Here is a 57,671-nt window from a genome sequence, read left to right on the forward strand (position 1 = left end):
CTGAAGCCGAAGAGCAATACTACGCCATGCTCGACGACACACCCATGGCCGCGTAACTTAAACCCCGGAGCCTCCGGCAAACCCGGTGCGGTTCACACTCCGATCCTGTTCCATTCTTCACAACATCAAATTACAACCTTCGACCGGTAAAGAGATGATAGAGCCCAACAATGACGGCAATTACCAGCAATAGGTGAATAATACCCCCACCTACATGGAATACAAATCCCAAAAGCCAGAGAACAACAAGAATGGCTACAATTGTCCAAAGCACTGCAATCTCCAGAACGCTTGACATCGGCACGATCAGAACGATGGGACCACACACTGGTTCCCTCTGGGGTTCTGTCGGAGTTTTTACCCCGGCGCTCATTCCGTTGAACCCATTTCAAGGTTTCTAGGCCTAGCCGCCATTCTGCTGGGACGTACCCACAATGGCCAGGGTTTTGGCGATCCCCTTGCCATCCTGCCGGTGGCCCAACACCGAAATGCCAGTTCTGCGCAGATCGATATAAGTCTGGTCACTCATGTGCGGCTCTGGCCAGGCACTCATATGCTTGAAACGACCATGAGCGAGGGAACCATGCGGGGGATTTGCTCGTCCCCATGTCATGCACACCCGATCCTCGCGCCATTGGGCGATCCTGATTGCCATCGGCGCGACGATCGTCCTCTGCCTTGCACTACTTCTTGCGGCGACCTTTCCCTTCGCGCTGGCCAAGGGCCCCATCGAGCGATCGCTGTCCCGGCAGTTGGGAACAAGCGTGCATATCGGGGCCATTGCACGCGAGGATCGCTTCTCGTTGAGCCCCGTCCTGCGCATCATGGATGTTCGCGCTGCGCAGCCCGAATGGGCGGGACGAGGCGATCTCGCCACGATCGGCGAGTTGCGGCTGCGCCTCAAGCTGCCGTCGCTCCTCGCCGGTCGCACCGAAGCCGCCATTCTTTCGGCCCGCGCCATCAGACTCAATCTGGTACGCAACGCAGATGGCCGAACGAACTGGGCCGGCCCGGGCGACGGCTCCCGCGGTGGCAGCCCGCTGACAACGATCGGCCGCATCGATGACGCGACGATCCAGTATGTCGACGCCCGACAGCGGCGCGAGATGACGCTCGATCTACGCGTCGATCCACAGCGAGGATTGATCGCGAAGGGGCGTGGCATTGTCGATGGATCGCCCGTCGACATCCGGGTCGGCAGCGGCCCGTTGCTGGCCGAACGCAGGTGGCCGTTCGACGCCACTATAGAGGGACCAGCATTGACGATGCGTGCGACAGGAGCAATGGCCGCGCCGTTCCGCACCGACAACATGGCCTTTCGTCTTGTCGCGCGCGCCGACGATCTGAAGCGGATCGACCGGATCATCGAAGCGGGGTTGTTCGGCACCCGCGCGGTCAACCTCTCCGCCGCCGTGACGCGCAAGCCCGATAGTTGGATCGTGGACAATCTGCAAGGCTCGATCGGGTCCAGCCAGCTTTCCGGCAGTGTCACCGTGAACAAGCGGAACGGCCGAACCTTACTGGCTGGCAAAGCCCATTTCCGTCGGCTCGATTTCGAGGATCTGGCCAGCGAACGCGGCAATGCCGAGGCGCTGGCGCTTGAACGGACACAAGGCGTCAAGCTGGTGCCCAATACCCGGATCAACATCTCCAAGATCGACAAGACCGACGGACGCATCCACGTCAGCGTCGATCGGCTCGTGGGCGGGAGGCGCCCCACATCGCTGACCGATCTCGCGGCCACGCTCGATCTGAGAAACCGACGCCTGATCGTCCACCCGCTGAAGATTGGCCTGCGGCGGGGTTCGATCACGGGCCGCGCGGAGGTCGACCAACGATCGGGCGAAGCCAAACCCCGGATCACTCTCACGTTGGCGATCGAGAACAGCAGCCTTGCAGCATTGGCCAGCGGAGCCGCCGGTCAGGTGGAAGGCAAGGTTGAAGGCCGCATGCGTTTGACTGGAACGGGCGACACCGTCCGTGAAGCCGTTGGCCATGCGGACGGCAGGATGGGCCTCGTCGTCCATTCGGGGGTACTGCCTTCCAAGCGCGCGGCGCTCCTCGGTTTCGACGTCGGCAAGGCACTGTTCGGCGACGATGACGAGCAGGCGAGTTTGAACTGCGCCGTGCTGAGTGGCGAGATGCGCGGCGGAATGCTGACGCTTCGCCACCTGATCGTCGACACCAGCATCAGCCAGGCTCAAGGGAGCGGGACGATCCGCTTCCCGAGCGAAGAACTGAACGTCCGCCTGACGGGCAAACCCAAGGGTGACGCCGCCGTGCGCGTGCCCGGCAGCGTTCTTGTTCGCGGGTTCATCCGGGCGCCGGATATCGTCGTGCCCCGATCAACAAAATCCGTCGGCAACATCCTGAAAGCCGTCGGCCGCGCGATTGGCGGCGAAGCCGAACCGAAGGCCACCAATGCCGATTGCACTTCATTGCGTGGTGCAACCATCCGATGGGCCTCACCATCGGGGCCGTAAAGTTTGCGCCGCAAGATCGTTGTCCGCGTCAGTTGCTCAACAGGCGCAGCAACTGGGCCATGCCATAGGGCTTGGCGAGCGTTTTGACGCCTTCGAAGCCGAAGTCGTCGATCGCTTCACCATAGCCCGTTGCGAAGGCAAACCTTATGCCCCGCTCCGCCAGCAGGGCAGCGACAGGGGCGCTGGTCTCGGCGCCAAGGTTAAAATCCAGCAGCGCGAAATCGAATTGATGCTCGTCGATGGCCCGCTTGGCATTGGCAACGGTCGATGCCGTGATCACGAGGTCGGCACCCAGATCGCGAAGCGCGTCTTCGCCATCCAGCGCGATGATCATGCTGTCCTCGACAAGCAGCACGCATTGCCCCTTGAGCGGTTGCGGGTTGACGCTTGCCGGGCCCGCCGGGGCGGCCGTGATGGCTTCGGCCGCAACACCGGCCACGTGGCGAGAGGGCACGCAGAAATGCGCCTCAACGCCTGCGAGACGATAGTTGATTTCGGCAAGCCCGCCCAGATCATAGGGGATAGAGCGCTCGATGATCGTGCTGCCAAAGCCGCGGCGGCTCGGCGCCGTAACGGCGGGCCCACCGCGTTCCGTCCAGTCGATCAACAGACTCCCATCCTGATCAAGCGACCATGTGATCACCACCTCGCCGCTGTCGGAAAGCGCACCATATTTGGCGGCGTTAGTCATCATTTCATGGATGACCAGCGCGAGCGTGCTGAATGCCGAGGGCTGGAGCAGCACGTTGACGCCTTCGAGACGAACATGATCGCGACGCAGGCCCGCATAGGCCCCCATCTCTATCTCGATCAGGTCGATGAGGCGCGCCGGCCCCCAGCGATCCGCGGTTATCTGATCATGCGCACGCGCCAGCGCCTGGATACGGCGATCGAGGGTCGCAATGAAGTCCTCCACCGTCAACGCATCGCCCCTCGTCTGGGAAATCAGGCCCCGGATGAGCGACAAAATGTTGCGAACGCGGTGGTTCAGCTCCGCGATCAGAAGTTCCTGCCGCTCATTTGCCCTCGCACGCTCCTTGTCGACATTCTCGGACAGGCGGATCAAAACCTCGATCATGCCCATTCGCAAGGATTCGGCCACGCGCCGCTCGGCGGCCGTGAACGGGTTGCTCGTGCCCTTGACGAGCTCGGACCACGCCTCGAAGCTCTTGCGCGGCGTCAAGCGTGGCCCGTTCGGGCCATATTCGACCTGTTTTTCGGGATTGCCTGCCCAACGCACCGAACGCAGGCGTTCGCTGCGAAACAGCACGACATAGTCGCGCGGGCTGCGTGAAACTGGAATGGCGATGACCCCGGCCGCGATATCCGAATAAGCGGATGCTTCGGGCAACACTGCCTGAAGTGAATCCGTGGCATAAACCTGGCCTGCCGCCACGCGGTTCAGTAGCCCGACGATCGCCGCAAACTGCTCCTCGTTAGGCGCAAGCCCACTCAACGACACGGCTCCGTTCAGATAGACTCCGAACCCGTCCGCCGGAATGGCATCGGCGACCACCTCACCCAGCCACTGGGCATTCTCGAGAAGACTGTTGTCCTGGGCAATCGTTGCCATGAGCCGGTCCGCCGTCATGCGCGCGCGGCTTTCATAATCAGCGGCTTCGCGTCGTTCACGGCTTTCGAGCATGAGCGAGAAGATCTGCCCGAAAAGCTCCGCACCCGTGCGCGCTGCAAAGCTCGGCAGCTTCGGGGAATAATGGTGGCAGGCAAACAGGCCCCATAATTTTCCGCCGACGATGATCGAGATGGACAGCGAGGCCCCCACCCCCATATTCTTCAAATATTCAATATGGATCGGCGACACCGCGCGCAGCACCGACAGCGACTGGTCGAGCGCGACACCGCGCGTATCGAGCTGCGGCACGAGCGCTATGGGCGTCGCGCCGATATCGGCGATGACCCGGAAAATATTACGCAGATAGAGCTTCCTGGCCTGCGCGGGGATATCGCTTGCCGGATAATGCAGGCCGAGGAAGCTCTCGGTGCCGGGCCGCAGCGCCTCGGCAACGACCTCGCCGGAAAGTTGCTCGTCGAAGCGGTAGACCATCACGCGATCGAAACCGGTAATGGCACGAACCTGTCGTGCCCCCTCCCGCAGGAAAGCCGTCATATTGTCGGTCTGATCGAGGCGATTGACCATGGCGCGCACCATCGCCGCAGCCTCCAGCCCATCCTCGACCGCCGGCTCGGCCTCGATGACGAAGAGATCCGAAACCATGTGGACGGCGACGTCGAACGCGCCGCCGTCCGCGGTCAGTTTTTGCGCGAACAGGCGTTCGACGGCATCGGGACCGCGCATGACGGCCAGCCGGTTGCGAATGGCATGCAAGCCGTCCGCCGAGATGAAGTCGGACAGCGGGCGGCCCAGCATATGGTGCGGACCAGCTCCCGTCAGTTCGGCGATATTGGCCGATACTCGATTGACAATCCAATCGGCGGTAACGGCGACGAGATAGCCAAAAGGCTGAATGATGCCGAGCACGTGGATCGGCTCGCGATCGCAATTGGTCAGGTCAACCGCAAAATCGAGTGCATTATCGTCAGCCATGTACGCCAGCCTCCTCGGCAGCATCGGCATAGGCACGGAATACGCTCTTTGCCGCCTTGACGGCAGCGTCCCGCCACTCCCGTCCTTCCGCGGCCTCGTCGAGCCGGGCAAGCAAGTGTCGCCATCCCCCCGCCTCATGGCCCGCTGAGAGATAAGCTTTCGGAAGGCCCTCCTTGACCCGCCTTGACAGTTGAAGCCCACCCAGGCGCGATCCCTCGATCACATATAAGGCTCCCCATTGCGCGGCATCGCTCTCGAAGCAAAAGGATGCGCGCAAGCGGGGCATCGGAATCGCCATGGCCGCCAGATCGTCTTCCAGCGCCTGCCGTCGCCCGCTCCAGCCGGTCAGGAGCTCGGCGCATTCAAGCTCGCGCTCGATGGCAGGCAAAACCCGGGCGTGCGCGGTGAGAAAGCGCCCATAATCGGCGGGGTCGGCAAGGTCGAACCTACCGAAGCTGCGATCGACCATCTCGTGGTCAGGCCGGGTTCGCGTGCGCAATTCCTGATGGAAAGCAGGCAAGCTCCCCTCCCGAATTGATTGATGGGAAGAGCATGTCACCATCGATCGTTTATACGGCTGATCGCCGCCTTGTAAATCATGCGGATAGGTTCACCCAATGATGCCCGACGGCCGACACCGGGTGCCGGCGGTTGAGGAACCATTCCGGCCGGGCTTCGTAACTCGATCAGTTTTATCGGCGCCCGGAGCCCAAGCTTGACGATCGCGCGGCCATCCTTTGCTGTAGTGATGAATTGCCAGGCCGTGCCGAGGGCGCCGCGCCGTGCCAACCGATCCGCACCGCGATGGTGAAGGACTTTTCCTGGCTCCGTGCGGAGCCGCACGGAATTTACATCGTCCCTGCCAGTTGCTGGATTGATCCCGCACAGCCGGTCGACAGCGCGCTCATTACCCATGGCCACGCTGATCATGCGCGCGGCGGGCATGGGACCGTGATGGCGACGCCAGCGACGCTGGCTATCATGGCGCTGCGCTATGGCGATCAAGCGTTGGCCAGGACGATCGAATATGGCGAAAGGCTCAGGCTTCCGGGCGGTGTCGACGCCACATTCCTGCCCGCCGGCCATGTTCTTGGTTCGGCGCAAATTCTGCTCGAACATGCGGGCGAGCGCATCCTCGTCACCGGGGACTATAAGCGGCGGCGGGATCCGACATGCCCTCCCTTCACCGCCGTGCCTTGCGATATCCTCGTGACCGAGGCGACCTTCGCGCTCCCGGTCTTCCGCCATCCGCCGGTGGAGCATGAAATTGCGCGATTGATCGACGCCCGCGCCGCCAATCCAAACCGGTGTCTGCTGCTCGGCGCCTATGCCCTGGGCAAGGCGCAGCGGATCATCGCCGAGTTACGGCTTGCCGGCTATTCCGATCCGATCTGGCTGCACGGCGCGCTGGAGCGGATGTGCCGGCTCTATGAGGCGTTCGGCGCCTCACTCGGTGAACTCCGGCTTGTCTCCGAGGCGCGAAAGGACGATCTCGCCGGCCAGATCGTCTTGTGTCCGCCGGGTTCACTCAACGATCGCTGGAGCCGTCGGCTGCCCGATCCGCTGACCGCCATGGCATCGGGATGGATGCGAGTGCGCCAGCGGGCGCGCCAGCGCAATGTCGAGCTCCCCCTGATCATTTCCGATCATGCCGATTGGGACGAATTGACCGGGACGATCGACGAGATCGACCCGGTGGAGACTTGGATCACCCATGGCCGCGAGGATGCACTGATCCGCTGGTGCGCGTTGCATGGGCGCCGTGCTCGCGCCCTCGCGCTTGCCGGCTATGACGATGAGGACGATTGAGCGTGGAGCGGTTCGCTGGCCTCCTCGATGCGCTCGTCTACACGCGCAGCCGAAACGCCAAGCTCAAGCTGGTGGCCGATTATCTGCGCGACACGCGGGATCCCGATCGCGGCTGGGCGCTGGCGGCATTGACCGAAGCGCTCGACTTTCCGGCGGTCAAGCCATCGACCGTTCGTGCCCTGCTGATGGAGCGTGTGGACCCTGTGCTGTTCCAGCTCTCGCGCGAATATGTCGGCGATACCGCCGAAACGGCGAGCCTATTGTGGCCCGATCCGCCAGCTTTCGGCACGCCGCCAACGGTCGCCGAAGCGGTCGACACGCTGACCCATATGACGCGCCTCAATGCCATGGTGGAACTGGCGGGCCTGCTCGATCGCCTCGACGCGGCGGGGCGCTTTGCCCTGCTCAAGATGGCGACCGGCGCCATGCGCATCGGGATATCCGCGCGCCTGGCCAAGCTCGCCTTCGCACAGGCCTTCGCCGTCAGCATCGACGACGTCGAGGAATATTGGCACGGCCAAATGCCCCCCTATCGCGCGCTTTTCGCCTGGGCTGCCGACGGAGCCGCACCACCTGTTGCCGAGCATGTGCCGCATTTTCGTCCCTTCATGCTGGCGCAACCGTTCGACGGCATGGAAATCACCATGGCCGAATTTGCGGCGGAATGGAAATGGGACGGGATCAGGGTCCAGATCGTCCACGTCGCCAGCGAAGTGGGTGGCGAAACGCGCCTCTATTCCCGCTCCGGCGACGACATCTCCAAAGCCTTTCCGGAAATCGTGAATGCTATGAGGCTGCCCTGTGTACTCGATGGCGAGCTCATGGTCAGGGGCAACCATCAGGGTGGCGCAGAGGGCGGAGCTGCAAGCTTCAATGCGCTCCAACAACGCCTCGGCAGGAAGACGGTCTCTGCCAGGATGCTGGCCGACTATCCGGCCTTCGTCCGTCTTTACGACATGCTATCGAACGGGGCCGACGATCTGCGCCCATTGCGCTGGGAACAGCGGCGGCTGGCCCTGGAGTCATTGGTACCGCGCCTCGACCCGGCCCGGTTCGACATATCAGAGCTTATTCCCGTCGCCACCCTGGCGGAGCTGGCGGCGTTCCGCGAACGCGCGCGCGATGACGAGATTGAAGGCGTCATGCTCAAGCGTCGCGACAGCGCCTACCTGGCCGGGCGTCGCGCTGGTTTGTGGTACAAATGGAAACGCGATCCCCTGCTTGTCGATTGCGTGCTGATGTACGCCCAGCGCGGCAGCGGAAAGCGATCCTCCTTCTATTCCGATTTCACCTTCGGTTGCTGGACGGACGATCCGGACCGGGGCGGCGAACTCTTGCCGGTCGGCAAGGCCTATTTCGGCTTCTCCGACGAGGAACTGAAATGGCTCGACAGCTACGTGCGCCGCCACACCGTGAATCGCTTCGGCCCCGTGCGTGAAACAGACCGCAGCCTTGTCCTGGAAATCGCATTCGATTCCGTTCACGTGAGCAAAAGACACAAATCGGGCGTGGCCATGCGTTTCCCCCGCATCCATCGCATCCGCACCGACAAACCCGCGAATGAGGCAGACCTTATCGCAACGCTGCGCAGCATGATCCGTGATGCACCGCTCTAACACCGGTCAAATCACTCACGGACAGCATCCACCGACTTTCTCGAACAACCCTTCCGCTCTCGGCCAACCCGGCGCAAGGCACCTTGAACCCTGTCATTCTTGGCATCGCATTGATGGTTTCGCGAACTTTGTCGTTCAACAGCAGGTTGGGCGATATCCCGTCTTGATAATATCCACGATTGCTCTCGTTATCGGGCAGGCCACCAAAGCCATGCGGAACGGAATTGACGCGGCGGCACAAGGTCGAAGCGGGTTCCGCCACCGCGACAATGCTTCCCGTGTTCGAATCGATCTCCATTTCACCGCCGGCTTCCGCACAGATTGTTGCGAGGTCTTCGGGGATTGATGAAGGCCTTGTTGTAAGGAGCACGCTTGCGCGGGGTGGGAGATATCTTCCAAGCGACTTGAACGTCTCGCGAAACCGCCGCACGCCCTTCCCCGCCGACACGCGAGCAGATCAAAAGACGAGCTTGGCCTGAACGCCGATCACGCGCGGGCGGTTATAGATCGCGGTGCCAAAACCGAGCGCACCGAAATCGATCGTGCTGACGCGATAGATATCGTTGAGCAGGTTCTCGCCATAAAGCGCGATATCCATGCTTGCGCCTTCGCTCAGCGGAATCTGCGAAAGCGCGATGCGCCCGCTCAACTCATCCCGCCCGCCGCCGGCCAGGTCATCGCGCGCATTCGGCAAGCCAATGGGATCGGACGACAGCGATTCAAAGACACGCTTGCTTTTGTAGCTATAGTCGAGCGCAATCGACCACACGCCCCAATCCGTCGCCGGAAACTGGTAGCGCCCACCAACATGGGTCGACCATTTGGACACATAGCCGAACTTGGCCTCATCCTTCAGATCCTGCCCAAGATACAGGAATTCCTTATATTCGGGGTCGACATAGCTGACGTCGGCGGTGAGCGTCAGCCCCTCGGCAGGCGCGGCGGTGAATTCCACCTCGAAACCCTGATAGACCGCGCTGCCCGCGTTGATCGTATTGCTGACGAAGCCGGCCGTGTCGCTGAAGCCCGGCTGAGTGATCTGAAGATCGTCATATTCCGTGCGGTAGGCAGCGAAATTGGCGCGCAACCGGCGGTCGAACAGTTCCGATTTCAGGCCGATTTCATAGACCTTGGCCTTTTCGGGATTATAGGCCGGGGCATCAAACCCGCGTGGCGAGAAGCCACCCGCGCGGTAGCCGGTGCCAAAGCGGGCGTAGGCCGAAATGTCGGGCGTGAACTTGTAGTTTGCGGTGACGTTGTAGGATGTGTTCTCGAACTTGTCCGCCTGCGCACTCGTGAAAGGCGGCGGCAGGCCGTTCTGATAGACCTGTGTGTCCACGCTTTTCCTGTCTTCGGTATAGCGCAGGCCAACCGTCAGCTCGAGATTGTCGTCAAGGATGGCCGGCGTGTAGCTCGCCTGGCCGAACAAGGCCCAGGATTCCGTCTTTCCCTGATAGGCAAGGCGTCCGGCCCCGGCGACGCCTGCCGTGGGCGAAAGCACGAAGACGTAGGTCTGGGGATTATCCTCGGCATATTTGCCATGATAATAATATGCACCCATCGTATAATTCAGACGAGGCAATGTGCCCAGCACCTGCAGTTCCTGCGTGAACTGCTTCAATTTCTTGGAGCCACCGCCGATATAGGGATCGACCGTCCTCACGGTCGCGCCGACAACATTGCCGTTGGCATCGAAATCGAGCAGCGGCACGTTCATGCCCGACGACGATCCAAAAGGCTGAATCTCGTCGCTCTGCCAGTCGCGATAGCCGGTGATCGACTTGAGATTGATGGCGTCCGAGAAGGCATATGCCAGTGTTAACGCGTGGTTATAGCTGTCATTATGCGCGCGCGGCACATCCGGGGCGTTGACCGTCTTCAGCCTGTCGGCGGAAAAGCGCAGCGGATCGCCACCGAGCGCCTCGGACTGGCCGAAGAACGCGCCATAAGCGTCGCTCACAATCGCGAACTGGTTGTGCGGGCCGATATCACGGCGCAGCACCATGTCGAACGTGTAGTCCAGGGCGAAATCGCCGATCTCGCCATGGAGGGCCGCGCGCAACGCGTTCGCCTCGGTCGCACCGGGATCGCGATTGTCGGGGCGGGTGATGTCGTCCACATAGCCGTCGCGCTTGCGATATTGATAGGAAAGCGAAGCCCGCCAACCCGGCGCCAGTTCGCCGGTATCGACGCGGGCGCGGCCGACAAATTCGTCATGGGTCGCATAGCTCATCACCGCTTCGACGCCGAATTCCGTGCCGGGCCGGCGCGTGACGATATTGATCGCACCGCCCGTCGTGTTGCGGCCGAACAAGGTGCCCTGCGGACCGCGCAACACTTCCACCCGATCCAGATCGAGCGTGTCGAACTGGCCGTAGGAAAGCGCATTCACATAGATGCCGTCGACATAAAGCGACACCGACGGCTCATTGGTCAGGATGGGATCATATGTCGCGATGCCGCGGATCGACACGGCGACACCCTGCGTCGTTCCCGATGGCACCAGTTCGAGGCCGGGCGTGAAGTTGGCGATCTTGCTGACTTCCTGGACGTTCATCGCCTCCAGCTTGGCGCCGGAGAAGGCCGTGATCGAAACCGGCGTATCCTGAAGATTTTCTTCGCGGCGGCGCGCGGTGACGACAATCTCTTCAAGGCCGCCGATTTGCGGTGCCGCTGCGGTCTCCTGCGCGACGACCGGCAGGGCAAGGCCGCTGGTGGCGCAGGTCAAAAAGAGCGTAAGCGAAAACCCTCTCATCGGAACCTCCCCTTTTCGCATCCCCGCCTTAAGCGCAGCGGATGTCGACATGGGCCGATTGCCTAAGCGAATGCGTGCGCGCATCCGTCATCGCGGCCTCTATGCGAAGTGGTGCATCGCGACGGATGCGCGGCTCAAGCCCTTAGGGTTAAGACACGGGCGTTTTCGTCTGGAATAGAAAACTTGGCCCAATGCCTATGCAATCCAATTACATTCGATAGCGAGCGAGCACCGCCTTTTTCCGTGCTTCGATCACCCCGCTACGCTCGTCGCGCGAGATTGAGCCGGCAACGAGATCCGCTAATCTTGTCAATCGCACCTCCGGCACAGGGGTCGCGGCAGCGCGATACCAGCGGAGCAAAATCATGCCGCGCTCCAGCCCGCCCGTGTCGAGCCAGTTCGGCATGCCCGGATCCTGATGCGCAACAATGATGCGGGCGCGGCAACCGCTTTCGGTTACGACCTGGGCGCCATTGAGACTAGACTGGTGCGCAATGTAGTCGAGCGTGCGCGACCAGCGATCTCCGAGGTGTATGCCCCAGTACAGCGCGTCAGGCACGTCAAACTCAAGGATCAGCGCTTCATCCGGCGCGAGCGCGAAGCCGCCGGCGATATAGGCTGCGTTAGGATTGGCAGCATCTTCGTCGCGACCGGTATTGAGCAGGGTGAGCACATTCTCGCCGGACTGGCGGACAACCGACTGACAGAACTGCGGGCCGAACGTCGTCATTGCGAAATCCAGGAAGCGTCGAGCTCGATCAAGACGATCGGCGATGTCGTGGTCAACTGACGTCGCAGCGTTTCCGCCCGAAAGCAGAAGATGCGAGCCGGACTCGGTCCGCCAATCGCAAAAGGCCTCCCGAATGATGATGGTGTTCATGCAGCCAGGTTCCGTACGGATCCAACGCACATGACCCGCTGGCGCCTCTGGTGAGATAACCGCCTCGATTTGATCGTCGCCGGTGATCATCCTGTCGAGATCGTGCGTTTCCAGAAGCTTGATCGCCGGATCGCCAAAGAACCCCGCAATCACCTGCGCCTCGAGAAAGCGGCTGGTGCCACGCAGTCCGGTAAGACGATGCTCCGTCGAACCGTCGACGAATGCATAGCGGTAATAGAAGTCAGGATTGGGCAGCATCCAGTCATAGATGCCCGGTAGGAACACGGTTTGCGTCAGCAGGCGGGGCGTCGCGACTTTGGGAGCAATGACCAGATTGTAGGCCATCGCCTCTGCTTCCAGCATCAAGCGACAGACCATCGCTTCGCCATCGGGAAATTGCGCGCAGTCCAGCTCAAGCAGCCGGGCGCGGATTTCCTCAAGCGCTCGCCTGTAGCGGGCCCAGGCGGTGGTGACATCGCTCATTTTCCGGCTCCTTCGGCAATTTCGGCTCGATCGCCGCATCGCCATGGCGGAGATCAGCCTTATGCTCAGTCGCACAAGCAGATGGTGGGAGAGGTTGCATGACAGAGCTTCTCGTCGATCCAAAGGCCCCATTGCCGCGCCCCGAATGGGTGGACCAGATCAACGCCGAAGGCCGGATGTGGAAAGCCGCTGGAATGCTTTCCGACATGGTTCCGCTGGACAAGGATAGCCTTATTGCTGCCGCGCGGCTGGAAACCGGGCTCTTCGACCTTGGCGACGCCGATTGGGAAGAGCCACTCGACGTGCTGCTTCGTGCACTCGACGAAGAAGCGGAACTGAACCTGATGGGGCGGCTGGCATCGCGCAGCGAGATCATCCTCTTGCTCCGCAATCGGCTGAAGATCACGGAGCTTGTAAGACGTCACCCCGAAATTCGCGAACAGCCCATCGTCGCGCCGATCATCATCACTGGCCTGCCTCGCACTGGCACGTCCATCATGCAGGAACTGCTGAATCTCGACCCGCGCCTGCGAACCCCCCTCTTCTGGGAAACCTATTTCATGGGCGAAGCCGCGGAATCCGGCGGCGACGATCCCTTTCATCGCAAACTGGGCGACGAGATCGCTCGGCAATGGATCAGGATCACGCCGCAGATCGCAACGATGCATGAAACCGCCGGTCACATACCGGCAGAGGATGCGACGCTCTGGAACTTCAGCTTTGTCAGCGACGCCATCATGTCTTTCTATCAGATCCCAAGTTACCATGCCTGGGTAAATCGTGCGGATCCGATGCTGATCTACAAGTATCACCGGCTGGCGCTTCAGGCTCTGCAATGGAAGCAGCCGGGTCGCCGCTGGTTCGGGAAGACGCTCTATCATCTGGGCTGCCTGCCCAAGCTCTTCGAGGCTTATCCCGATGCGCGCGTGATCCACACGCATCGCGATCCGCTGCGCAGCATGGCATCGATCGCAAACCTGCTGCGCACCTTCTATTGGCAGCGCAGCGACCGTGACTTCGACAGCCCAGGATTCGAGGAGATCATGGTCGGCAAGGCCACGGCCGATCGACTCGAACAGGCCATGGCATGGCGTAAAGCTGGAGCCGTCCCCGACGATCATTTCGTCGATTCTCGTTACCAGGATCTCATGGAAGATCCAATCAACGCAATGCGGAAGGTCTATCAGGGAATTGGACTGTCATTCGACGCGGCCGCAGCGAGCCGCGTGACCGATTATCTGGCATATAAGCCCAAGCATAAGCTTGGTACGCACCGATATCGAACCATGTCACCCGACCAGATCGCCCGCAACCGCCCGTATTTCGAACACTACCAAAGGCAGTTCGGCGTGCCGGACGAAATTTGACCGTACAAGTGCGCCCGCGCACCTATCTTTAAGCCAGAACGCCTTGCTGCGGCGGGACACCTGCGAGTTACCAAGCCCACAAGCGACCACAGCGGGCCATATGATCTTCTTAAAAGAGGTCACACTCCCGGCATTCACAAGTCTCGGGAGCAATCCATTGTTTGCGGCGTTAACACGAGTGGCGGACTGGGGATATCCAGGATCTTCCAGTCCGCTACCGCATCGAACATCAAAGCACGGTCCTCCGCCATTCGGGTGCGCAATCCGAGCCTGGAGAACGGCGCCCGGATCCTGGAAATTGTTGGGCCAGGGCCGGCCGAGGGCAAATCTGGCAGACAGCAACAAGGCGCCGCCCATGGAGCGACGCCTTGCATTGAAAATAATATCCCTTCTGGATATTATTTCGATCCAGATCCGGGCGGAGCTGTTTTCGGCGCCTTTCCGTCCTCGATGCGACCTTCGTTTCGAAGATCCCGTCCCTCCTGCGCTCGACGCTTTGCTTCGGGCGAATTCCCATGCTCATTCGCCTCTTCTTTGACGTATCCGGCGGCTTCCTTGATTTTTCCTTCAACGCTCATCACACAACCTCTCAACATACTGGTAATCATAAAACTCAGCATCTGCCCGCGCGTTCCCTTCACCTCGCCGAACACTCGATGGGCACGGCAAGCCGTGGCAGGCGTTCGGCCGGTTGAGGCGTGAAGCCGCCGAGTCCCAACATGCGACACTCCCGCTCCGAGTTCCGCTCAGCGAACCGCGGAATTGCACTTCAGCCCTTCCCGGGCGAGCCGATGGGCCAATTGGTTGCACCCACGCAGTTTTGCGCTCTTCCGAGCCGCGGAGCGCTAGCCGTCCCGGCTCCCGGTCGCGTCGCGACCGCTTCCAATCGCTCCTGCGATTGCAAAGCCCCCGCAACCAATCCCGCTTCCCGGCTTTGATGTTGCGGAGGAACCTGAGATGGAAATGAACTGGCCTAGTCAGATCTGGCTCATACGCCACGGCCAGAGCGCCGGTAACGTTGCTCGCGACTTGGCCTATCAAAGCGGCACAGGCAAAATCGAACTACCCAGTCGCGATGTCGACGTGCCGCTCAGCACGCTGGGGCGGGATCAGGCAATGGCGCTTGGCCGATGGTTTGCTGGCATGAACAAATGCCAGCGTCCCGACGTCATCCTGACCTCTCCCTACAAGCGCGCAGTAGAAACCGCACATATCTTCCGGAACGAAGGTGGCGCCGATTCCGACGAGCCGATCTGCCTCGATGAACGGCTCAGGGAAAAGGAATTCGGGATATTGGACGGCCTGACATCCCTTGGCGTTGCAGCCAATTTTCCCGATCAGGCACAATTTCGCGAGCTTCTCGGAAAATTCTATCACCGCCCTCCCGGCGGCGAGAGTTGGTGCGACGTGATATTCCGGCTGCGCTCCCTGCTCGACACTGTCGCACTCCACCATGCCGGCTGTCGCGTCATGATATTTGCGCATCAGGTCGTGATCCTCTGCATGCGCTATATCATCGAGAATCTCGACGAGGAGACGATTCTGGCGATCGACCGCGAAGGCGACGTGGCCAACTGCTCGGTGACTGAGTATCGCTTCGATCCGCAACGCGGCTCGCGGGGCAAATTGGTGCTCGAACGTTACAATGCCACATTTCCAATCGAGCGCCACGACATCCCGGTAACCCGCGGATCGGAACCGATCGTCGCTGCTCGTGGATAGCCAAATGATCGAGATCGATGAAGCCTGGCTGCAGGCAAACCCGCTCCCGGTCCACCGGCCCGGCACCGACAAGAACGCACGTGGTCGCGTGCTTCTCGTCGGTGGCGCGAAATTCGTTCCCGGCGCTTTGCGGCTCTCCGGCGAGGCGGCCCTGCGCGCCGGCTGCGGCAAGCTCCAGCTGGCCACGGTCGCCGACGTTGCTACTGCGCTCGGCGTGCTGATGCCCGAAGCTGCGATGATGGCGCTTCCGGCCGAGGCTGAAGGAGAAATCGCAAGCACGGCAGCGGCAATCTTGGCAGCGCCCTTGCAAGGCTGCGACACGCTGATCATCGGCCCCGGCATGAGCGAGCATGCGCGAACTGCTGAGCTTGTGGGGCAACTTCTCGCCACACCGCGAGCCGACCTCACCATTCTGCTAGATGCGGCGGCCGCCACCTGTGCGAGAGATCTGGCCCGTAGCATTGCAGACCATGAGGGGCGGGTCCTTTTGACGCCACACTTTGGCGAAATGGCCGCGATCACGGGTCGCAGCCGGGAAGAGATTGCGGCGGATCCGGCGCGCTTTGCGCGCCTCCTTTCAGAAGAGCTGGGCGCCTTGATCGTGCTTAAGTCGGAGAGCACCATCATTGCCGCGCCGGGCCGCACCGCGCTCACGCTCCGGTCGGACTGCGTGGGCCTCGCCACCGGTGGGTCAGGAGATGTCCTGGCAGGCGTCATAGGCGGCCTGATGGCGCGCGGCGCCGACCCGATGACCGCTGCCGCATGGGGTGTCGTCTCCCATGCAGCGGCCGGCAGGCACGCCAGCAAGTTGATTGGCCCCATCGGATTTCTCGCCAGCGACCTTCTTGGTTTCATTCCGGCCCTCATCGATGAGCCCTTCGGGTCTGACATCACCGGGCCCGCCTGAACGTCCGTCGAGACCGAACGGAGCGCGAGCGCATATCAGGCGCCGCCATGTCGATTATCTGCTCGACACGACGCGGATCAGCGAGGCTAAATCTCGCTCCAGAACGAGCGGATGCAGCGTTCGGCCGTTATCGGAGCAATGCGCGAGGCCAGCCAGCCCACGCCCACAGGGCCGGTCACACATTGAAGACCAGCATCTCGCTCGCCCGGTCTGGCTTTAAGGCGATCTTTCGCGGATCGCACAGGCCCTGCACCGCTGGGGATGGGGAAATCCATCGGGATGCCCAAGCCGGCGAGAACGAGCCTGTCATCGCGGGTCACGACACTGGCAATGGCGCAAGAACGCATTTTTGCGATCTTGGCGCGGGTCGGCAGAAATGATGGCCGCGGCAGCGGTCTGGCAATTGAATTGTCGCTCGTTCGCCAGTTGGTCGAATTGCATGAACGCGCGGTCGACGTCTCAAGCGAGCGGGAAAATCGAGGAAGCAATTGAGGGTGGCCTTGCCTCTCTACCCCTCGACCGACGCGACGCCAGAACCTGCCCCACAGGGCTGGTCTCTAGGCGGCGGCCCTTGCCCTTGCTTCGCGACTATCAGCCGTTGGAGATGCCCGCCGTCCCTGCAGCTTCTCCAAATATTCCATGATATTGATGACGGATGCACTCTGCCCAGAAATGGTACCGCGTGCCGTCGCGAGCCGGCCCGACGACAGAAGCCGTTCGAGGGCCGTCCGCGCGCGCGATACGCGGCTTTTGATCGTCCCGATCGCGACCGCGGCAATTTCGGCCGCCTCCTCATAGGAAAGACCGCCGGCCGCAACGAGGACCAGCGCCTCGCGCTGGTCGACAGGAAGTTCCTGAAGCGCGCGCATCAGATCGTTGACTTCAACCACCTTCTCCTGAGCGGCCGGAGCAACAAGAACCCGCTCGGCGGTGGCATCATTCCATTCACCGACAAAACGCTTGCGACGCATTGTGCTTAGATAGTGATTTCTAAGGATAGCACATGTCCATGCCCGAAAATTTGTGTTCACAATGAAGCTCTTGCGCGCGGCCCATGCCTTGAGCATTGTTTCCTGAACGAGATCGTCTGCGAAGTCGCCATCACGGCATAAGCCGCGTGCGAACGCGCGCAATTGCGGCAGCATCGCGCCGAGCATGGTGCGAAACTCTTCATCGGAAGGATTGGAGGCTTCCGCACTCGTCGCAACCTGTTGATTCATCGAGGGCCCTCGCGTCCAGTTTCCAGTTCACAACCCCGAAAAGCACTGCGAGTTCCAACTACGCGCGCTGCGAAGGTCACTATGCTCATCCACGGCGTGACGCTGAAAGGCGTTCGCCGGCCTGTCGCTCCTGCGCCGGCCTGTCGCTCCTGCGTCGGCCTGGTGCGGAAAAACTGGCGGGAGCCGATACGCTGCCCCCGCCAGTACAGGCGGTCGTGGGGTCGCAGTCCACCTCTAATTGATTACCGGAAGTACTGCCGGAATCACCGTTATGAACGACAGCCGCCAGCGCTGGTTCCAGCGCGTTGTGTCGGATCTCCTCCGAGCATCTTGCGCTGCCGCGCCGAGTTCCATCGCCGGCCGGTCAGTATCGCATGCCGGATGCGCTGCTCATCAGGGCAGCGCATGGGGCTGGTACGAAGGCATGCTGCCCTCGCCAATCGATCGGCGCGCGCTCAATGTAGACACTCGCTGAGCGCGATTGCGTCGAATTTTTTGGGGACCCCGCCCCCGGGGCCTCGCAAGCCGCCGCCGGCGCATAGCCTGCACCCGCCTCCCCAAGACACCGACTTTGTCGCATGCCGTCTTGTTGCGTTTCGGTGCCGGAAACTCGTCAAACCCTAAAGCCTGAATATGGAAATGCACTTTGCCGCAGGTGCTCGCGGCCTAACCCTTCACCACGATCGCTCCGTACCGACACCTCGTCTCAACCTCTTCGTCGACGAATGCGCGTCTTCGAGACAACCTGCCAAGGACATGCTCCGTGGAATGCTTCGGCCCGGGGTTTCGTCGCCTGGCGAGCGCGGCGCGACGAGGTCGTGCCGGCCTCATACCAAAGAGGTAATGCCGGCCGACCGAATGCTCGATGGACGCCGCTCGCAATCCGCTCAATGCTGATGAAAGTGTCGCGGACGCTGAAGCCCCTTGGCGTGATTCTGCGGCACGCGCGCGGGAGGGGCCCCCCTTGCCCCTCCCGCGCCTCGGCTCGAACCGTATCTTAGTGAAACAATCGCTCGGAGCGCTTTAGAATCGGATGGACTTCTTGCCCTCTCTGGGCGAGGGCTCGTGTCAGGGACGGACCGAGGCCGTCGCGCGCGCTTCCCTATTCCGGTTGGCACGCCCATGATCGCCTTGGCAGATTTCCGGCGGGGGAGAAAAAGAAGGTCGCCCCTCCGCGCATTCATAGTGCTGCTCAATGCCCCCTGCCCTGCACCGACGCAGGCGGTGATCTCGACGGGCGCAAAAGCACTTTCCCCACGGCTCGCAATAGGCGCGCAAGCACAGGAACGGCTCTGAAACGGCTACGGCTCCTAGGCAATGGCCGCCAGCGGCGGCGCACTCGAAAGCGGCAGGACAATGTGAAATATCGATCCGCCTTCCGGGCCGGCCTCATACCAAATCCGGCCGAGATGCGCCTCGATGATCGTCCGACATACCGACAGCCCGACTCCTGCGCCCCGGTCCTTCGTGGTGAAGAATGGCGAAAAGATGAGATGCTGGAGCTCCGGGGCAATTCCGCGACCCGTATCTTCAATCCGGCACTCAACGCATGCGCGATCGTCATCCCGCTTGGCGACCATGCGAATTTGACGATCGGAGCAGTCCCGCATGGCTTCCGCGCTATTCCTGACGAGATTCGACAGGACCTGAAGAAGCTGGACCGGGTCACCGACAAACATGAGATCCCGATCGATCTCGAGGTGGACCGCAATATCGTCGTCATCATAGGGTGCAAGCACCTCGTCGATGACCGACCCTATTGCCTCCCGCAATTGGATGGGAGTGCGCTGGGTTTCGCCGCGGGTGACAAGCGATTTCATCCTGTAGATGATCTGTCGGGTGCGATCGACGCTTTCTCGCGCGCGCGCCAGGCAACTGGCCAGCCGTGCATGATCCGGCTCGACGCTCGCAGCGATCAACTCGGCTGCCCCAAGATAGCTTTCGACGGCCGTGAGCGGCTGAGCCAGTTCATGGGCCATGGTCGCCCCCATCGTACCCATGGCGCTGTCACGCTCGATAGCGCCGATCTGAGCGTGAAGCCGCTGCAGCTCACGCTCCGACTGCCGGGCCTGGGTCAGGTCGATGATCGCTCCGACCAGCCGGACCGCCCGACCAGCGTCATCGCGAACGATGGAAGCGCGGTCGAGCAGCGTTGCCCATGTCCCGTCGCCTTTCCGCATGCGATATTCCCCGAACCACAATTCGGCGCCGCTATGGAAGGCTTGTTGGATGCTGGACCAGATGCGGGGGTGATCGGCGGGGTGCGTAATGGCATCCCAGTCCGCGATCGTCGTCACGATCAAGCCGGTGCCGGGATCGGGCCGAATGCCGAAAAAGCTCGTCGCGGTTGAGCCCCACAGGATATCCCCGCTGGACACATCCCAGTCGTAGATCATGTCCTGGGCGGCGGCCCCCATCATACCGAGACGCTCGTTCGTGGCGGCCAGATCGGCCTCGGCGCGTTTCTGGGGGGTCACTTCCGAAGCCGTGACGACGATACCCGCTTCCCAAGGCTGGATGTCAACCTTGAGCCACCGCGTGCTGCCGAAGCAGAATGGATCGTGGCCGGTCCAGCTGGCCGGCTTCCGACTCGTCATGACGGCTCGGTAGAGCGGCTCGAGACCCGTGCTGCGTAAGCCTGGCCAACAGGACCAGGCACATTGTCCGACAAGGCCGTCTCGTCCCCGCGCGTCGAGCGCGGCAACTGTATCGCATATATGCTGAATACGATATTCGCTGTCCAGAAACACGAGCTGAATGCCGAGGCCATTCATCAAGTCGAGGAGGGCGCGAGAATTTTCCAGTCGGATCATGCTGATTACGGTAGCCGGCGTGACAAGCGATCTGCTTCCTTAGTTTTTTGCATCCGACCGCGCAAATAGCCGTTTTGCGGATGTTGGTTCGGCAGTGATGATTATCCGACGACTTGCCGTGAGAACTTGCAGCGAAGCCGTCATAGGTAGCTGCATTTGTACCCGACTGATGTTGCCTGACCACCAGACCGAAATAAGTGCCGGCCTTGCGTGGCGGCGAACCACGAATGCCCGAGATTTGCCATCGTTTCCGCCCGCGCCACCGCGCGGCGGACACGCGACCGCAGATAATCCGATGCCGCACGCCAGTCGGCGTTGACCCGCTGCGCATCGCAAAGCAACCGGGCAATCTCGCGATGGGATGCGCCGGCCATCCTCGCATCCCTGATCCGCAGCAATTGGGACATGGCCTGGCCGATCGACGGCTGCGCACAACGACGCGTGGCGATATGCGCCCGTCCGCCGGCCAGTCCCGCAAGAGCTGATAATTGTGCCTGATGGTCACGCCATCCATCGATGAGGAACCTGAGCTTCACCGGTCCGTCGAGTACCGTTCCTTCGACGATTTCAATGCATTGGCGCCCATGGCCGGCGGCAAGCGACAGCAGTTCACGATCGGGCAGTCGGGCCACGACGGGAACGCAAGCGCTGCCCGACAACGGGAAAATCTCCTCGTCCGCGGCCTCGAGTGCCACGGCTGTCAGCATATGCGGATCGCACGACCGCCTCCAGAATGGCGGCAGTTCAAGCGCGCAGATCGTCCAGGGCATAGCGAAACTGCAAGCCCCATGGTTCAGGAGCGATGCGCATGGACGGCATCACGATGCGCACGCCGGAATCGTTCCGGCACGCCGGTTCCGGGACGTCCGCCGACATCCGCTGGTAATCGGCATTGCGACGCAGCCATTCCCACATGAGCGATGCGGCATCGAGCGCCGCCAGCAACCGATAATGGTCGCGATCACGCCAATCATGGACAATGGCCGCCCCGCCATGGGGCGCGGCTTCGGCAGCCCGCACCCCGGGATAATCAACAGCACCCATATCCTGCCTCCACCGTCGGTCCTGGGATGCGGAGTGCTGCCGTTGGCTGCCACCGGGTGCCATATGCCCTAAGGAGGGGATTGCCAGTTCAGATCCGAGAAGCCGATCTCGCCGAATCGCAAGGCCGCGAGCACCAGCTGCGTTCGGCGCACGACCCCAAAGCGCCGACGCGCGTCGTTGAGATATTTGCTGACCGTATCTTCTCTGAGTTCGAGGATCCGACCGATTTCCCAGTCCGTCTTGCCCTGCGCCATGAGGATCACGCATTCCTGCTGGCGCGGGGTCAGTCGCCCCCGCCCACTTGCGCACGGCCGCGCAAAACCCAATGCGGCCGCATAGCTCAGCTGCGCAACCAGCTGGGCCGCGAGCAGCGTGCGACGCGGCAATGGCCTTTCACCTGCGGTAACGAAGGAGAAACTCGCAATCCGCTCACCTGCCAGGTGAAGCGGGACCGTGAACCCCTCGCCAAGTCCCGCCGCACGGGCAGCGTCCATAATATGCCGGCTGTCAGGAGCCTCGGGATTGAGATCACGCCAGGCAAAGCCGATGGCCGCCACCGCAGCCGCTCGCTGCACTGGATCCACGCGATGAAGCCTTGCGCGCGCAAAGCGCGTCGACCATCGCCTCGGATAATTGTGGAGCAGGATCTGCCCGTCGGATCGCGCTTCGAGGTCGCCGTGCTGCACAAGAGCATAATAGCAAAAGCCAAGGTCCCGCACGGCGCCCGCCACCAACCTTCGCAAACCGGCCGGCCCGGCCACGATGTTCAGTCGGCCCGCGAAATCGAGCACGATCGCCATGCTTTGACCAAATGACGGCCCGCTGCGCTCCATCGACAGCAAGTTCGAGAGAAGCGAAGGCAAGCCGAAATCCGGCGCCAGATCCCTTCCCGACGCCCGCACGCCCGCCCGCAGAACTTCAGGCGACTTCACCCAGCGCTTGCCGTCCATCCGCCGACTGTCACATAAAAACATTTAGAATATAGTTGCATATGAAATTCCTGAATCTTTACTGTTGGTGAGGAAGCAGGTGGGAACGCAGGTGGCCTGAAACGCCTCGCGGATACCCAAAGCGACAGGACGTCCCTGGCAGTCGTCGCACGTGAGAATGCGCCGACCGCCCGGAACGGGTGCAAGTCGATGGATGCATGGCGTATCGCGATCGCCGTTGCCGACGATATGGATCGGGCGTCGTCGCTCGAGGAAATCCGGGAAATCTTGACGGACGCCTGCCCCCGCATGGGCCTGCGCTATTTTGCGCTGACCCACCATGGCAGCCCTGCGTCCGCAAGCGGCAGCTTCATCCGCCTTCATAATTATCCGGACGATTGGGCCAGCTGGTTTGACGCCCATGATCTTGGCGTCTCGGATCCCATCCACCGTGCGAGCCATCGCACATTGGGTGGATTCCTCTGGGACGATGTTCCCAATATCATTCCGCTCACGCGGCATGACCGGACGATCCTGGCGCGTGCGCGCGATGCCGGGCTCGGAGATGGCGTCACCGTCCCCGCCCATGTGCCGGGCGAATTCCGCGGCAGCTGCTCCTTCGCCGCCCAACCCGGTGCCGCGCTGCGCAGGGATGTGATCTGCTTCGCCGAACTTGTCGGCATCCGGGCGTTCCAGGGCATGCGCCGTGTCGCATATCCAACCCGCACCGCACTCGCACGCCTGACCGATCGGCAACGTGAATGCCTGTTCTGGGCGAGCCAGGGCAAGACCGATTGGGAGATATCGATGATCCTGTCGATCAGCCGCGAGACCGTGATCGAGCATATGCGCCAGGCACGGCGATCGCTCGGCGCGCACTGTCGGACCCAGCTCGTCGGCATCGCGCTGCGCGAAGGACTGATCTGCTTCGATGGCGTCAGCATGCCCGCACGCTGAGCCTTCCCGTCGCGCGATTGCCATGGCTGAGGTCCATCCTGCTCGGACCTGAATCTTTGGGACTATGCCCTCCCCCCATTTCTTGGGATGGCGCGCACCGCCCCCCTCTGCTGCAATCCCGGCATCTCGAAACGGGAGTGCCAACATCATGCTGCATGTGCTGAACCACGCGGGTGCGTCCCGCGAGGCTGAAATCCTGCGTTCCATGTTCCACGCCAGGAAGCGGGTCTTCGTCGACCTCCTCAAATGGGACGTGCCCGTTCTTGGCGACCTCTACGAGGTCGACCAGTTCGACGATGCCCACGCCACTTATGTGGTCCTCACCGACGAGGACGGCGAGCATATGGCCTCGGCCCGCCTGTTGCCGACGACCCGGACGCACATTCTTGACGGTCTTTTTCCCGATCTTTGCGAAGGCGACATTCCGCGTGGCCCGCAGATCCGCGAAATCACCCGCTTCTGCCTCGATCGTCGCCTCGTCGCGAGGCAGCGGCGCGCCGTACGCAACCAGCTCGTCACGGCCCTGGCGGAAATCGCGCTCGGCCAGGGCATCACGACCTACACCGGTGTCGCGGACATCGGCTGGTGCCAGCAGATCCTCGCCATGGGCTGGCGATGCACGCCGCTCGGATTGCCCCATCTGGACGGCAGGAAGATGATCGCAGCGCTTGCGATCCACATCGACGACGAGACCCCCAAACGGCTCCAGGATGCCGGTGTCTACGCGATGCCCACCGTCGTGCGCGACGTCAGCCTGCCCGGAGACCTGTCCCATGCCTGATCATCACCTCACCGCGTCGGCCGGGCACCGTCTCGCCGACAGACTGAAGGACCATGGCCACGCCATCCTTCCCAAGGCCATCGCCCCCGAATGCATTCGCGCGATCGAAGCCCTGCTTCAGCCGACCTTCACCGCCACGCCCTTCTGCGAGGGCGCCTTCTATGGCCTGCGAACCAAGCGTTTCGGGCGACTGCTGCGACGCTGCGAGGCGATACAGGAGCTCGTCCTCCATCCGGCCATATTGGCAGCGGCCGAGCAACTCCTGTCGCCCTGGTGCGACGTCATCCAGCTCAACCTCACCCAGGCCATCGAGATTCATCCGGGTGCGGTCGCGCAGTTCCCGCATCGCGACCAGGACATGTGGGCCGGCGCCAAGGGCGAAATGGAATATCTGGTCAACATTCTCTGGCCGCTGACCCCATTCACGGCCGACAATGGCGCAACCCGGATCTGGCGCAACAGCCATGGGCCGGCTGCGCACGACGCAAACGAACCCTCCGCGCCACCGCTGGTCGCCGAGGCACTCCCCGGCGACGCCATCCTCTTCCTGGGTTCCACGCTGCACGCCGCCGGTGCCAACCGCACCCGCTTTCCACGCCGCGCGGTCATCATCAGCTACAGCCTGGGCTGGCTCAAGCCGTTCGAAAATCCCTGGCTCGCTTATCCGCCGCCGATCGCGCGCTGCTTCCCGCGCCCGCTAGCCGAACTTGCCGGCTACCGTCAGCACCGGCCCAATCTCGGCAATTTCGAAGGGCAATGTCCGTCGATTCTGCTGGAGACGGACGTGCCGGAGCATCTCGCTGCCATCGACGCACTGCGTCCCGACCAGACGGCAGCAGTTCGCGCCTTTGCCGCGGCACAGGCCGATCCCCCCGTCGACGACCGGAGGAAGACATGAGCCCTGGCATGACCATGGAGCGCATCTATGAGGTGCTCAAGGCCCAGATTCTGACAGGCACGCTCGCCGCCGGCCGCCGCCTCGATCCCGCGCGGCTCGCCCCCGAGCTCCATGCGAGCACCACGCCGGTGCGCGACGCCCTCCAGCGACTGGTCGGGGAGCGCCTGGTCGAGACATGGCCGCATGAGGGCTTTCACGTCCCGATCCTGACCGAACCGTCGTTGCGCGATCTCTATGCGTGGAATCTGGACGTCGCCCGCCTCATTCTCGGCACGCGGCGCATGCCGCTGATCGATCCGCCACCTGGTCGCCAGATCGATGGAGGCGCCGCCGACCTGACCGCGGGCTTCTTCCTGCGGATCGGATTGCTGTCCGCCAATTTCGAACATCGCCACGCGATTGCGGGCATCAACGACCGCCTCGCCACCGCACGGCGGATCGAGCCGGAGCTGTTCGCCGATCATGACAGTGAGCTTGCCGCGCTCGATGCCGCGCTCGCCGCGCGGGACCGTCCCACGCTCCAGCGGGAATTGATCCGCTACCACCGCCGGCGCATTGTCGCCGTGCCCGCCATCACCGCGCGGCTCAGGCCCGATAGCTGAACATTCTCGCGACACCGGCCGTATAAAATTCCTGTCCCGGACCATCGCCCTAGACTCGGCTCCGTCATCGCTCTTGATGACATTGGATGGAGAGTGTCATGGAACGCATCCATGAGCATGACGAGCTGATCGACCTCGGCACCGCCAGCGTCGAAACCAGGGGGCCCTGGGGTCCGCGGTTCGACCCGGGCGCCGGCGAAGTGCTCATCCCGGGCATCAGCGACGATTGACGGCAAGGGCAGCGCCGATCGCCACATGGAGGTCGGCGCTGCCTCTCCAAGGCCACCCGCCATGCAACTGCGCCCCGACCTCCATGTGGCCATCGCCAATGACCGGCCGGTCTTTCTCGACGTGGCGGCCGATCGCTATTTCTGCCTTGGCGGCGCCCTCGAGCAGGCCTTTCTGGCCTGGTTTGACCGGCCACGCACGGCTCCGGCCAAAGCGCTGGTGGAAGCCGGCATCCTCGTCGACGGCACCCGGTCGCTGGCGACCCCGCCCATCGACCCACCCCGGTCCAGCCTTTGCGAGGCAGGCAATACTCCGCTCCCCGACGCCGTTCGCTGGTATCGCGTCGCATGGCTCGTTGCGCGCCGTCACTGGGAGACCAACCATCATCCGCTTGCCGTCTCGCTCGAGCGCCTGCAGCGCCGCCGCAGCAATCATGCCCGCCGGCCACCGCCTGCCATCCCCGATATCTGGGCCTCCTACCGGCGGCATCGCCGCACGATACCGATCGCATATTCCTGCCTGCTCGATTCCCTGGCCCTGCTCGACTTCCTCGGCGCATTTGGCCATGATGCCCGGCTCGTGATTGGTGTCACCCTCGATCCGTTTCTCGCCCATTGCTGGGTCCAGAAGAGCGACCTCCTCATCAACGATCGCCTCGGTCATGTCGGGGCGTTCACCCCCATCTTAGTGGCATGAGCGATCAACGGTTCATCGCGCTCTTCCCCGGCGCCGACGGCATCGCCGACCATATGCGGGAAGCCCTGCTCGAAAAGGCGAATGCCATCGGGCTCGAAACCCGCCACATCGCCGGCGTCCAGCTCGTCGCGGCGCCATCCCTCAGCCCTGTTCCCGTCGGGACAGAAGGGCTGATCCTCGGTAAGCTATATCGCAGGGCAGATGCGCACCGGCTGACCAGCCTTTCAACGGCCGAGGCGCACACGATCATCGCCAGTGAAGGCCAGTCGCTCCTACGCGATCATTGGGGCAGCTATTGCGCCATTCTACATTGCGGGGGCCATTGGCGCACGGTGCGCGATCCGACGGCGGGCCATGTCTGCTACCGGATCGCAACCAGCAAAATCCGCGCGATTGCATCGGATCCCGCGCTCGCCCGCGATCTCGGCCTGATCACCGGGCATATCGACTGGTCGCGCGTCGTCCACGGGCTGATCTTTCGCGACCTCATGATCGAACGCACGCGCATCCACGGCTGCCATGAGCTGTTCCCAGGCAGCGTCACCGATCTTGATGGCGTGGCCGCGAGCATCTGGAGGCCGCAGGATTTCCTGGCCTGCCCGCCGCCCGATCTCGCCGTCCTGAGCAGGACGACAGCATCCTGCGTCGCAGCACTTGCTGCCGGCCATGACCATATTCTGCTGGAATTGTCAGGTGGCCTGGATTCCTCGCTGCTCGCCTTGGCCCTGGATGAAGCCGGCGCGCGTTTCAGCTGTGCCACGCTCGCCACCCGGGCCGGAGACGGCGACGAGCGACATTATGCCCGCCATGTCGCCAATACGCTCGGCCGGCAACTTGTCGAATTGCCGCACCGCTCCGAGCTGGCCCATCCCGGCAGATGTCCCGCCCCCCATCTGCCAGGCCCCGTGGTGCGGGCCTTCGCGCAATCAAGCGATCAATTGCTTGCCGAAGCTGCCGAAGCGATCGGCGCCGACGCCTTTATGAGCGGCGGCGGCGGCGACAATATCTTCTGCAACATGAACTCGGCGACGCCGGCAACCGACCGGCTGCTGCAGACCCGGTCGCCTTTGGGGTTCGCCCGAACGCTGCTCGACCTGGCCGGGGCGCACGAGGTGAACATTTGGGCGGCCTTGCGTCCGGCCTGGCACCATCTGACCGGCTGGCGCCACGACCGGACATGGCCGCGAGACGACAGCCTCCTGCATCCGACGGCGATCGCCCGCTTCCCGATGGCGGAAGCCCATCCCTGGGTCGCCGACCCCGGCGACATCCTGCCCGGTAAGCGACGCCATGTGGAGGCAATCCTCGCCATCCTCAATCATGTCGGCGGCTTTCCCCGCGGGCAGCTGCGCCCAATCCATTTCCCGCTCCTTGCCCAGCCGATGGTGGAAGCCTGCCTGGCAATGCCCAGCTGGCGCTTCTTCGAAGGCGGTGTCGATCGCGTCCCCGAGCGACGCCTCCTGGCCAACCGACTGCCCACGATCGCCGCGCGACGCAGCAAGGGCGGTGTCGCTGCCATGGCCGGAGCGATCTTCCGCCAGCACCGTCCACTGCTGCGATCGCTTGTCCTCGAGGGCGAACTGGCGCGCCAGCGGCTGATCGACCGCAAACAGGCGGAGACGTTGCTCCGCGATGACGCGCTGATCGTCGGCGACCAGTTCTACCGCCTGCTCGCCTTCGCCGAAATCGAGGCTTGGGCAAAGCATTGGCGTTGAGCCGCACCTTCATCTCGTTTCGTTCGTCAGGCCGGTGACCCGCTTCGGTCGCGGCAGCTTGTCCCAGCGTTCATATTCTTCGCGCCATTCGGCCCCGGGGTGGCGTCGCCCAAGCAACCAATAATCGAACCAGCGCACTGTTCGCCGATAGATCGCGGCCAAGTGGCGCGGTCCGGTCTTGAGGTGAAATTCATTGTCGAAGACATACATCTCCATCGGCCAGTTCGCGCGCTTCAGGGCAAAATGGGTCTCGATCGCCAGCGGCATTTCCCAATCGCTGACATGAATGAGCAAGGGCACGCTGGGCATGTGCGTGTTCCGCCTGAGCGCATAAGCCTGCCAGAAGGTCTCAAAGTTCGCATCGCCCCGGACGGGATAGCCCGTCCACGACCGCTGCACGGCCGCAAAGCCAAGCCCCATCCTGCCCTCGGCCCACTCGGGCTCGTCACAGCAGCCGCTCACCACCACCGCGCCAAACAGGTTCGAATTGATCAGTGCAAAAATGCTCGACGCCGCCGCGTCGCTCAGCCCGGTAATACCCATATGCCTGGTGTCGATGACGCCGAGACTGGCCGCCGTCCGCACGCCCGCTTCAATCGCTTCCTGGACATTGCGGCGATCCCAGAGATTGTCATTGGCGGCACGCCTGGCGATCAATGGCGTCCCTGGAGCCATATGTCCCCAGGGGCGCTGGAAGTTGAGCACCGCATAGCCTCGCGACGCGAAATACTGGATCGGATATTCATCTCCCGTGGAGCCGCGCACAAAGCCCTTCGAGAGATATTGCGTCACGATCAGCGGATGCCGGTCGCCCGGCTTGTGATCCGGGGGCAGCACGAGGTCGGCATAGGCCTCGAGCCCGATCTTCGTTCTGAAATGCAGCCTCTGCACGGAGGAAATGCGCACCCGCTGATACTCAGGATTGACGTCGAGCAGCGTCTCGATCTTGCCGCTCCCGGGATCGAGCAGCACGAAATGGCGCGGGCGCGTCGGCGTCTCATAGGCACATAGAAGCTCCGGACGCGCCGTTCCAAGGCAATTGATCAAAAGGTCGCGCGACCGGAACAGCTGGCGCGGAACGTCTTTGCCCGGTGTCCAGCGATAGAAGCCGATTTCGCCGCTGTCGGTCCCCTCAGCGGTCTGAAAGAGCAATGTGCCATCGACCCACCACAGGCCCTGCACCTTGACGCCGCAGTCATTGCAGTCGTGGCGCCTGCCACGGATCGAGACCGAGAGCCGGGTTGGTCCGAACGGAGAATCCGGGTCGTCGCGCTCGGTCCACGCCGTCCTCCCCTGCCCGTCGTCGACCCGCAGCAAAGGCCGCGGATCATAGGTCGGCCGCTCGATGAGGATCCTGGCCTCGGCCGGCGTCGCTGCCCGAACCACACCGCTGTCCGGATCTATGCGGTCATAGCCATAGACCAGGGGTGCCAGCGGATGCGGTCGATTGTCGGCGCCGGGGAAATAGCGCTCGTCATAAAGATGCCCTTCCGGTTCCTCGCGCGCGACAGCCGCCTTGAAGTCGATCAGTCCCGGACGTGTGGAAAAGACGATGGCGCCGTCAGCGGTCCAGTCCGCATCCTTCACGTCGATCGGGGACCGCGTGATAGCGCGCGCCTCGCCCCCATCAGCCGGGACGCGCCAGACCTGCGTCACCCCGTCGTCGCGCCGCAGCCACAGCAGCCAGCGTCCGTCGGACGACCAGCGCGGCGTGACCGCGCTCGGCGTCCCGCTGGGAATTTCTTCGAGTCCCGCAAAGCGCATCGTCTCGCGCATCAGTTCACCGCCCGATGCGAGCAGGCGCGGCCGCGCGCCCGGCCGGATGTCCATCACGAATATGCCCTGGCAATAGCGGTCCGCCGCCACATCTGCCTTGCGCAGATGGAAGGCAAAACGCTTGCCGTCAGGTGAAACCGTCATCGGCACATTGCCCACGGTCAGGGACACGGGAAAGCCGGCATCGCGCAGCTCGATCAGGTCGCGCGGCGCGATCGGGCGGATGGGCGCGTTCACGGACTCTGGCGGCACAAGATTGGCACAGGCCGGGTCCTCGCGCGCAAATGCCGCGCAGGCAGGCGATGCGATGGCCATCGCGGCGACGCAGCCAAGCCAGCGTGACCGGCTCACCATGAGCGCTTCGCCTGGATCGCGACCATGCGCCCCACGGGGCTCGCCGCATTGGGGTCGAAGCCCACCGCCGAAATGCCGTTGAAATTGTTCACATAAGGCGGATCGGCATCGAAGAGGTTGCTGATGCTGAACGCGAGCGTCATGCCCGCGCGCCCCTGGGCCGGGAATTGATAGCTGAGCTGGAGATCGACCGTCGTCCAGCCGTCCACCTGTTCCGCCGGACTGGCCGTCTGGTTGGAATAGCCGTCGACAAAATTGACGAAGGCGGCAAGGCCGAACCCGTTCTTCGACCAGGAAGCACGGCCGCGGAAGCGCAGATCCACCGGGTTGCCGAGCGTATCGACGATGTCGGCCGTCGGCGCCTCGGTCGTCACCGCCTGATCATAGCGCATCAGCCAGGAGCCGCTGACGCCGAGACCAAGATCGCCACCGGCCAGCTTCGCAGCATAGCCCAGATCGAAATCCAGTCCTTCGAGCTTCACGACCGAAAGATTCTGGTTCCGCGCATCGATGACGAGGTCGATGTCATCCGGCCGCAGCCCGGAAATATCGACATAGGTCGGGTCCGCGAAATAGCCGGCAACCTCCGCCGGCGAAGGGCTGTCGTCGATCAGCGCGCCATAGGTCGCGCGATTGGGCAACATGCTGAACAGCTCCGACGACGGATCGACGATCCGGTCGCGATAGCGAATGTGGAACCAGGTCAGGCTGAGCTTCGCGCCGGGCAGGAATGCAGGCTCGATGTCCGTCCCCGCTGTCCAGGTCGTCGCGCGCTCCGGACCGATGCCGGGATCATTGCCGCGCAGCACCAGGGCATTGCTGCTCCCCGTCGACGACGCTGGATCGGCAAGCGGCAGCGCGAAGATGATCCGCGAGTTGATCGACTGGTCGAGATCGGAAAATGCGGGCGCGCGAAAGCTCGTGCCATAGCTTACCCGGAAGCTGACGCCATCAATCGGCGTCCAGCCGATGCCGAGCTTCGGATTGGCCGTGGTCCCGAAGTCGCTATAATGTTCGACACGCCCGGCAAGCGAGAGATCCAGCCTCCGCAGCCCCGCTTGCTCATTGTCCGACCCGAAGAGGGGGACCGCCAGTTCCGCAAAGCCGGCCAGCACATCGCGCTGGCCCGGTAACTCGATAGGCAGCGCGATCGGCACCGGTGCCGAGCGGTCATTGATCCCATCAGCCGCGAAGCGCTCCTCGCGATACTCTCCGCCGACCGCCAGTCGGACCGAACCGGCGGGCAGATCAAAAAGCGGCCCGTCCGCCCTGCTCCCCACCGACCAGAGCCGATAGGTCTGGTAGGTCGTGCTCGAACCGCGGACGAATTCGATCGTCGCCGGATTGGTCGAAGGCCCGTCGCCGAACAGATTATAGGCTGTTGCGGGGTCCGTATCGGCAAGTGCCTGCGCCAGGCGCGCATTGTTGACGAGGTTGAGAAGGCTCGATCGCTCCTTCTGCTCGCCAAAGGTGCCATGCATGTCCACCTCCCAGGCGCCCCGGGTCCACAGGACTCCGCCGTCGAGGCCGATGGCACGCACACGTCCCTCCGCGACCTCCGATCCCAGGTCGCGCCTGAAATCATATTGGACACGGACCGGCTGGCCCGTGCCAGCGGGGTCGACATAAAAGGGATTGCCGACCGGGACGGTGCGCGGCTGCAGGCTTATCGGCCTGGCTCGCGTCGCGAAGCGGCGATCGGCATAAAGCCCCTCGCCATAGAAAGTGAGATCCCGCCATTCCTGCTCGACCCGCCCATAGAGGCCCTGCCGTTCCTGGCTTCCCAGCAGATCCTCGCCGGCCCACGCATCGGCCTTGTTGACCGTATCCGGCGTGAAATCGCCTGGCGCGAGGCCCCGACCATCCTGACCGCGCGGGATCGCCCAGGTCGTGCCGCCCGACTGGATCGTACCGGGATTGGCGTAGCTGGTTCGATAATCGGGCCCGCCAAAGGCCCGCAGATCCTCCGTGGCATAATCGCGCTGCGAAGCCGCCAGCCGGCCGCGGTCGAAATATTCATAAGCGAGCACGACGCGTCCGCTGGCCCACTTCTGTCCCGCAATGATGCCCGCCTGCACCTCCCCGAAATCGCCATCGGCGGTGCCCGCGCGCAGGCTGACCTCGAGACCTTCGAAGCGGGTTCGCGGGATGATGTTGACCACACCCGCCACCGCGTCGGAGCCGTAGAGCGCGGACGCACCGTCGGCGAGGATCTCGATCCGTTCGATCATCGAAGCAGGAATCATCGAGACGTCGGCAAAGGCGCCTGAAAATCCTCCAAGCGGCGGCCGGTTGCCATTGAGCAGGACGAGCGTCGAAGACGTACCCAGCCCGCGCAGATTCACGCCCGTGCCGAAGCCGGTATTCGCGGTTGCATTGTTACCGAGGCTGATGCCGAGCGTCGCCTCGGATGGCCCGCCGCCATAATTTTGCGGCAGCGCCTGGAGCATCTGTTGCGTGGTAGCATAGCCGCCGCGATCGAGCTCGGCCCGGTCGATCGTGATCACCGAGGCGCCCGCCGCTCCGCCGCCCCGGATACGCGTACCGGTCACGACGATCGTGCCGCGACTTTCCGCTTCGTGACTCACGGCGCTTGCGGGGCGAAGACCATAGACCCCATCGCGCTCGACGATCACCAGTCCGCTATCGACAAGGAGCGCGTCGAGCGCCTCGCGGGGGGCATAGCGGCCGCTGAGCGATGGCGCGGTCCTGCCTGCAAGCAGCGCCGATGGAGCAATCAGCTCAATCCCCGACTGGCGAGCGACAGCGGCCAGCGCCGCGCCCAGCGGCTGCGCGGGAAGGTCGAACGCCTGTGCCGCCCGCTCGCCAGCCCGCGCCGGCATGGCGGCGATAGCCAGCGCCAATGCGGTCGAAATCGAAAGCGCCACCCGGCCGCGGAAACCTGTTGCCTGCTGCATTTTGCCCCTCTCCCTGCTTTGGGTTCGGGGGGCATGACGAGGCGACTGGGAAATACCCTATGCGATTATTTCGCGATGGGGGGAATGTCCGATCCGGGTGCAAGCACCACATCGCCGCCGGGATCATGGGTCACGCCAAGATCAAGCGCCCCGGCCAGCTTGCGCGCGACCCCATCCACGTCGTCGAGCTTCAGGGTTGCCGTGACGCGCCGCTCGGAAAGCGCAGGATCGGCGACAATGATCTGCCGCCGGCTGTAGCGGTTCGCCTCGTCGACAACGCTGCGCAGCGTCGCATTGTCGACGGCCAGTATCCGATCGGGCCAGGGATCAGCGGCATCGAGCGGCACGACCGCCGGGGGCGCGCCATGCTCGACGGCGAGGCGCTGCCCCGCCACAAGCTCGGTCACCTGCCGGGGCGCTTCGTCCGGCCGCCCGTCCTCGACGCGCACCTTGCCCTGGATCAAATCGACCGACACCAGGTTACCGGCGAGACGCACGTCGAAAACCGTGCCAACCGCAATGATCGCCTGGCCATCCGCCCGGACCAGGAAAGGGCGAGCCGCATCATGCGCGACCTCGAAGCGCGCGCGTCCCGCAAGCAGGGTGACACGGCGCTCCGACGCCGAAAAGGCGACCCGCACCCGCGAATCCGTGTCGAGCAGGACGACCGAGCCATCGGCCAGCCGTAATGTCCGGATCTCGCCCACCGCGCTGGCATGGTCGAGCGCGGGCGCCTCATGCTGCGCCCGCGGCCCCAGCCAGCCGAACCAGGCTCCGCCTCCGATCGCCGCCGCCGCGAGGCTGGCGGCGAAGGCCAGCATCAGGCCCGCGTCGCGATGCGAGCGGACCTTGGCGACGGCCGCGTGTTCGCGCGCGACCTCGCCTTTCAGCGTCATCGCGAAGACCTGCTCGATCTGGGCAAATGCCCGCGCATGGGCCGGCGTTTCGCGCCACGCGGCAAAAGCCAGCCGTTCGCCTTCGGTCATGTCCCCTGCCTTGTGGCGCGACCACCACTCGGCCGCCTCGGCGCCCGGGGACGAGGGCGGTCTCTCCCCTTGCGTCATTCCGGAAAGCCGGCTGCGCGATGGAGGATCTGGAGCGCGCGCGACATATGCGCCTCCACCGTCTTGACGCTGATCCCGAGCCGATCGGCAATCTGGGCGTAGGTCAGGTCGTCGAAGCGATGCGCCATGAAGATCTCGCGGGTTCGGTCGGGAAGCGTGACTATAGCCTCATCGACGCGCCTGAGCATATCGCGTGCTTCGAGCGCCCGATGTGGGTCGATCGCAGGGGCGCGCTCCTCGTCGAGCGGGACACAGGTCGCCTCGGCACGGCTTCGCGCCGACTTCGCCTCGTCGCGTACGAGATTGCCCGCGACCGTCGTCAACCAGGCTTCCGGCCGGTCGGGCGTTCCCCGCCCGCCTCGATCCATGCCCAGCAGTCGGACGAAGACGCGCTGCACCATGTCGGCGACCTGGTCGGCGCGGCCGAGGCGACGGCGGAAGAAGCGCCCGAGACGCGGCGCCTCCGCCTCGTAGAGCGCGCCGATATCCTGGCCCGGCGCGGGCATGGCCGCCATCTGGGCATGAAATTCCTCCTCATCGGGATCGGAAGGGCTCCACAGGTTCAGATGCACGCGCAAGCCCTCGCGCACGCACCCATCACGCCATGATCGATCACAAGGTCCGCCATCGTCGTCTCCCGTTCGAGACGACGACCGGCATGCCGGTCGTTGAGAACATGCCTAAACATGCGCCGCCGCCTTTAGCCCCCAGAGGGGCCTGGACATGCGCAACGGCCAACCGGCAACCATGAATTGGTCCAGTCCGTCGGTCTTAGGCAAGGTTCTCACGCCTCGGCGCCGCCCATCTCGCGGCGCCTGTCCAGACTATCGCCGATGAAGACCAATGCAAGGCCACATGATGCAATCCGGCGTCTGCGACCTTTAAGCCCTAAATTGCCCCCGTCGGTCGGGAACACCCTGCTCGTCCTCTGGTGATGCACATCGCAGTCGATTTGACTTTCACTTCTCTGGCATCCGCCAAGCATTCTGACCCGGTTGATGAGCCGGTCGGCAATGGCGCGGAGCTCGCGCGCTGCTGGGCCACCGTCGCCAGGCGGCCATGACATTGCGCACGCGACGCTGATGCGGGGGTCGGGCCCGCCAGCGGTCCCGAACGCGGCCACCGCGCCTGGAGCGCGGTGACGTCTGCTGGGACTGGCCACCCCGACAAGCCGGGTGCGGGCGACGCTCGTCCATGGGCCCGTCACGACCGGGGCCAAGCCCCGTGTCCCACGGGGCTCCTCCACGTGCGTTCCGGCCCTTTCGGGTGATCCCGGCCGCTTATCCGGGCCCCTGCCTCGCTTCTCGCCGCCCTCCCCCGCCTTGTCCGGGGTGGTTTGCTTTTGGGCGGGCAAGGAGGAAGCCATGCGCCATTTGTCCAGCCAACAGCCATCGGGTGACCGGCCGAACACTGACAGGTCGAACACTGACAGGTCGAACACTGACAGGTCGAACACTGACAGGTCGAACACTGGCCGCTCGAACACCGGCCGGTCGCACACTGGCCGGTCGTCGGAACCTCGTGCAAATCCTCAATTGCACGCGAACCTCTATGAAAGCGTCACCGCGCGGATTGTCGCCGAACTCGAGGAAGGGCGCATTCCATGGGTGCAGCCTTGGAGCGCGTCCCCGGCCGCGCCGCCGCCCGGCCTTCCCCGCAACGCGCTGAGCGGTCGAGCCTATTCGGGCATCAATATTCTGCTTTTGTGGGGCGCGGTCATCGCGCGCGGCTATCCGGGCCAAGGCTGGCTGACCTTCCGTCAGGCCGTGCAGCTGGGCGGCCATGTCCGCAAAGGCGAACAGGGCGTGACCGTGGTCTATGCCGACCGGTTCACGCCGGAACAGGAACGGATCCGCGCGGCACGCGACGGCGGCGAAGCCCATAGCATCGCCTTTCTCAAGCGCTTCACGCTGTTCAACATCGCCCAATGCGACGACCTGCCGCCGGATATCGCGGCGGATGCGCCGGCCCTTCCCGACCGCGAAATCGTACCGGTCGCCGAAGCGCTGATCATGGCGACAGGCGCGGACTTTCGTATCGGCGGATCGCGTGCCTTCTATGCCCCCGATGCCGATTATATTCAGGTGCCGCCGCAGCCGGCCTTTTCCGACCAGATCAATTATTATCGCACCGCGCTCCATGAACTCGGTCACTGGACCGGCCATGGCTCGCGCCTCGCCCGCGATCTTGCGCAACCTTTCGGCACAGCCGGCTATGCCCGCGAGGAACTGGTAGCCGAACTTTGCTCGGCCTTTCTCTGTGCCGGCCTCGGCATCAGGCCGACCGTCCGCCATGCCGATTATATCGGGGCGTGGCTCGCTGTCCTGCGCGCCGATGTCCGCGCGATCTTCCGCGCGGCGAGTGCGGCCTCAAAGGCGGCCGATCATCTGCTGGCGCTGGGCGGTCCGGCCATCGCCCGCCATCTGGGAGAGCGGCCATGATCGTGCTTCCTGCTCCCTTGCGCCACGCGCTGCGCCAGCAGGCCGCCCGGTGTGCCCAAGCCGAAGCCGGCGGCATGCCGCTCGATCCGCCGCCACTCCTCAAGCTGTTCAATCCGCTGGGGGCGGCGACCTGGCTCGTAACCGAACTTGGCGAAGACGGCGACACGCTGTTCGGCCTCGCCGATCTCGGCTTCGGCTGCCCCGAACTGGGTCATTTCTCGCTCGGCGAGATTGGCGGCATCCGCCTGCCCTTCGGCCTCGCTATCGAGCGCGATATCCTGTTCGAGAGCCGCGACCCGCTATCGGTCTGGGCGCATTGGGCCGGCCGCTCCGGCTCGATCCGCGCCGCCGAAACCCTGCTTGCCCGCGCGCCCTTCTTGCGCGGCATCCCGCTTCCGCGAACGGCACCGTCGCCGGCCAACGATGCCGGCGGCGACGCTGGCAGCGACGACGCCGGTAATGGCCACGATATCGGCTCGGAGCCCTAGCGGATGACGCCGGCGGCGCGTTTCGCCGCCCATCTGTAGCCGGTCCCGTCAGAGGATTCATGAACTGCCGGGACCGGCACTCGCAAAGGAGTGATCCCATGAAACTCGAATATATCCCCCTCGACAAGCTCTGTGTGTCGCTTGCCAATATGCGCCATGGCCGCAAGGCCCCGGATGTCGCGGATATCCTGCCGACGATCCGGAAACGCGGCGTGCTCCAGACGCTGGTCGTGCGCCCGCTGCGGGACGCCGATGCGGACGATGCGGCGGCCCGCTTCGAGATACTTGCCGGGCGCCGACGCTTCCACGCCGCCGGAATCATCGCCGCCGAACAGCAGGCAGATGGGGCCACCGAAGCCTATGCGCTCCCCTGCGCCATCATCGACGAACGCGACCATGCCGCCGCCATCGAAGCCTCGCTGATCGAAAATCTCGCCCGGCTCGACCCCAATGAAGTCACCCAATGGGAAAGCTTCACCCGGCTCGTGAAGGCGGGCGAAAAACCCGACGATATCGCGGCCACCTTCGGCCTGCCTGGCATCACTGTTCGCCGCATCCTCGCACTCGGCAATCTGCTGCCACGCATCCGCGCGCTTCATGCCGCCGAGGCGATCGATCGCGCGACCGTGCGGCACCTGACCATGGCCTCCAAGAACCAGCAACGGGCATGGCTGGCACTTCATGACGATCCGGACACCTATTGCCCCACCGGCCACCAGTTGAAGGCCTGGCTGTTCGGCGGCCAGTCGATCCCCGTCCGGCACGCCTTGTTCGACGTCAACCTATCGGCCTGCGAGACGGTCGCCGACCTGTTCGGCGAGGACCGATATTTCATCGATGCCGAGAGTTTCTGGGTGGCGCAAAATCAGGCGATCGAGGAGCGGCGCGCGGCCTATCTCGATCAGGGCTGGGCCGATGTCGTGGTCATCGGACCCAACCAGCATTTCCAGTGCTGGGAGCATGAGAAGGCACCCAAGCGCAAGGGCGGCAGGGTCTATATGGATGTCCGCTCGACGGGCGAAGTCATCTGCCATGAAGGCTATGTGACGCACGCCGAGGCCCGGCGGAAAAATGCTGCGGACGCCGAACCCGCCACCAGCCGGAAGCCACCCCGTCCCGAACTGAGCGGCCCGATGCAGTCCTATGTCGATCTTCATCGCCACGCCGCCGTGCGCGCCCGATTGCTCGACCATGGCCAGATCGCGCTCCGCCTGATGATCGCCCATGCCATCGCCGGCTCGCCGCTCTGGAATGTCCGCGCGGACCCGCAGGCAACCCGCAATGAAGCCATCCGCGACAGCGTGGCGCAGTCCCCGGCCGAAGCGACCATCGCAGAACGGCGATGCGCCATTCTCCACCTGCTCGGCCTTCCGCCGGACGAGGCCGTCATCGGCCGTTGGGGTGACGAACCCGATATTCCGCGCCTGTTCGCCCGCCTGCTCGAACTGCCCGATCCAGCAATCATGGAGGTGACGGCCTTCGTCATGGCCGAAAGCCTGTCCGCCGGCAGCGACGCGCTCGAGGCGGTCGGATCGCGGCTTGAAGTGGAGATGCATGCGGTCTGGCAGACCGATGATTGTCTGCTCGATCTTGTCCGCGACCGCGCGATCCTGCTTGAAATGCTCGCCGAGATTGCCGGCGAACCCGTCGCACGCGCCAATGGCGACGCTAAGGCCAAGGCGCTCAGGTGCATCATCCGCGACTGCCTTGCGGGCACCCATGGTCGCGAAAAAGTGGAAGGCTGGGTGCCCCGCTGGATGCGCTTTCCGCCATCGGCCTATACCGCACGCGGTGGCGTCGCGAGCGTGGCGGCACATGCACGTATCCAGTCTTCGCTTGTGGAAGATCTGCAGCAGATCAGTGCTGATCCCAGAGAACCTTCGAGCGATGACGCTCCACAACCGGCCGACTGAAATATTGGCCCGGGCGAACATGGTTCGCCCGGGCCAATTCCTGGCCAATATGTCCTGCTCCCGGCAATGCTAGAATGACAAAAATCCGGTTCTCCGTCATGGCAGCGATCATGGACATCCGCCGCGCGCCGCCGCCATGAAGGCGGCGGCGCGCGGCTGACCAATCCTCACCCGAAAGACCAGGTCCACCCCGCAAATTGACGCTGATCCGTGCCCGGTATAGCCCATGCTAACATTGCTGATGGAGCGCATGCATGTCCGACCAGCCCGGCGAGGAAAAGCGCAACCCGATCGAACTTGCGACCGAGATCACCATCGCATGGCTCAACAACCCCAATTCGCGGGTCAATCCGGACGATGTTCCAGAATTTCTGCGCAAGATGCACGACACCATCACCGACATGGGCCGCGCCATCAAGGAGGTAGCCGCGACGATCGTTGAGCATGTCCCGGCGGTACCGGTGCGCGCCTCGATCAAGCCCGATTATCTCATCAGCCTGATCGACGGATCGAAGCTCAAGACCCTGAAGCGGCATCTTTCAAAGCATGGCCTGACGCCCGCCGGTTATCGCGAACGCTTCGGGCTCAAGGCCGACTATCCAATGGTCGCCGCCAATTATGCCGAAGCGCGCCGTCAGGTCGCTAAACGGCTCGGGCTCGGTCGCAAGCCCGCGGCCCCCGCTAGGGTTGCCGCCCCGGCTGCGACAAGCATGGCACCTGTTGCGCAGCCCGAAGCCGCCCCCCAACCCAAAACCAGGACAAAGCCAAAGGCCAGAGGGGTCGCTGCAAAGTCCCACGCTTCATCGCCAGGAAAAACAGCAGCGAAAAAGGTCGCGGCGGCGCCCGCGCAAGCCGCCGCCCTGCCCGCAACGGCGCCGGTCGTCGCTCCCGAAGCCGGTGGATCGCGGTCGAAACCGGCGGGCACGGCACGCAAGGCCCGGTCGAAGCCGGCCTCTCAACCCGCCGCGCCCGACAGTGCCGCCAGCCCCAGCGCAACACGCGCACGCGCCCGCAAAGCCAGTGCTGAAACGCCCGCATCGGTCGCGGCCGCACCCGCAAGATCTGGCGCGAAGCCAATGGCTGCGACCCGGCCGTCCCGATCGACCGCTGCACGGCCCGCGAAGGCGGCAAGGACTTTGGCTAAAAAGAATGAAGCAGCTCTCATTTCGTCGGCGAGACCGGATACGCAGCCGCCAGCGGCAGCCAGGCCCGGCAGCGTCGCCAAGCCGGGCAAGGCGCGCGTCAAAAGCCCGCCGAAACCGCGCCAGGCAAGCGAGAGAGGCGGGGCCAAAGCCGGTTGACGGCACGCGTTAGAGCCCATCGACCCTTTCACATTCGCCCGGCGCGGACCGGAGACCGCCGGAATTCCGGCGCCATGCCGGACCACCCGGACGCGCTGACCATCGCTTTGTCACCGTCCACGTCGCGGCTGCATTCCGGCCGGCGGACCTCGCTATCAGAACCCGGTCCCGATGCTCATTCGCGTGAGGAGCCAACCGCATGGGCGGCATAATCCTGCCCTTCCTCGTCCCCTGTCCTTCCCGGCGCCTGGGGCGTTGACCTGGGCCGGGCGCGGGCCGGTCGAAACCATCGGCTTCCTGCTTATTTCCCCGCCCGCCGAAGCGGGCTCCTCGCGGTCGCGTGCCGCTCCAAATAAGCGCGCAGCCTCCGGTCCTGCGCTGACGCTCCGGCCGGTTCGGTTCGACCATCCGCTGGTCCCGGCCCTCACGGTCCGCCCATCGCCCGGAAAGGCCGGGCGCACTGGAACGAGGAGACTGAACATGCCCGCCATCGGTTATGTCACCCGCGACGGAAAAGGCTTCAAGGGCCAGCTCCGCACGCTTTCGATCCGCACCGAGATCGAGATCACCCCCAACCAGGCCAAGACCGGCGATGCCCAGCCCGATTACCGGGTCTCGGCCGGCGGCGTCGAGGTCGGTGCCGGCTGGATCCGGCGCGGCGAAATGTCCGGGAGGGATTATGTGTCGCTGAGCCTCGCCGCCCCCGAATTCGGGCCGCGCCGGCTCTACGCCAATCTCGGCCGGGCCGCAGGCCAGGAGGACGACGACGCCTTCGCCCTGATCTGGAACCCGGCCGACTGAACCGCCCGCCTCTCGCGCCGGCGGATACCGGCGCGGGAGGCGTGCTTCACCCCGATCGCATCGCGCACGATGTCCGGAGGGTCGTTTTTGCGCACCCCTGTTTCGACCCTCCCCGGCTTCCGTTTCGCATCCCAGTCTTCGCCCGTTCACTCGAGCCAGCGGAGGCAATGCGCGGCATCATGGAACAGGACGAAAACCAGCGGGCGCGGATCGCGCGAGCCGGCAACCCCTTCCTCAATACGGCCCAGGCCGCCCATCATCTCGGCGTGTCGATACGCCTGCTCGAGCGCATGCGCCGGCGTGGCGAGGGCCCCCTTTTCCGGCGACACGGGCGCCACGTCCGCTATCATGTCGATGATCTCGACAGCTGGTCGCGCCAAAGCGGAAATGCATCCGGCCTCGACACCCGGAACGACGACGGCGGCCCGCGCCGGAGCCCGCGGCAATGACCGGTCCGGCACATGGATCGGGCCCGCGCCACGCCGGCCGCCGCCCGCCTCCTCGCGGAACATTGCTGCTCACCCTGCCGGTCGCGGCAACGGTCTTCACCCTCTTCCAGCCACCGACCCCACGCCTGCTCTGGAACGCCAGTGAAAGCATGACTCCTGGCCTCTACTGGATAAAGCCCGGGATCAACCCACGGCGCGACGATCTCGTGCTTGCGCGGCCACCTGGGCATATCCGTCCGCTCCTCGCCCGCCGCCACTATCTTGCCCCGAATGTCCCACTTCTGAAGCGCGCCGCAGCCGTGCCCGGCGATACGGTCTGCGCCTTGGGGCAGGAGATTTTCATTAACGCCCGCTGGGTCGCCGAACGTCGTCCCGCCGACCCGTCAGGCCGGCCGATGCCCGATTGGACGGGCTGCCTGACCATGCGCGAGGGCGCCGTCTTCCTGCTCGGCGACCATCCCCTATCGTTCGACGGGCGCTATTTCGGGCCATCACCCGCGAAGGATATCATCGGCCAGGCCGCACTCCTGTGGCCGCTGCGATGACCCGCTTCACTCGAGCGCTTGGCACCGCGCTGGTCGCCATCGTCGCCTGTCATGGCAGCGGGGCCGAGGCTCATACCGGACCGCCGGTCGCTCCTCGCCTTGTCGTGGATCCCTCGCTCGATCCCGGAGCGGGTCCTCACGTTGATCCGAGCGCAGATCCGGTCTGGCGCTGGCGGCCCTATATCGCGCAGGCCTCCCACCGGTTCGGCATCCCCGAGGTCTGGATCGCGCGCGTCATTCAGGCCGAAAGCGGCGGACAGACTCGGCTCGGCGGGCGCCCGATCACATCGTGCGCCGGCGCGATGGGGCTCATGCAGCTGATGCCGGCGACATGGGCGTCCATGCGCGATCGCCTGAAGCTCGGCGATGATCCCCACGATCCGCGCGACAACATCCTTGCCGGCACCTTCTATCTGCGCCTGCTCCTCGACCGGTTCGGATTTCCCGGGCTGTTCGCGGCCTATCATGCCGGCCCGACCCGACTTGCCCAATATCTGTCCGGCGCCGCGCCCCTGCCTCGTGCGACACGCCATTATGTCATGCGGATCGCCGGACGGACGATCGACCGCCACTCCGACCGGTTCGCGGCCGACGGCACCGGCGCGGCGCGTTCGCCACCGATTCCATCCGACGAACTGGAGGCGATCACGGCACGGTTGCAGGTCCCCAGAGATGACGCGCGCGAGATGTCCCCGCCCCCCATCTTCTATTCGCTGGCGGCACCCGTCCCGCATGGAAACGCGTCTCGCGATATGGGCGCGTCGCCCGTCCCATCCACGATCGACAGGACATCGCCCGATGCGCGCGAATAGGCTCCCGGCCCCCGGCGTCGGGAAAAAACTTCGTCTCGGATCCTCCCAGCATGACGGCCGGCCCGGCCCCTCTCAAGGCCGGCGGCCCCTCCAATTTGCTGACGCAAATCGGTTCCTCCGCCGCCGCTGGCGCGGCGCGTGGGACCATGTCCCACGCGGCCCTGACAGGCGCCGCTCCGACCATCTGCGGGCTTGTCTCTCCGATCCCGGGGAGCATCGAAAGGAGCCTGTCATGACCCCGATCTCGAACATCGCGGAACGCTCGGCCCATATCGCGTCAGCCATCGCGATCGCTGCAACCGGCGATGCAATGTCGTCGAAAATGATTGCCGCGGAATATGCGGATTTTCATTGGGAATCCCGGTTCAACGAGCGCGCGCTCGGGCCTTATGACAGCCTGGACGAGGAGGATGGCGAGCTCGACCGGGTCGCCATCATCGGCTGGCTGGCCAACCGTTGGTTCGTGGCCACCTGCCTGGTCGATGGCAATGGCTGCCCACATCATGTCGACCATCTCCAACGCTTCGAAAGCGCGTGGGATGCCGAGGGCGCCTTCGCATGCATCCACTGAATGTCCACGACCGGAGCGGCGCTCTCAGGGGCGTCGCTCTTCATTCTGGCGTTGGCGCCGGCTTGATGGCCCTATCGGTGAGGTGGGTACTGGTGGAGCCTTTGGAGGCGGCAAAAATCGGGGATGGCGCTGTTTGCAAGATAAAAGCCTACGCTCTTGAACGAGCTCATCACCTTGTCTGCACATCCTTTTTCACGAGATCGGCGACTGCCTGCACGAGACGTTTCGTCTCGCCGCTGTCCTACACCGCGACGCGGCTGGCTGACCGGGACCATGAGCATGGATGACGATGGTTTCGAGCCGCGCCTCGGCCGCGCCCGCCAGCAACAAGCGCGTGGCCGCCGGACCTTCCTGGGCTCGGTGGTCATGCAGGCCAACCGCATGGCCAGCGACAAGGCAGGCGCGAAGCGCTTTGGCGGAAGCCAGTTCGCGCGCGGAGCAGCCACCGGAAAACTGCTCGGCCGGCGCGGCCGCAGGTTGGGGTCCGACGCACGGCGCGTGGTCATCAAGACAAGGCTGATCCGGCTGACGCCAAGGACCATCGCCGGTGCCGCCGCGCACATGCGCTATCTCGAACGCGACGGGGTGACACGCGAGGGCGAGCGCGGACAATTCTACGCCGCCGCAACCGACCTTGCCGACGGCAAGGAATTTCTCGCACGCAGTGCCTCCGATCGCCATCAATTCCGCTTCATCGTCGGTGCCGAAGATGGCGACCGGTTGGCGGATCTCAAACCCATCGTCCGACGACTGATGACGCAGATGGAAAAGGATCTCGACACACGCCTCGACTGGATCGCGGTTGATCATTTCGACACAGGCCATCCGCACAGTCATGTCATCCTGCGCGGACGCGACGATCAGGAGCGCGATCTCGTCATCGCGCCCACCTACATCAAATCGGGCATGCGCGAACGCGCACGCGACATCCTGACCGCCGAACTGGGGCCCCGTACCACGCTCGAAATTGCGGACCGGCTGGGCCGCGAGATCGATGCCGAATGGTTTACCGAAATCGATCGCACGCTGGTGGCGGGCAAGGACATGGCCGGCATGGTCCGGCCCCACGCCGCCGATCCCATCGAACATGCGCTCGAGGTTGCGCGCCTGCGGCGACTGGCACGACTGGGTCTGGCGACACGCATGGGCCAGGACCATTGGCGACTGACGCCGCATCTGGAAGCGACCCTCCGACGCATGGGCGAGCAAGGCGACATCATCCGGACCATGCAGCGCGCGATGACGGCGCATGGGCTCGATCGCGGTGGATCTCCAGCCGATGTCCACGACGCGCTCACGGCTCCCGTCACCGGACAGGTCATCGAACGCGGCCTCGCCGACGAACATGGCGACCGCCATTATCTGATCATCGATGGGCTGGACGGCCGCCTCCACCATGTTCCGATCGGCAGGGCGAATGCGGTTGAGCCCCTGCCGCCCGGCGCCATCGTCCGGGTCTCTCCCAGCCTGGCTGCGGTTCGCGATGCTGATCGCACCATCGCTGCAGTCGCCGGAGTGAATCAGGGATGGTATGACGAGGAAGCCCATCGACATTTTGATCCGCGTGCCTCCAGCGGCTTCATCGATGCCCATGTCCGCCGCCTCGAAGCGCTGCGCCGGACAGCCGGCCTGGTTGAGCGCGACCCGAGCGGCCGCTGGGCGATCGCAAGCGATCATCTCGCCCGGGTTTCCGCACATGAACGGAGCCGGGTCCGCGAGGCCCCTGTCACAGTCGAGATCCTGTCCACTCTGCCGCTCGAGCGACTGCCATCGGCCAATGCCGCCACTTGGCTCGACAGACGACTGATCGGGGAGGACATCGAGCCCGCCAGGGAAACGGGATTTGGCCGCGAAGTGGAGCGTGCCACCGTCGCGCGTCGCCAATGGCTGTTCGACGCGGGACTGGCATGGACGGACGGCGATCAGATGGGCCTTAAGGCCGATCTGATCGCCATATTGCGACGGCGCGAACTGCTGCGCGTTGCGGGACAGCTATCGGAAGAACTGGGACTACCCTTCGCCGAAGTCTGTCCTGGCGAGCGCATCACCGGTCGGCTCGGCCGCCCGGTCGACCTCGCCTGCACCCGCGTCGTTACCGTCGAACGAGCCCATGATTTCACGCTCGTTCCCTGGCGACATGCTCTCGCCCGCCATCTCGGCAAATCCGGCTCCGGGATTTTGCGCGAGGACGGGATCAGCTGGTCGAGCGGACGCGAACGCAGCGGGCCCGAGGTCGGTTGATCCGATTGGTTGAACGCAGCGCCTGCGCAAGCAGGGTTGCCCATAACATGATCGAGGAACGGGAAATCTGGGGATGCGCGCATGTGACCATCGAGCGCTTCGGCGACGCCGCAAGCTTTCACGCTCCCCAACGCGCTGACGAACTGTTCTCGGCCGAGGATATCGAGGGGCTTCGCATCTGGCTTCGTATCCTCGCGGCAATCCGCAGTCTCGAGGCCGCCGAACCGCCTTCCAATATGCTGAGCTGCACCCAATGATCGGCCTTCTTGCCTTTGCCATTTCGATCGTGCCGGCCGGCACAACTTTAGCCTGCACCCCGACTCATGTCTGGGACGGCGACGGCCCCATCTGGTGCGCGGAGGGGCCACGGATCAGGCTTGAGGGAATTGCAGCGCGCGAGATTAACGGCAGCTGCCGGGTCGGCCGCCCCTGCCCCAATGCGAGTGGCGAAGCGGCGCGGGACCATCTTGTATCCTTGCTGGGTGGCAGGAAGAGTCGTGCGAATTCCGGCCATGTCCTGGTGCCCCTTCCCCGCTTCGTCGGACAGCACCGATCGTCACGAGTTGGGGGCCGATCGCGGTAAGCTGACATTCCCTGCGGACCGCGCCGCTCCCGCCCCTTCTAAGCTTCTTCAGCGTCGGTTTTCGACTTCCAAGCGCAAACTGGCGGCTTCATGTCGCACACAATACCCGCCTGTGCACTGTCGGACTTTCGCATGGCCGGGAACAAGGACTGGCGTTCGTTCGGCCGCAGCCTGCCGCGCTTATGCCGCCTTGGCAAAACGCTCCACCTTGATATCAGCCTCATGCATGCGTGCCTGTGCCAATTCAAACGCCGTCTGCATGCGCAGCAGCGTATCGGCTTTCATCCCGAAGGCCTTCTCGAACCGGATCGCCATGTCAGCCGACAGGTTGGCATGGCCATTGAGCAGAGTGCTGAGCGCTTGCCGCGAAACGCCGAAGTGATCGGCCAGCGCCTTCACACTCACGCCAGCCGGATCAACGATTTCGGTCTTCAGCCATTCACCGACATGGACAGCCAGGGACGGGTGCATCTTAAGAGCCATGATAGTCCTCCAAATCCATATCGATCAGGGCGTTTTCATCGTTGAGCCGGAACGTCAGGCGCCAATTCCGCGTCACTGTCATTGACCAGGCGCCCTCGCGGTCGCCAGTCAGTTCATGCAGTCCGAAATTCGGCGGTGTTCCCAATTCCTCAAGGCCCGCCGCCGCGTCGATGAACGCGAGCATCTTACGCAGTCGATCAACATTTCCGACGAGGCCCCTGGCATTGCCGGTTTCGAAAAGTCGCTTCAAGCCTTTGTGGCTGATACTCTCGATTTCCATTACCGAACGATAGCGATTTTTCGTCGCCCGTCAAGTGACACTTGACGATTTCAGTCATCCTTATCAAAGGCAATCGCCATTCTCGGTAGCACGCGAACACATACTGGTCATCACGGCGGGACTAAGGCCATGATTGGGCGCACGGTCACGTCGGCTTGGTCGGAGATGGCAACTGTCAGGATCTGGGACGTATCTGACGAATACCGGTCATTCCGTGCCAAGCGTTAATGTCGATGCCGACCCGTTCGAGGCATCCAGAGACCGGTTCGCGCTCCCCGGAAGCGGACATGGCTTCCGGCGTGGGTCCACAGGCGATCAACGTCAGAAAAGTCGGACGCTGCCGACCGTCAGGAATTGGATCTCGAGTGCGGATAGCAGCCGTCCGTTCAGCTTCGCGCCTCAAGCCCTAGCCGTGACCGCTTTGTCGGACGATCCGGAAAGTCAGGACTTAGGTGCCGATTCGCGGGAAGCGGACATTCCCAATCACAGCGCTGCGGCTGCTCCCGACCAGCATACGCCGTCCGGCAATCCGGATATTAGCGGCAGGTATTGCTGGAAGCAGCCGTTCGGCACGCGATTTTTCATGTCAACGAACCTGAGTTCAGTTCAGGAACAAAGAGATCGAGCGTCGCGGTGAATGCGCGTGCAGCGGCGGAGCGCCCGTCAGGCCTCACCGGCCCCTACTTTCCCTTCATGCTTCCCGCCGCCTTTCCCGACGCCGGTTTGATCGCCTTGGCCGTCGCCTTGCGCGCCTCGCTCTTCTTCTTGACCGTCTTGGTATCGAGGCCACGACGGGTTAGGTCGATCCCGACGACGGCGAGATCCTCGACATTGGGATATTGGCTCGCAATCACCGCCCAATGCTGACGCAGCGCCGCGAGCAGCGCCTCGAAACTCTCGGCCCGGCCGCCACCCGGCAGATCCCAGCTCCGCTTGATGCCGACATAGACGAGCAGGAAAATGCCCCGGCTCGAGCGAGCATCGCGCAGATAGTCACCGCCGAGCTGGATCTCCATGCGCTCGAACAGATGCGGACCCGTCCAATTGTCGGCTATCTTCAGCTCGACCGGGACCGGCGCGTCGAACCCTGCGCCGCGGAACCGCAGATCGGGGCGCTTGGCATCGGCAAGCTCTTCCTCGGGCGGGATGCTGTAGCGTCCTCCGGCCCGATCGCGCAGCCAGCCGCCGATGAACTTTCGGAATTCGGTCTCTTGGTCGGTCCGCTGCAGGATCGAGGCGATGCTCTCGTCGCCATGCTCGAGATCGTGTTTCAGCGCCTCGAGCCGTTCCACGCCGAAATACCAGAGCTCGCGATGATTGGTCGGCGTAGCAACGCGCGCGTCGTTGAATTCCTTGACCTGACCCGGATTCCACGGGGCGAAGTCGGCATCGAGAGTCGCCTTCGTCTTGGCGTGCAAGCCCATCCACGGCCGTGACTTCACCGCCGGGTGCGCGCGTTCCATTTCGATGAGCGCGAGATAGGCTTCCTTGCCCGGCGTCTCGCGAATGAAGGTGAATAGCGCATTGCGCGCATCTTGGGCGTCGTCGCGCAGCCCCGGTGAAAAGACGCCGCCGCCCGAGCGTTCGATATCCTCTTCCTCGCGAATATATTTTGCCATCAGGAGGTAGAGCGTCTTCATATGCTCGACGGTACGGTAGGCGAGCCGCGCCCGGCCCTCTTGCTGGCGGCCGCCAAGCAGCGCGACGACGAAGCGCAGTGCGAGGTTGGTCTGTTCGGCGGGATCGTTCAGCGCGGCGAGGCGCGCCGCGACGGCAGGGATTGCGGCGTCGGGATCGACGCCGGCCCAGGTCGCGTACCAGGTCGGGGTAAAGTCCGGATCATATTTCCCCGCCGCCTTGCGCGCGGCGATCTTGGCGATGTCCGCGTCCGGCACAGACGAGCCCTGCACGATCGACAGGAGATAGCCGAGATTGCGCGGATTGATGCGCTTGGCGCGCAAGGCAGGCAGCAGCGCCGGCGCGATCCGGTCGCGCCCGAATGCGCCATGCCAAGCCATGTCGTATAGGACGTAATGGCTCTCGCCGTCGGCCTGCTCGACCTTGAGCTCGTGCTGGATCTCGGTCAGCAGCACGTCGGCGACCGCGTCGGGAAATGCGGCATACAGGTCCGGCAACCAGACCGGGAAGCCGTTCAGTTCGGCTAGCCCGTAGCGCGCCGCCTGCGCCGCTTCGGTCGCCGTCAGCGTCTTGTGCCAATCCTCCGCTTCGCGCGCCTCGATCGCGATCCCGGTCAGGCCGAAGATGACAGAGTAGGGCGTCTGATTTGTTGACGCGCCCCGCGATTGGGTTTTCGGCTTGAACTCGCGCCAGAAGCGCACCGCGGCGTCGCGGAACGCAGTCGCGACAGGCTCGCCATAGGTGTCAATCAGCGAACGCCAATTGCCATCGGTCCAGTGGTTGTGATCGTCCCGCCCCGCCGACCGCATGCGCTCCATCAGATAGGCCTGGTCCTGGGTGAGGATAGCCGGCTTGCCTGGATTCCGAATTTGATCGACGCGCTCGGCGAGGAGCATCTTGTCGCGCTCGAGCTGTTTCTCCCGAGCGGCGATAATCCGGGCATCACGCTGTTTCCACTGCGCCTCCTGTTTGCGAAATTTCGCGAGCTCGCCGGCGGGCGGATGGAGAAGAGCTTCCAGCTTCTCGCTCAGCGCCTCGTCCTTGGCTGCCAGACGCTTCAGCCGTTCGCGCCATTTGCGCGGTCGCCTGCCGGCAACAAAGAGACCGAAGGCGAGGGTTAGCGCGACGAGGCGGTCGTCGAGCAGCGGTCGCCCCTCGATGTCGGCCGCGATCGCATCGAAGCTGTCCGGCCCGAAGGCCCAGTAGCGACCGAAGATCGAGACATGCCACCAGTCGACAAGGCGCTGGTCTTTCTTGCCCTCGCGCCACGTCCGCTCCTGTTCGACCGAGTGCCAGAACAGCGCGTGGTTGAGCTCCGGCCACCCTTGTACGAGGTCGGGCAGATCCTTGCGGATCTCCTCGAAATGGCTGCGACCATAATCGCTGGCGATCGGAAGCAGCCGCAGCGCGGACAGCGTTGAGGGCGCAAGCACCGCCGGATCGCGCGCCTCGATCAGGCGCACGGCGACGCGCGCGGCCGTCGCGGCGAGCCAGCCATAAGCCTTCGATATCTCGCAATGCCGATCCTCAACGACAGGTTCGCGGAGCAGAAGCGCGACAAGGCCGTCCATCAGCCCGCCGAGCATCGCGACCGGTAGCTTGTCGACTAGATGGCCGAGCGGATCAGCCAGGGGATCGACCTGATGTTCGTTCTTTCGCGTGGTCGCTCCGAGCGCCTGCAGCAGCCAGCCGATCGCCGCCTCGTCATGGGGGAGATTGGCCAGCAACTCGCCGAGCCAGTCGCGCGACAGCCCCGGCCCCTCCCTCAGGAAGGCATTGCGGATGTCTGCGGCATCGGCAGGCGTGCCGACCGCGAACACCGCGCGGATCGCGGCGATGCGGGTATATTTGGCGCGGGACGTGAGCGCGAAGCGCTTGGCCTTGGCGGCGAGGGCGTCGATGCCGCCTTGATAGACCATGCGCAGCAGGAACCAGGTGATGTCGTCGTCTGCGGCATATTGGTCGAGGAGCGCCCCGATCTCCTCGGCGAGATCGGGGTTGGCGAAGCGCTGGACCGCCTGATATTCCATCATCGAGCGGCCGTGCGCGGGCTGCGCGACCTGTTCACAGGTCTGGCGCAGGATGTGACGCCGCGTGTCGAGCGGCAGCTTGGCGGGGTCGCCGCCTTCGAACAGCACCTCGGGCGCGAGCGCCACGACTCTATCGAGGATCCGCCGATCAAGAACTGCAAGCCACGGCAGCACCGGCCGCATCGTCGGCACGATGACTTCGATGCCATATTGCTTGCGGAAAAACAGCCCCTCGATCTTCGCGCGCGAGCCCTCGTCGACCAGCAGCGAATGCAGCCATTCGGCGGTCAGATATTCCCGCACCGAACGATGGTGGAACCGCTTCGTGCCATAGATGCCCGGATCGAAAATCGGCCGGGACAGCAGGATCGCGCAGTCCTGATCGTTCCAATTGGTGAGGACGTCCTTGATCGGAAGACCTAAGGCATTCTTGTCTCCGTCGGGGACGCGGATGGCCGATTCCTGGCAGAGCGTGGTGGCCGCGGCGACAAGGCGGGCGCCTTCGCGAATACGGTCGACCGCGATCGGCCGCGCGTCGGCCCGGTCCTGATCCCGCTCCTCGAGGCGCTTGGCGATGCTGCTCGTCATCAGGTCAAACCGAGAGCCGATCCGCTGGTGATCGTTCCAGAACTCGACGGTCTCGGCGAGATCGAGCGGCCTGGTCGTGAACGACCACGCCTCGGCGCGCTCTACGGCCTTGGTGAAGGCCTTGATGTCGGCCACGCCCTTGGCGATCGCGAAGGTCTCGACCTGGGCGCCGTGCAGATCCTCGAGGGTCACGATGCGGAACGGGGCGTGCTTATTCTCGCGCTTTGCCGCGCGCTCGGCCGCGACCGCATATTCCCCCTGGGGCGCGGGCGCCTCGTCGGGCGCCTTCGCCGGCGCATCCCAACGCAGGTTGGTCCGGCACAAGAGGAGGTCGGTCGCAGGGCGCCACGCCTCCGTGCGGCCCGTGATGACGATATGCGTGCGCTGCAGGGCACGCTCGATCCGCTTGCCGATGCGGCGGATGGCGCGCTCGAAATCCTTGGGGTCGCGCAGGCGTGCCTCATCCACGGAATCGAAGAAGAGCCAGCCTTGGTCGCCCGACTTGAGCCAGGCCTCGAACTCCTCGAGATCCCCTTCCTCGAAGCTCGTCTCGAAATCGTCGACGACATGCTCAATGCGCAGGAAGAAGGCCGGCTTACCCTCGGCGCGTTGGCGACGGCAGATATGCCGGATCTCCTCCGTCTTTCCCGAACCGGCCTCGGCAAGCACGATGACGCGCGGCTCGGCCAAGAGATCCGACCAGCGCGTCGATGCCTCTCGCGCGAAAAGCCGCACCATCTTCGCCTCGTCACCATCCTCATCGGAGATGGCGAGATCGCGAAAGGTTCGATCCAGCTCAATGAAATCGTCGAGGTTTCCAGACATCGCACGGATATAGTCGTTACGGCCCTAATCCGCACGGGGGGATGCCGCCAAAAGCGCGCGCCGAAAGGCTCTATCTCGGACAATCGAAATGGATCGGCGCCGGCGGCGCGAGAATCGTCCCCTTCTCGCTCTCCGACAGACGCGGAAGCGTCGCTAACTGAACGGCAGATTATGCGCCTAAAGCCGCCATACAGCGGTGCCGCAAGGAAAGGCAGATTTGTCCCATAACCCGGCGATAGCTTCCGGAAGAAGTCGACCAGACCCGGCCGTTCCTTCAGCTTCGATGAACGTCTGGTCCCTACCGAAGCTGCCGATAATAGCTCAGGAAGCATCCGGTCGGCAGTGCGCCCATCTCGGCGATGCTGCCAGCACGAGGCAGACCCTGCCGGAGATGGCGATATCACCCCGCACTTCTCAATGCGGCCTCCACTGCGTCAGCGGCGCCGGTGAGATCATTCACGATTGTCCGGCCGTCAATACGCACAGGCGAGATGCCGAAGCCACGCAACCGTTCGGATATTGCCGCATCCTTCTTTTGCTTGGCGCCTGACCGGTGGTAACGCCCGCCGTCGCAAAACACGGCGACGCGCTGATCGGGGAAAAACAGGTCAGCCTCCGTCACCGCAGCGTGTGACCAGCGAAACTCGATATCACCCCAAAGATCGTAGAACGACGGGTAAGTTCCGCCATTCTCCATGATCAGCATCTGGAGTTGGGGATGGTAGCCGCGGCGAGCCAGTTCCTGGATCAGGAACAATTCGATTGGAGAGTCCGCGCCCCAGATGCGGCGCGGCTGAAGATTCTTGAACGGTGCAAACAGCAGCTTGCGTCGGTGCTTGGCATAGCGCCTCCAGGCATCGCCCTCGGGAAGGCCGATAGCAGGCGCCAGCACTTCATTCTCATCATAACAGGTGGCGAGAAAGTAATAGCCGATGACCAGGCCAAGTTCGTCGAGGTGGCCTTTACCTTCAGCGAGCCCCGGCGCGCCCATTCCGAACAGCCCATAGCTGCCCTCGAACGGATCGAACCGGCTGAAGAGCGGTGGGTTGTCAGCGTCATAGGCAAGGTCGAGCTTCTCGATCCAGTCGATGGTGGCGGTTTGGATCTCTCCGCGTTTTTCTGCAGGTTTCAGGCTGAGCGCGAAGGGGGTAGTGCCGTAACCTTCGCCATTGCCGACCCTGGGGACGAGGCTCGCGATTATCCAGATCAGCTGGAACTCGGTGCCAGCCGCGCGGAACAGGGCAACTTCGCCCTCGCTCGGCTTGTCCGTCAAATCCCCTCCGGCGGCGTCAAACATCGCCTTCGTCACTGGCTGGATACCGGCGAGGTCCGCGATGGATCGCGCAACGAGGTCCGGAACCGGCGACATGTCGACCCGGTAGGGCAGCGGTGGCCGGACGGAGTAGGTGGGGTCGGTGAGAAGATGAGCGGGTCGATCCTTGATCATGCGCTTGGCTCAGCTTCTGCCTCATCCTCTGACGCCTCTTCCCGATCTAGCTCCGCGATCCGAGCCTTCACCGCATCACTCAGATAGGCGGAGTCGATCGAACGGAGATAGCCAAGCGCTTCCTCGTCGCTCGCTTGATATTCGAGGCGCCGCTTATAAAACGTCAGCCGGCCTTCGGCTTCTTGGATGATCTGGCCCCAGGTCTTTGCCCAGACCCGGATCTTGATTGGGTCGTCTAGCTCCATGATCAGGCCGCGCGGTTTGCCTGCCATGCGAGCCTCGAGCTCGGCGCCTCGCGTGAACTCGTTCGAGATGGCGACGAAATCCCATTCGACATTGCAGTGCTGAAATCGCGCGTCGAGGGCAACGGCTTTGGCATATTTCCGGATTTGTCCGAGTACATCCTCATTCAGCGGTTGAAGCGGCCGCTTGAGCTCAACGACGAGATGCCGGCGCTCGTCATCGGTTGGTGTCGGGATGCGGGCTGATAGCATGAGGTCAACAATTGCTGCCTTCCCATCTGCATCGAGCACCGGTTCGTTCGCTTCTTGCTCCTCACGCTCTCCACCCAGCAGGTCGATATGGCTGCGCAGGACCGAGGTTAGATCTTGGTCATCGTTCACAAGGTTAAACTGCTCGCCGAAGATCCATGTTTCCTGGGCGATAATGCGGTGAAGTTGCGACCGCTCCAGCAGTTGCCGCTTCGACTTGGGGTCGAGGACCAACATCTGCAGCGCCTTTAGGAACTCGAGACGGTCCGTGACGGCCTTGGCCGCGTTGATGACGGCTGTCAGCGACGTCTTTCGCAGCAGGTCCGCGAGCTCGTCCTGCCGCTCCTTAGGCAGATCAATCACCTTTTCCAGGATTGACAACAGGTTGGTCGCGCCCGTTTCGATCGCAGCCTTGATTAGCTGAAGGACTAGCTTTTTCTGCTTCGGCGGCGATTTGTCGAACTCGATGCTATAATCGGCGAGGTTCAGCGCGACGACGTCGAACAACTGCCTCTCGTTGATCTCGATCGGGTCAGCTGTCGCACCTTCATAAGGGTAGATCGCTGCCTCGACCCATTCCTGGATCTTGTCGCGCGACCGCGCGACTTCTTTGGTTCGGAAATGCTCGCGGAGGCGTGCCTTGGCCGCCTCGATCAGCGCGTTCGAGGCCGAGTCGAGCTCTACCAGACCCTCGGCACGATTGTCGGCAAGTTGCTGGAAATGCTCTGCGGTCAGATAAGCGGTGAACTCGAAGCCACGGGCCTGAATGCCCGGCGGCATCTCATAGAAACTGAAGCGTCCAGGCAGGCACAGCATGAGCTTGCGATCGACGGGCTTTTTCCACTCAACGATGTCGAGGGTTGCTTCCAGCGTCCGCCCGCCTTGCTCGACGACGATCGGGTACGGCTCGATCGAATCAATCGCTTCGCGCGCATCCACTGCCACGCCGTCATAGACAATCCGAAAGCTCGGATCGTGATAAAGCTGCAGCGCAAACACGTCGCGGACTCGGTCAGCAAAACCGTTTGCGGCCCAGATCTCGAAATCTTTGACTACTTCGAGAATCGCAACCGTGCATCCATTGCTGATCGTGGCGACTGGCTCACTCAGCTCGAAATTCTTCAGGTTAGATTTATGGCCGAAGATCGTGAAGCGTTGGCCGCCGTGGTTCGAGGTCCAAGCCACGGAATCGCCCAGCGAGAAAGCCTTGAAGCGTCCCTGGCCCTTCTCGCCATGAACGACGCGGCCACCCGTCGTCTTCGTACCGGGCCGCTTCCAGGAGCCGCCCAGCTTCTGGAAGCTGCCTTCGATCGTATCGAGCGGGATGCCGGTGCCGTTGTCGGTAACGAGGATACCGCCCAGTCCAGTCAGTTGCCCCTTCTGCAGCTCAATCCGTACTTCAGTGGCGTCGGCGTCATAGGCGTTCCAGATAAGCTCGGCGATGGCCGCTAGCGGTCGCGCCGTGGTGATCCTCTGGATATGGTCATGCTCAACCCGAACTTCGATCTGTTGCACGCGTGCCCCCGCATTGTGCCGCAGCTTGGCTAGTCTCACGGAGCGACAGGCGTTTCAATTTAAAATCATGCGCCGATTGGCGAAACCCAGCGGGCAAATGTCGGCTCTCGTCGGGAGCCGACATTTGGATATCCGGTCAGGAATGGCAGCTTCGTCCCAGCGTTAGCCACTGTCGTGGCCTGAACGAACGTCAGCAAGCAGGCATCGAAATTTTCAGGCGGACTGTCCGCTTAGTGGGCGGCGGCCGACACATTGGATGACTTGTCTCTTGCCCCGAAGCCGATAAAAAATGGTGCCGCGAGGATCGACATGACGCTGGCGACCTACGGAGACCGCAAATATCATTCGAGTGCGCGGCTGGGCGATGCTGCCGAATGGCCGTCGCTCCGCATCGAACGCCGTCAGCTTGAGGCCGGCGCCCAGACGGCGCTGCCGGCGGAGTGCACGGAGATCGTGCTGATGCTGTCCGGTCGGGCGGGCGTGATCCGCACCGGCAATGGCAACACGCAGGAATCGCTGGGGCAGCCAGGCGTGAGTTGGATCGTCCCGGCAGGGACGCAGGAAAGCCGTGTCGAACTGCTGGCCCCGATGGAATGTCTCCATCTCTATTTGCCGCCATCGCTGATCGAACAGAGTGCGCTGGCGGATTATGATATCGACCCCGCCAAGACCAAGCTGGCTTATGCCGGAGGCCTCCATGACCCTATGCTGCTGCAGATCGGTTCGACCTATCGCAGCCTACTTGATCGCCCCTCGCAACCGACCGACCGCTTGCTTGTCGACGGCATGCAGACCGTGCTCGCGGGCCATCTGCTAGGTACCTATGCCCTGGATCAATGGCGCCCGATCGCCAAAGCCCCGTCGCTCAACCCAAAGCGCCTGAAACGGGTGCTGGATTTTATCGAGGCGCGGATCGCGGTCGAAATCTCGCTCGATGACCTCGCCGCCGAAGCCTGCCTCAGCCCCTTCCATTTCTCTCGCCTGTTCAAGGATGCGACGGGCTTCACGCCGCATCGCTATGTCACCGATCGGCGTGTTCAGGCCGCGCGCGACAAGCTGGCACTCAATCACTCGTCTATGGTCGAAATCGCGCTCGACACCGGCTTCGGTTCACAGGCCAATTTCATCCGCGTGTTCCGCAAGGTGACAGGCCTTACGCCCGGCCAGTATCGCGAGTTTCATCTCCGCTAGCTTCGGTCACCGGACTCGAAACCAGCAATATCGGTATGTGCGCAAGATTTGCGCATCGCTCCGCAGGATGTGGAAATACCCGCGGTCGCCCACCGCGTAGACCTGCCTCATCGGACGGGAACAGCCCCACCCGATCTTAAAAAGGCAGGAGATAGCAGATGATTACCGCTGATCTGGCCCGCAAGATCATCGCCGCTGGCGAGGCGCGGGCAAATGCAATCGGCGTCCCGGTCAACATCGCCGTGCTGGACGCCGGCGCCAGCCTGAAGGCCTTCGGCCGGATGGACGGCGCCATCCTCGGTTCGATCGACATCGCCCTCGGCAAGGCCCGCACGGCCGCGCTGTTCGGGATGCGAACCGAAGCGATCGGCGAATTCAGCAAGCCGGGTGGCACCTCGCCGGGCCTCGAGCAGACCAATGGCGGCCTCGTCGTCTTCGCCGGCGGCATCCCGCTG

At 63.6% G+C, this 57,671-nt stretch carries 48 protein-coding genes and 1 pseudogene (1 of these 49 running past the window's edge); 27 read left to right on the forward strand and 22 right to left on the reverse strand.

All coding sequences use genetic code 11. The features are described from left to right. Positions 1 to 130: 130 nt before the first annotated feature. The gene (locus tag CHB74_RS21665) at positions 131 to 274 is read right to left on the reverse strand and encodes a lmo0937 family membrane protein (protein ID WP_144033818.1); all 144 of its coding nucleotides are present in this window, start codon (positions 272 to 274) and stop codon (positions 131 to 133) included. Between the two features lie 129 nt (positions 275 to 403). Continuing rightward, positions 404 to 529, reverse strand: coding sequence for a hypothetical protein (locus tag CHB74_RS22650; protein ID WP_281253554.1), 126 nt, complete (start codon positions 527 to 529; stop codon positions 404 to 406). 82 nt (positions 530 to 611) lie between these two features. Between CHB74_RS22650 and CHB74_RS15560 the strand changes: the two genes are divergently transcribed. Next, positions 612 to 2,483 carry an AsmA family protein gene (locus tag CHB74_RS15560; protein ID WP_089220562.1) on the forward strand — a complete coding sequence of 624 codons (1,872 nt, stop codon included), beginning with the start codon at positions 612 to 614 and terminating at the stop codon, positions 2,481 to 2,483. 28 nt (positions 2,484 to 2,511) lie between these two features. On the opposite strand, the gene CHB74_RS15565 is transcribed toward CHB74_RS15560, so the two are convergent. Then, positions 2,512 to 5,049, reverse strand: a complete 2,538-nt coding sequence (locus CHB74_RS15565) for an HWE histidine kinase domain-containing protein (RefSeq protein ID WP_089220563.1) — start codon at positions 5,047 to 5,049, stop codon at positions 2,512 to 2,514. After that, complete coding sequence (locus CHB74_RS15570) at positions 5,042 to 5,518, reverse strand: biliverdin-producing heme oxygenase (protein WP_089220564.1); 477 nt, start codon at positions 5,516 to 5,518, stop codon at positions 5,042 to 5,044. Before CHB74_RS15570 ends, CHB74_RS15565 begins: the two co-directional genes overlap by 8 nt. A 335-nt stretch (positions 5,519 to 5,853) precedes the next feature. On the opposite strand from CHB74_RS15570, the gene CHB74_RS15575 reads away from it, so the two are divergent. Beyond that, a complete protein-coding gene (locus CHB74_RS15575) occupies positions 5,854 to 6,858 on the forward strand; it encodes a ligase-associated DNA damage response exonuclease (RefSeq protein ID WP_089220606.1) in 1,005 nt (334 codons plus the stop codon). Positions 6,859 to 6,860: 2 nt separating this feature from the next. Further along, a complete protein-coding gene (locus CHB74_RS15580; protein WP_089220565.1) occupies positions 6,861 to 8,474 on the forward strand; it encodes a cisplatin damage response ATP-dependent DNA ligase in 1,614 nt (537 codons plus the stop codon). Here CHB74_RS15580 and CHB74_RS21670 read toward each other — a convergent pair. The 3 genes from CHB74_RS21670 to CHB74_RS15590 all read right to left on the reverse strand — a co-directional run bounded on the left by CHB74_RS21670 (position 8,431) and on the right by CHB74_RS15590 (position 12,592). Continuing rightward, positions 8,431 to 8,772, reverse strand: a complete 342-nt coding sequence (locus CHB74_RS21670) for a hypothetical protein (protein ID WP_144033813.1) — start codon at positions 8,770 to 8,772, stop codon at positions 8,431 to 8,433. The genes CHB74_RS15580 and CHB74_RS21670 overlap by 44 nt on opposite strands. A 159-nt stretch (positions 8,773 to 8,931) precedes the next feature. After that, positions 8,932 to 11,229, reverse strand: coding sequence for a TonB-dependent receptor (locus CHB74_RS15585; protein WP_179220865.1), 2,298 nt, complete (start codon positions 11,227 to 11,229; stop codon positions 8,932 to 8,934). A 208-nt stretch (positions 11,230 to 11,437) separates the two neighbouring features. After that, the gene (locus tag CHB74_RS15590) at positions 11,438 to 12,592 is read right to left on the reverse strand and encodes a hypothetical protein (RefSeq protein ID WP_089220567.1); all 1,155 of its coding nucleotides are present in this window, start codon (positions 12,590 to 12,592) and stop codon (positions 11,438 to 11,440) included. 98 nt (positions 12,593 to 12,690) lie between these two features. On the opposite strand from CHB74_RS15590, the gene CHB74_RS15595 reads away from it, so the two are divergent. After that, positions 12,691 to 13,959 carry a sulfotransferase family protein gene (locus CHB74_RS15595; protein ID WP_089220568.1) on the forward strand — a complete coding sequence of 423 codons (1,269 nt, stop codon included), beginning with the start codon at positions 12,691 to 12,693 and terminating at the stop codon, positions 13,957 to 13,959. Between the two features lie 398 nt (positions 13,960 to 14,357). Here the strand turns inward: CHB74_RS15595 and CHB74_RS15600 are convergent, their stop codons facing one another. Beyond that, a complete protein-coding gene (locus tag CHB74_RS15600) occupies positions 14,358 to 14,612 on the reverse strand; it encodes a hypothetical protein (protein WP_245842965.1) in 255 nt (84 codons plus the stop codon). Positions 14,613 to 14,916: 304 nt separating this feature from the next. Here CHB74_RS15600 and CHB74_RS15605 point away from each other — a divergent pair, with 304 nt between their 5' ends. The 3 genes from CHB74_RS15605 (at position 14,917) to CHB74_RS21675 (ending at position 17,080) form a co-directional block, all read left to right on the forward strand. Next, positions 14,917 to 15,681: a histidine phosphatase family protein gene (locus CHB74_RS15605; protein ID WP_089220569.1), complete on the forward strand. Its 765-nt coding sequence runs from the start codon at positions 14,917 to 14,919 to the stop codon at positions 15,679 to 15,681. A 4-nt stretch (positions 15,682 to 15,685) separates the two neighbouring features. After that, positions 15,686 to 16,588, forward strand: a complete 903-nt coding sequence (locus CHB74_RS15610) for an NAD(P)H-hydrate dehydratase (protein WP_089220570.1) — start codon at positions 15,686 to 15,688, stop codon at positions 16,586 to 16,588. Between the two features lie 261 nt (positions 16,589 to 16,849). Continuing rightward, on the forward strand, positions 16,850 to 17,080 hold the full coding sequence (locus tag CHB74_RS21675) for an ATP-binding protein (protein ID WP_218821448.1): 231 nt from the start codon (positions 16,850 to 16,852) through the stop codon (positions 17,078 to 17,080). A gap of 65 nt (positions 17,081 to 17,145) precedes the next feature. Here the strand turns inward: CHB74_RS21675 and CHB74_RS15615 are convergent, their stop codons facing one another. The 5 genes from CHB74_RS15615 to CHB74_RS15635 all read right to left on the reverse strand — a co-directional run bounded on the left by CHB74_RS15615 (position 17,146) and on the right by CHB74_RS15635 (position 22,615). Next, a complete protein-coding gene (locus CHB74_RS15615) occupies positions 17,146 to 17,808 on the reverse strand; it encodes a sigma-70 family RNA polymerase sigma factor (protein ID WP_089220571.1) in 663 nt (220 codons plus the stop codon). A 1,310-nt stretch (positions 17,809 to 19,118) separates the two neighbouring features. Continuing rightward, positions 19,119 to 20,621, reverse strand: coding sequence for a PAS domain-containing sensor histidine kinase (locus tag CHB74_RS15620; protein ID WP_089220572.1), 1,503 nt, complete (start codon positions 20,619 to 20,621; stop codon positions 19,119 to 19,121). Positions 20,622 to 20,761: 140 nt separating this feature from the next. Next, positions 20,762 to 21,391, reverse strand: coding sequence for a DNA -binding domain-containing protein (locus CHB74_RS15625; protein ID WP_089220573.1), 630 nt, complete (start codon positions 21,389 to 21,391; stop codon positions 20,762 to 20,764). Next, the gene (locus CHB74_RS15630; RefSeq protein WP_089220574.1) at positions 21,366 to 21,665 is read right to left on the reverse strand and encodes a transcriptional regulator domain-containing protein; all 300 of its coding nucleotides are present in this window, start codon (positions 21,663 to 21,665) and stop codon (positions 21,366 to 21,368) included. Before CHB74_RS15630 ends, CHB74_RS15625 begins: the two co-directional genes overlap by 26 nt. Positions 21,666 to 21,733: 68 nt before the next feature. Further along, on the reverse strand, positions 21,734 to 22,615 hold the full coding sequence (locus CHB74_RS15635; RefSeq protein WP_179220866.1) for a helix-turn-helix transcriptional regulator: 882 nt from the start codon (positions 22,613 to 22,615) through the stop codon (positions 21,734 to 21,736). Between the two features lie 189 nt (positions 22,616 to 22,804). Between CHB74_RS15635 and CHB74_RS15640 the strand changes: the two genes are divergently transcribed. From CHB74_RS15640 to CHB74_RS15665, 7 genes are all read left to right on the forward strand, one after another. Beyond that, the gene (locus tag CHB74_RS15640; RefSeq protein WP_089220576.1) at positions 22,805 to 23,551 is read left to right on the forward strand and encodes a LuxR family transcriptional regulator; all 747 of its coding nucleotides are present in this window, start codon (positions 22,805 to 22,807) and stop codon (positions 23,549 to 23,551) included. Between the two features lie 148 nt (positions 23,552 to 23,699). Further along, on the forward strand, positions 23,700 to 24,332 hold the full coding sequence (locus tag CHB74_RS15645) for an acyl-homoserine-lactone synthase (RefSeq protein WP_089220577.1): 633 nt from the start codon (positions 23,700 to 23,702) through the stop codon (positions 24,330 to 24,332). Beyond that, complete coding sequence (locus CHB74_RS15650; RefSeq protein WP_089220578.1) at positions 24,325 to 25,230, forward strand: phytanoyl-CoA dioxygenase family protein; 906 nt, start codon at positions 24,325 to 24,327, stop codon at positions 25,228 to 25,230. The genes CHB74_RS15645 and CHB74_RS15650 overlap by 8 nt, the downstream gene beginning before the upstream one ends. Next, positions 25,227 to 25,832: a GntR family transcriptional regulator gene (locus tag CHB74_RS15655; protein WP_179220867.1), complete on the forward strand. Its 606-nt coding sequence runs from the start codon at positions 25,227 to 25,229 to the stop codon at positions 25,830 to 25,832. Before CHB74_RS15650 ends, CHB74_RS15655 begins: the two co-directional genes overlap by 4 nt. Before the next feature lie 98 nt (positions 25,833 to 25,930). Further along, positions 25,931 to 26,062: a benenodin family lasso peptide gene (locus tag CHB74_RS21680; protein WP_144033815.1), complete on the forward strand. Its 132-nt coding sequence runs from the start codon at positions 25,931 to 25,933 to the stop codon at positions 26,060 to 26,062. A 61-nt stretch (positions 26,063 to 26,123) separates the two neighbouring features. Then, positions 26,124 to 26,756, forward strand: coding sequence for a lasso peptide biosynthesis B2 protein (locus CHB74_RS15660; protein WP_179220868.1), 633 nt, complete (start codon positions 26,124 to 26,126; stop codon positions 26,754 to 26,756). Then, positions 26,753 to 28,471 (forward strand): asparagine synthase-related protein, encoded by a 1,719-nt coding sequence (locus CHB74_RS15665; RefSeq protein WP_089220581.1) that lies wholly within the window; start codon positions 26,753 to 26,755, stop codon positions 28,469 to 28,471. Before CHB74_RS15660 ends, CHB74_RS15665 begins: the two co-directional genes overlap by 4 nt. 9 nt (positions 28,472 to 28,480) lie before the next feature. Here the strand turns inward: CHB74_RS15665 and CHB74_RS15670 are convergent, their stop codons facing one another. From CHB74_RS15670 to CHB74_RS15685, 4 genes are all read right to left on the reverse strand, one after another. Then, on the reverse strand, positions 28,481 to 30,562 hold the full coding sequence (locus CHB74_RS15670; protein ID WP_179220869.1) for an Atxe2 family lasso peptide isopeptidase: 2,082 nt from the start codon (positions 30,560 to 30,562) through the stop codon (positions 28,481 to 28,483). A 32-nt stretch (positions 30,563 to 30,594) separates the two neighbouring features. Continuing rightward, the gene (locus CHB74_RS15675; protein ID WP_089220583.1) at positions 30,595 to 33,519 is read right to left on the reverse strand and encodes a TonB-dependent receptor; all 2,925 of its coding nucleotides are present in this window, start codon (positions 33,517 to 33,519) and stop codon (positions 30,595 to 30,597) included. 65 nt (positions 33,520 to 33,584) lie between these two features. Beyond that, positions 33,585 to 34,583: a FecR family protein gene (locus tag CHB74_RS15680; protein ID WP_089220584.1), complete on the reverse strand. Its 999-nt coding sequence runs from the start codon at positions 34,581 to 34,583 to the stop codon at positions 33,585 to 33,587. Continuing rightward, on the reverse strand, positions 34,580 to 35,098 hold the full coding sequence (locus CHB74_RS15685; protein ID WP_144033816.1) for an RNA polymerase sigma factor: 519 nt from the start codon (positions 35,096 to 35,098) through the stop codon (positions 34,580 to 34,582). Before CHB74_RS15685 ends, CHB74_RS15680 begins: the two co-directional genes overlap by 4 nt. A 1,020-nt stretch (positions 35,099 to 36,118) precedes the next feature. On the opposite strand from CHB74_RS15685, the gene CHB74_RS15695 reads away from it, so the two are divergent. From CHB74_RS15695 to CHB74_RS15745, 11 genes and pseudogenes are all read left to right on the forward strand, one after another. Next, positions 36,119 to 37,024: an ArdC family protein gene (locus tag CHB74_RS15695; protein WP_245842966.1), complete on the forward strand. Its 906-nt coding sequence runs from the start codon at positions 36,119 to 36,121 to the stop codon at positions 37,022 to 37,024. Continuing rightward, complete coding sequence (locus CHB74_RS15700; protein WP_089220588.1) at positions 37,021 to 37,512, forward strand: DUF2958 domain-containing protein; 492 nt, start codon at positions 37,021 to 37,023, stop codon at positions 37,510 to 37,512. The genes CHB74_RS15695 and CHB74_RS15700 overlap by 4 nt, the downstream gene beginning before the upstream one ends. A 98-nt stretch (positions 37,513 to 37,610) precedes the next feature. Further along, positions 37,611 to 37,934 (forward strand): annotated as a pseudogene (locus CHB74_RS22815) (ParB N-terminal domain-containing protein); the annotation flags it as partial. A gap of 1,745 nt (positions 37,935 to 39,679) precedes the next feature. Continuing rightward, a complete protein-coding gene (locus tag CHB74_RS15710) occupies positions 39,680 to 40,726 on the forward strand; it encodes a Ros/MucR family transcriptional regulator (protein WP_089220590.1) in 1,047 nt (348 codons plus the stop codon). Positions 40,727 to 41,206: 480 nt separating this feature from the next. Further along, positions 41,207 to 41,527: a DUF736 domain-containing protein gene (locus CHB74_RS15715; protein WP_089220608.1), complete on the forward strand. Its 321-nt coding sequence runs from the start codon at positions 41,207 to 41,209 to the stop codon at positions 41,525 to 41,527. Between the two features lie 290 nt (positions 41,528 to 41,817). Next, positions 41,818 to 41,976, forward strand: coding sequence for a hypothetical protein (locus CHB74_RS22735; protein ID WP_342746607.1), 159 nt, complete (start codon positions 41,818 to 41,820; stop codon positions 41,974 to 41,976). 62 nt (positions 41,977 to 42,038) lie between these two features. Further along, entirely contained in the window at positions 42,039 to 42,521 is a 483-nt protein-coding gene (locus tag CHB74_RS15725; protein WP_245842967.1) for a S26 family signal peptidase, read from the forward strand. Next, positions 42,518 to 43,333, forward strand: a complete 816-nt coding sequence (locus CHB74_RS15730; protein WP_089220610.1) for a lytic transglycosylase domain-containing protein — start codon at positions 42,518 to 42,520, stop codon at positions 43,331 to 43,333. Before CHB74_RS15725 ends, CHB74_RS15730 begins: the two co-directional genes overlap by 4 nt. Before the next feature lie 232 nt (positions 43,334 to 43,565). Further along, positions 43,566 to 43,904: a hypothetical protein gene (locus CHB74_RS15735; protein WP_089220592.1), complete on the forward strand. Its 339-nt coding sequence runs from the start codon at positions 43,566 to 43,568 to the stop codon at positions 43,902 to 43,904. Positions 43,905 to 44,177: 273 nt separating this feature from the next. Next, entirely contained in the window at positions 44,178 to 46,145 is a 1,968-nt protein-coding gene (gene rlxS, locus CHB74_RS15740) for a relaxase/mobilization nuclease RlxS (protein ID WP_245842968.1), read from the forward strand. 47 nt (positions 46,146 to 46,192) lie between these two features. Beyond that, positions 46,193 to 46,402: a hypothetical protein gene (locus tag CHB74_RS15745; protein WP_089220594.1), complete on the forward strand. Its 210-nt coding sequence runs from the start codon at positions 46,193 to 46,195 to the stop codon at positions 46,400 to 46,402. 506 nt (positions 46,403 to 46,908) lie between these two features. Here CHB74_RS15745 and CHB74_RS15750 read toward each other — a convergent pair. The 5 genes from CHB74_RS15750 to CHB74_RS15770 form a co-directional block, all read right to left on the reverse strand. After that, complete coding sequence (locus CHB74_RS15750; protein ID WP_179220870.1) at positions 46,909 to 47,211, reverse strand: HigA family addiction module antitoxin; 303 nt, start codon at positions 47,209 to 47,211, stop codon at positions 46,909 to 46,911. Beyond that, the gene (locus CHB74_RS15755) at positions 47,201 to 47,491 is read right to left on the reverse strand and encodes a type II toxin-antitoxin system RelE/ParE family toxin (RefSeq protein WP_089220596.1); all 291 of its coding nucleotides are present in this window, start codon (positions 47,489 to 47,491) and stop codon (positions 47,201 to 47,203) included. The genes CHB74_RS15750 and CHB74_RS15755 overlap by 11 nt, the downstream gene beginning before the upstream one ends. Positions 47,492 to 48,171: 680 nt before the next feature. Then, positions 48,172 to 52,572, reverse strand: coding sequence for an NACHT domain-containing protein (locus CHB74_RS15760; RefSeq protein ID WP_089220597.1), 4,401 nt, complete (start codon positions 52,570 to 52,572; stop codon positions 48,172 to 48,174). A 400-nt stretch (positions 52,573 to 52,972) separates the two neighbouring features. Continuing rightward, entirely contained in the window at positions 52,973 to 54,019 is a 1,047-nt protein-coding gene (locus tag CHB74_RS15765; RefSeq protein WP_089220598.1) for a PDDEXK family nuclease, read from the reverse strand. After that, the gene (locus CHB74_RS15770) at positions 54,016 to 56,025 is read right to left on the reverse strand and encodes an ATP-binding protein (RefSeq protein WP_179220871.1); all 2,010 of its coding nucleotides are present in this window, start codon (positions 56,023 to 56,025) and stop codon (positions 54,016 to 54,018) included. The genes CHB74_RS15765 and CHB74_RS15770 overlap by 4 nt, the downstream gene beginning before the upstream one ends. A 309-nt stretch (positions 56,026 to 56,334) precedes the next feature. Between CHB74_RS15770 and CHB74_RS15775 the strand changes: the two genes are divergently transcribed. After that, complete coding sequence (locus CHB74_RS15775) at positions 56,335 to 57,216, forward strand: helix-turn-helix domain-containing protein (RefSeq protein WP_089220600.1); 882 nt, start codon at positions 56,335 to 56,337, stop codon at positions 57,214 to 57,216. A 158-nt stretch (positions 57,217 to 57,374) separates the two neighbouring features. Then, a protein-coding gene (locus tag CHB74_RS15780; protein ID WP_089220601.1) for a GlcG/HbpS family heme-binding protein crosses the window boundary here: on the forward strand, positions 57,375 to 57,671 show its 5' portion. Its footprint extends 105 nt past the window's final position; only the first 297 of its 402 coding nucleotides appear in the window; the start codon lies at positions 57,375 to 57,377; its stop codon lies off the right edge, out of view.

Source organism: Edaphosphingomonas laterariae, assembly GCF_900188165.1.
In the GTDB taxonomy this organism is placed as follows: Bacteria; Pseudomonadota; Alphaproteobacteria; order Sphingomonadales; family Sphingomonadaceae; genus Sphingomonas_E; species Sphingomonas_E laterariae.

What these genes read in the sequence shown, in the direction of transcription:
- CHB74_RS15715 (WP_089220608.1), top strand. Translation starts at nt 41,207, where the DNA reads ATGCCCGCCATCGGTTATGTCACCCGCGACGGAAAAGGCTTCAAGGGC.
- CHB74_RS15575 (WP_089220606.1), top strand. Translation starts at nt 5,854, where the DNA reads ATGGTGAAGGACTTTTCCTGGCTCCGTGCGGAGCCGCACGGAATTTAC.
- CHB74_RS15605 (WP_089220569.1), top strand. Translation starts at nt 14,917, where the DNA reads ATGGAAATGAACTGGCCTAGTCAGATCTGGCTCATACGCCACGGCCAG.
- CHB74_RS15710 (WP_089220590.1), top strand. Translation starts at nt 39,680, where the DNA reads ATGTCCGACCAGCCCGGCGAGGAAAAGCGCAACCCGATCGAACTTGCG.
- CHB74_RS15655 (WP_179220867.1), top strand. Translation starts at nt 25,227, where the DNA reads ATGAGCCCTGGCATGACCATGGAGCGCATCTATGAGGTGCTCAAGGCC.
- rlxS (WP_245842968.1), top strand. Translation starts at nt 44,178, where the DNA reads ATGAGCATGGATGACGATGGTTTCGAGCCGCGCCTCGGCCGCGCCCGC.
- CHB74_RS15565 (WP_089220563.1), bottom strand. Translation starts at nt 5,049, where the DNA reads ATGGCTGACGATAATGCACTCGATTTTGCGGTTGACCTGACCAATTGC.
- CHB74_RS15755 (WP_089220596.1), bottom strand. Translation starts at nt 47,491, where the DNA reads ATGGAAATCGAGAGTATCAGCCACAAAGGCTTGAAGCGACTTTTCGAA.
- CHB74_RS15730 (WP_089220610.1), top strand. Translation starts at nt 42,518, where the DNA reads ATGACCCGCTTCACTCGAGCGCTTGGCACCGCGCTGGTCGCCATCGTC.
- CHB74_RS15680 (WP_089220584.1), bottom strand. Translation starts at nt 34,583, where the DNA reads ATGACGCAAGGGGAGAGACCGCCCTCGTCCCCGGGCGCCGAGGCGGCC.
- CHB74_RS15635 (WP_179220866.1), bottom strand. Translation starts at nt 22,615, where the DNA reads ATGGACGGCAAGCGCTGGGTGAAGTCGCCTGAAGTTCTGCGGGCGGGC.
- CHB74_RS15570 (WP_089220564.1), bottom strand. Translation starts at nt 5,518, where the DNA reads ATGGTCGATCGCAGCTTCGGTAGGTTCGACCTTGCCGACCCCGCCGAT.
- CHB74_RS15615 (WP_089220571.1), bottom strand. Translation starts at nt 17,808, where the DNA reads ATGAATCAACAGGTTGCGACGAGTGCGGAAGCCTCCAATCCTTCCGAT.
- CHB74_RS15640 (WP_089220576.1), top strand. Translation starts at nt 22,805, where the DNA reads ATGGATGCATGGCGTATCGCGATCGCCGTTGCCGACGATATGGATCGG.
- CHB74_RS15765 (WP_089220598.1), bottom strand. Translation starts at nt 54,019, where the DNA reads ATGATCAAGGATCGACCCGCTCATCTTCTCACCGACCCCACCTACTCC.
- CHB74_RS15665 (WP_089220581.1), top strand. Translation starts at nt 26,753, where the DNA reads ATGAGCGATCAACGGTTCATCGCGCTCTTCCCCGGCGCCGACGGCATC.
- CHB74_RS15645 (WP_089220577.1), top strand. Translation starts at nt 23,700, where the DNA reads ATGCTGCATGTGCTGAACCACGCGGGTGCGTCCCGCGAGGCTGAAATC.
- CHB74_RS15675 (WP_089220583.1), bottom strand. Translation starts at nt 33,519, where the DNA reads ATGCAGCAGGCAACAGGTTTCCGCGGCCGGGTGGCGCTTTCGATTTCG.
- CHB74_RS15560 (WP_089220562.1), top strand. Translation starts at nt 612, where the DNA reads ATGCACACCCGATCCTCGCGCCATTGGGCGATCCTGATTGCCATCGGC.
- CHB74_RS15625 (WP_089220573.1), bottom strand. Translation starts at nt 21,391, where the DNA reads ATGCCCTGGACGATCTGCGCGCTTGAACTGCCGCCATTCTGGAGGCGG.
- CHB74_RS15595 (WP_089220568.1), top strand. Translation starts at nt 12,691, where the DNA reads ATGACAGAGCTTCTCGTCGATCCAAAGGCCCCATTGCCGCGCCCCGAA.
- CHB74_RS21675 (WP_218821448.1), top strand. Translation starts at nt 16,850, where the DNA reads ATGGGGAAATCCATCGGGATGCCCAAGCCGGCGAGAACGAGCCTGTCA.
- CHB74_RS15750 (WP_179220870.1), bottom strand. Translation starts at nt 47,211, where the DNA reads ATGGCTCTTAAGATGCACCCGTCCCTGGCTGTCCATGTCGGTGAATGG.
- CHB74_RS15700 (WP_089220588.1), top strand. Translation starts at nt 37,021, where the DNA reads ATGATCGTGCTTCCTGCTCCCTTGCGCCACGCGCTGCGCCAGCAGGCC.
- CHB74_RS15630 (WP_089220574.1), bottom strand. Translation starts at nt 21,665, where the DNA reads ATGGGTGCTGTTGATTATCCCGGGGTGCGGGCTGCCGAAGCCGCGCCC.
- CHB74_RS15660 (WP_179220868.1), top strand. Translation starts at nt 26,124, where the DNA reads ATGCAACTGCGCCCCGACCTCCATGTGGCCATCGCCAATGACCGGCCG.
- CHB74_RS15735 (WP_089220592.1), top strand. Translation starts at nt 43,566, where the DNA reads ATGACCCCGATCTCGAACATCGCGGAACGCTCGGCCCATATCGCGTCA.
- CHB74_RS15585 (WP_179220865.1), bottom strand. Translation starts at nt 11,229, where the DNA reads ATGAGAGGGTTTTCGCTTACGCTCTTTTTGACCTGCGCCACCAGCGGC.
- CHB74_RS15650 (WP_089220578.1), top strand. Translation starts at nt 24,325, where the DNA reads ATGCCTGATCATCACCTCACCGCGTCGGCCGGGCACCGTCTCGCCGAC.
- CHB74_RS15760 (WP_089220597.1), bottom strand. Translation starts at nt 52,572, where the DNA reads ATGTCTGGAAACCTCGACGATTTCATTGAGCTGGATCGAACCTTTCGC.
- CHB74_RS15610 (WP_089220570.1), top strand. Translation starts at nt 15,686, where the DNA reads ATGATCGAGATCGATGAAGCCTGGCTGCAGGCAAACCCGCTCCCGGTC.
- CHB74_RS21680 (WP_144033815.1), top strand. Translation starts at nt 25,931, where the DNA reads ATGGAACGCATCCATGAGCATGACGAGCTGATCGACCTCGGCACCGCC.
- CHB74_RS21670 (WP_144033813.1), bottom strand. Translation starts at nt 8,772, where the DNA reads ATGGAGATCGATTCGAACACGGGAAGCATTGTCGCGGTGGCGGAACCC.
- CHB74_RS15745 (WP_089220594.1), top strand. Translation starts at nt 46,193, where the DNA reads ATGATCGAGGAACGGGAAATCTGGGGATGCGCGCATGTGACCATCGAG.
- CHB74_RS22650 (WP_281253554.1), bottom strand. Translation starts at nt 529, where the DNA reads ATGAGTGACCAGACTTATATCGATCTGCGCAGAACTGGCATTTCGGTG.
- CHB74_RS22735 (WP_342746607.1), top strand. Translation starts at nt 41,818, where the DNA reads ATGCGCCGGCGTGGCGAGGGCCCCCTTTTCCGGCGACACGGGCGCCAC.
- CHB74_RS15590 (WP_089220567.1), bottom strand. Translation starts at nt 12,592, where the DNA reads ATGAGCGATGTCACCACCGCCTGGGCCCGCTACAGGCGAGCGCTTGAG.
- CHB74_RS15620 (WP_089220572.1), bottom strand. Translation starts at nt 20,621, where the DNA reads ATGATCCGACTGGAAAATTCTCGCGCCCTCCTCGACTTGATGAATGGC.
- CHB74_RS15775 (WP_089220600.1), top strand. Translation starts at nt 56,335, where the DNA reads ATGACGCTGGCGACCTACGGAGACCGCAAATATCATTCGAGTGCGCGG.
- CHB74_RS15685 (WP_144033816.1), bottom strand. Translation starts at nt 35,098, where the DNA reads ATGGCGGCCATGCCCGCGCCGGGCCAGGATATCGGCGCGCTCTACGAG.
- CHB74_RS15670 (WP_179220869.1), bottom strand. Translation starts at nt 30,562, where the DNA reads ATGGCCATCGCATCGCCTGCCTGCGCGGCATTTGCGCGCGAGGACCCG.